The organism is Streptomyces sp. NPDC107765, from assembly GCF_055657085.1.
Genome location: NZ_JBVKBL010000020.1, coordinates 1 through 57,671 on the forward strand (window position 1 = coordinate 1; position 57,671 = coordinate 57,671).

Annotated in this window: 35 protein-coding genes and 5 pseudogenes (1 of these 40 running past the window's edge); 20 read left to right on the plus strand and 20 right to left on the minus strand. The window is 69.6% G+C overall.

The window, feature by feature from the left end; genetic code table 11:
* Positions 1–278, minus strand: a pseudogene (locus ACZ7MX_RS34465) (RNA polymerase sigma factor SigF); the annotation flags it as partial.
* Positions 279–599: 321 nt separating this feature from the next.
* Here ACZ7MX_RS34465 and ACZ7MX_RS34470 point away from each other — a divergent pair.
* Together ACZ7MX_RS34470 and ACZ7MX_RS34475 are read left to right on the plus strand one after the other, a co-directional pair.
* Positions 600–1,244: a LysE family translocator gene (locus tag ACZ7MX_RS34470; RefSeq protein ID WP_472137984.1), complete on the plus strand. Its 645-nt coding sequence runs from the start codon at positions 600–602 to the stop codon at positions 1,242–1,244.
* 290 nt (positions 1,245–1,534) lie between these two features.
* Positions 1,535–2,233 carry a VOC family protein gene (locus tag ACZ7MX_RS34475; protein ID WP_472137986.1) on the plus strand — a complete coding sequence of 233 codons (699 nt, stop codon included), beginning with the start codon at positions 1,535–1,537 and terminating at the stop codon, positions 2,231–2,233.
* 21 nt (positions 2,234–2,254) lie between these two features.
* On the opposite strand, the pseudogene ACZ7MX_RS34480 reads toward ACZ7MX_RS34475, so the two are convergent.
* Positions 2,255–2,408 (minus strand): annotated as a pseudogene (locus ACZ7MX_RS34480) (ATP-binding protein); the annotation flags it as partial.
* A 102-nt stretch (positions 2,409–2,510) separates the two neighbouring features.
* Positions 2,511–3,116: a TetR/AcrR family transcriptional regulator gene (locus ACZ7MX_RS34485; RefSeq protein ID WP_472137988.1), complete on the minus strand. Its 606-nt coding sequence runs from the start codon at positions 3,114–3,116 to the stop codon at positions 2,511–2,513.
* Positions 3,117–3,209: 93 nt separating this feature from the next.
* Here ACZ7MX_RS34485 and ACZ7MX_RS34490 point away from each other — a divergent pair, with 93 nt between their 5' ends.
* Complete coding sequence (locus ACZ7MX_RS34490) at positions 3,210–4,412, plus strand: MFS transporter (RefSeq protein WP_472137990.1); 1,203 nt, start codon at positions 3,210–3,212, stop codon at positions 4,410–4,412.
* 401 nt (positions 4,413–4,813) lie between these two features.
* On the opposite strand, the gene ACZ7MX_RS34495 is transcribed toward ACZ7MX_RS34490, so the two are convergent.
* Together ACZ7MX_RS34495 and ACZ7MX_RS34500 are read right to left on the minus strand one after the other, a co-directional pair.
* Entirely contained in the window at positions 4,814–5,992 is a 1,179-nt protein-coding gene (locus ACZ7MX_RS34495; RefSeq protein WP_472138186.1) for an IS30 family transposase, read from the minus strand.
* A 204-nt stretch (positions 5,993–6,196) separates the two neighbouring features.
* On the minus strand, positions 6,197–6,961 hold the full coding sequence (locus ACZ7MX_RS34500; RefSeq protein WP_472137992.1) for a hypothetical protein: 765 nt from the start codon (positions 6,959–6,961) through the stop codon (positions 6,197–6,199).
* A gap of 160 nt (positions 6,962–7,121) precedes the next feature.
* On the opposite strand from ACZ7MX_RS34500, the gene ACZ7MX_RS34505 reads away from it, so the two are divergent.
* The 6 genes and pseudogenes from ACZ7MX_RS34505 (at position 7,122) to ACZ7MX_RS34530 (ending at position 9,126) form a co-directional block, all read left to right on the plus strand.
* Positions 7,122–7,310, plus strand: coding sequence for a hypothetical protein (locus ACZ7MX_RS34505; RefSeq protein WP_472137994.1), 189 nt, complete (start codon positions 7,122–7,124; stop codon positions 7,308–7,310).
* A gap of 129 nt (positions 7,311–7,439) precedes the next feature.
* Positions 7,440–7,700 carry a hypothetical protein gene (locus ACZ7MX_RS34510; protein ID WP_472137996.1) on the plus strand — a complete coding sequence of 87 codons (261 nt, stop codon included), beginning with the start codon at positions 7,440–7,442 and terminating at the stop codon, positions 7,698–7,700.
* Between the two features lie 370 nt (positions 7,701–8,070).
* Positions 8,071–8,298, plus strand: a pseudogene (locus ACZ7MX_RS34515) (helix-turn-helix domain-containing protein); the annotation flags it as partial.
* Between the two features lie 53 nt (positions 8,299–8,351).
* Positions 8,352–8,696, plus strand: a complete 345-nt coding sequence (locus ACZ7MX_RS34520; protein ID WP_472138198.1) for a hypothetical protein — start codon at positions 8,352–8,354, stop codon at positions 8,694–8,696.
* On the plus strand, positions 8,636–8,932 hold the full coding sequence (locus ACZ7MX_RS34525) for a hypothetical protein (RefSeq protein WP_472137998.1): 297 nt from the start codon (positions 8,636–8,638) through the stop codon (positions 8,930–8,932). Before ACZ7MX_RS34520 ends, ACZ7MX_RS34525 begins: the two co-directional genes overlap by 61 nt.
* 26 nt (positions 8,933–8,958) lie before the next feature.
* On the plus strand, positions 8,959–9,126 hold the full coding sequence (locus tag ACZ7MX_RS34530) for a hypothetical protein (RefSeq protein ID WP_472138000.1): 168 nt from the start codon (positions 8,959–8,961) through the stop codon (positions 9,124–9,126).
* Positions 9,127–9,199: 73 nt separating this feature from the next.
* On the opposite strand, the gene ACZ7MX_RS34535 is transcribed toward ACZ7MX_RS34530, so the two are convergent.
* The 4 genes from ACZ7MX_RS34535 to ACZ7MX_RS34550 all read right to left on the minus strand — a co-directional run bounded on the left by ACZ7MX_RS34535 (position 9,200) and on the right by ACZ7MX_RS34550 (position 17,090).
* Complete coding sequence (locus tag ACZ7MX_RS34535; protein ID WP_472138002.1) at positions 9,200–9,697, minus strand: GNAT family N-acetyltransferase; 498 nt, start codon at positions 9,695–9,697, stop codon at positions 9,200–9,202.
* Positions 9,698–9,851: 154 nt separating this feature from the next.
* Complete coding sequence (locus ACZ7MX_RS34540; protein WP_472138003.1) at positions 9,852–12,497, minus strand: RICIN domain-containing protein; 2,646 nt, start codon at positions 12,495–12,497, stop codon at positions 9,852–9,854.
* A 41-nt stretch (positions 12,498–12,538) separates the two neighbouring features.
* Positions 12,539–14,938: a non-reducing end alpha-L-arabinofuranosidase family hydrolase gene (locus ACZ7MX_RS34545; protein WP_472138005.1), complete on the minus strand. Its 2,400-nt coding sequence runs from the start codon at positions 14,936–14,938 to the stop codon at positions 12,539–12,541.
* Between the two features lie 610 nt (positions 14,939–15,548).
* Entirely contained in the window at positions 15,549–17,090 is a 1,542-nt protein-coding gene (locus tag ACZ7MX_RS34550) for a sigma-70 family RNA polymerase sigma factor (RefSeq protein ID WP_472138007.1), read from the minus strand.
* Between the two features lie 413 nt (positions 17,091–17,503).
* Here ACZ7MX_RS34550 and ACZ7MX_RS34555 point away from each other — a divergent pair, with 413 nt between their 5' ends.
* Together ACZ7MX_RS34555 and ACZ7MX_RS34560 are read left to right on the plus strand one after the other, a co-directional pair.
* Complete coding sequence (locus ACZ7MX_RS34555; RefSeq protein WP_472138008.1) at positions 17,504–18,133, plus strand: TetR/AcrR family transcriptional regulator; 630 nt, start codon at positions 17,504–17,506, stop codon at positions 18,131–18,133.
* A complete protein-coding gene (locus tag ACZ7MX_RS34560; protein ID WP_472138010.1) occupies positions 18,130–19,503 on the plus strand; it encodes a carotenoid oxygenase family protein in 1,374 nt (457 codons plus the stop codon). Before ACZ7MX_RS34555 ends, ACZ7MX_RS34560 begins: the two co-directional genes overlap by 4 nt.
* 7 nt (positions 19,504–19,510) lie before the next feature.
* On the opposite strand, the pseudogene ACZ7MX_RS34565 reads toward ACZ7MX_RS34560, so the two are convergent.
* From ACZ7MX_RS34565 to ACZ7MX_RS34580, 4 genes and pseudogenes are all read right to left on the minus strand, one after another.
* Positions 19,511–19,923, minus strand: a pseudogene (locus ACZ7MX_RS34565) (transposase); the annotation flags it as partial.
* A gap of 3 nt (positions 19,924–19,926) precedes the next feature.
* Positions 19,927–20,769 (minus strand): hypothetical protein, encoded by an 843-nt coding sequence (locus ACZ7MX_RS34570; protein ID WP_472138011.1) that lies wholly within the window; start codon positions 20,767–20,769, stop codon positions 19,927–19,929.
* Between the two features lie 176 nt (positions 20,770–20,945).
* Positions 20,946–21,293 carry a beta/gamma crystallin domain-containing protein gene (locus ACZ7MX_RS34575; protein ID WP_030410973.1) on the minus strand — a complete coding sequence of 116 codons (348 nt, stop codon included), beginning with the start codon at positions 21,291–21,293 and terminating at the stop codon, positions 20,946–20,948.
* A 1,539-nt stretch (positions 21,294–22,832) separates the two neighbouring features.
* A pseudogene (locus ACZ7MX_RS34580) lies at positions 22,833–22,946 on the minus strand (IS5/IS1182 family transposase); the annotation flags it as partial.
* Positions 22,947–23,369: 423 nt separating this feature from the next.
* Between ACZ7MX_RS34580 and ACZ7MX_RS34585 the strand changes: the two are divergent.
* Positions 23,370–24,047, plus strand: a complete 678-nt coding sequence (locus ACZ7MX_RS34585) for an HdeD family acid-resistance protein (RefSeq protein ID WP_472138013.1) — start codon at positions 23,370–23,372, stop codon at positions 24,045–24,047.
* A 434-nt stretch (positions 24,048–24,481) separates the two neighbouring features.
* Here the strand turns inward: ACZ7MX_RS34585 and ACZ7MX_RS34590 are convergent, their stop codons facing one another.
* The 3 genes from ACZ7MX_RS34590 to ACZ7MX_RS34600 all read right to left on the minus strand — a co-directional run bounded on the left by ACZ7MX_RS34590 (position 24,482) and on the right by ACZ7MX_RS34600 (position 27,183).
* Positions 24,482–25,534, minus strand: a complete 1,053-nt coding sequence (locus tag ACZ7MX_RS34590; RefSeq protein ID WP_472138015.1) for an AI-2E family transporter — start codon at positions 25,532–25,534, stop codon at positions 24,482–24,484.
* A 566-nt stretch (positions 25,535–26,100) separates the two neighbouring features.
* Positions 26,101–26,724 carry a cysteine hydrolase family protein gene (locus ACZ7MX_RS34595; RefSeq protein ID WP_472138017.1) on the minus strand — a complete coding sequence of 208 codons (624 nt, stop codon included), beginning with the start codon at positions 26,722–26,724 and terminating at the stop codon, positions 26,101–26,103.
* A gap of 48 nt (positions 26,725–26,772) precedes the next feature.
* Positions 26,773–27,183, minus strand: coding sequence for a putative quinol monooxygenase (locus tag ACZ7MX_RS34600; protein WP_472138018.1), 411 nt, complete (start codon positions 27,181–27,183; stop codon positions 26,773–26,775).
* Between the two features lie 239 nt (positions 27,184–27,422).
* Between ACZ7MX_RS34600 and ACZ7MX_RS34605 the strand changes: the two genes are divergently transcribed.
* Entirely contained in the window at positions 27,423–28,559 is a 1,137-nt protein-coding gene (locus tag ACZ7MX_RS34605) for an alpha/beta fold hydrolase (protein ID WP_472138020.1), read from the plus strand.
* Between the two features lie 188 nt (positions 28,560–28,747).
* On the opposite strand, the gene ACZ7MX_RS34610 is transcribed toward ACZ7MX_RS34605, so the two are convergent.
* Complete coding sequence (locus tag ACZ7MX_RS34610; RefSeq protein WP_472138022.1) at positions 28,748–29,677, minus strand: NmrA family NAD(P)-binding protein; 930 nt, start codon at positions 29,675–29,677, stop codon at positions 28,748–28,750.
* A gap of 272 nt (positions 29,678–29,949) precedes the next feature.
* Here ACZ7MX_RS34610 and nthB point away from each other — a divergent pair, with 272 nt between their 5' ends.
* The 4 genes from nthB to ACZ7MX_RS34630 all read left to right on the plus strand — a co-directional run bounded on the left by nthB (position 29,950) and on the right by ACZ7MX_RS34630 (position 32,196).
* Positions 29,950–30,615: a nitrile hydratase subunit beta gene (nthB, locus tag ACZ7MX_RS34615; RefSeq protein ID WP_472138024.1), complete on the plus strand. Its 666-nt coding sequence runs from the start codon at positions 29,950–29,952 to the stop codon at positions 30,613–30,615.
* Positions 30,612–31,211 (plus strand): nitrile hydratase subunit alpha, encoded by a 600-nt coding sequence (nthA, locus tag ACZ7MX_RS34620; RefSeq protein WP_472138026.1) that lies wholly within the window; start codon positions 30,612–30,614, stop codon positions 31,209–31,211. The genes nthB and nthA overlap by 4 nt, the downstream gene beginning before the upstream one ends.
* A complete protein-coding gene (locus tag ACZ7MX_RS34625) occupies positions 31,208–31,573 on the plus strand; it encodes a nitrile hydratase accessory protein (RefSeq protein WP_472138027.1) in 366 nt (121 codons plus the stop codon). Before nthA ends, ACZ7MX_RS34625 begins: the two co-directional genes overlap by 4 nt.
* 149 nt (positions 31,574–31,722) lie before the next feature.
* A complete protein-coding gene (locus tag ACZ7MX_RS34630; protein WP_472138028.1) occupies positions 31,723–32,196 on the plus strand; it encodes a hypothetical protein in 474 nt (157 codons plus the stop codon).
* 53 nt (positions 32,197–32,249) lie between these two features.
* Here the strand turns inward: ACZ7MX_RS34630 and ACZ7MX_RS34635 are convergent, their stop codons facing one another.
* The 3 genes from ACZ7MX_RS34635 to ACZ7MX_RS34645 form a co-directional block, all read right to left on the minus strand.
* Positions 32,250–32,552, minus strand: a complete 303-nt coding sequence (locus ACZ7MX_RS34635; protein ID WP_472138030.1) for a transcriptional regulator — start codon at positions 32,550–32,552, stop codon at positions 32,250–32,252.
* The gene (locus tag ACZ7MX_RS34640) at positions 32,552–33,004 is read right to left on the minus strand and encodes a hypothetical protein (protein ID WP_472138032.1); all 453 of its coding nucleotides are present in this window, start codon (positions 33,002–33,004) and stop codon (positions 32,552–32,554) included. Before ACZ7MX_RS34640 ends, ACZ7MX_RS34635 begins: the two co-directional genes overlap by 1 nt.
* 114 nt (positions 33,005–33,118) lie before the next feature.
* Positions 33,119–33,292 carry a hypothetical protein gene (locus tag ACZ7MX_RS34645; RefSeq protein WP_472138033.1) on the minus strand — a complete coding sequence of 58 codons (174 nt, stop codon included), beginning with the start codon at positions 33,290–33,292 and terminating at the stop codon, positions 33,119–33,121.
* A gap of 6 nt (positions 33,293–33,298) precedes the next feature.
* Between ACZ7MX_RS34645 and ACZ7MX_RS34650 the strand changes: the two genes are divergently transcribed.
* The 3 genes from ACZ7MX_RS34650 to ACZ7MX_RS34660 all read left to right on the plus strand — a co-directional run.
* Positions 33,299–33,502: a hypothetical protein gene (locus ACZ7MX_RS34650; RefSeq protein WP_472138035.1), complete on the plus strand. Its 204-nt coding sequence runs from the start codon at positions 33,299–33,301 to the stop codon at positions 33,500–33,502.
* A 709-nt stretch (positions 33,503–34,211) separates the two neighbouring features.
* Entirely contained in the window at positions 34,212–41,549 is a 7,338-nt protein-coding gene (locus tag ACZ7MX_RS34655) for an amino acid adenylation domain-containing protein (protein WP_472138038.1), read from the plus strand.
* Positions 41,546–57,671, plus strand: the 5' portion of a protein-coding gene (locus tag ACZ7MX_RS34660; RefSeq protein WP_472138040.1) for an amino acid adenylation domain-containing protein. The gene runs 59 nt beyond the window's last position; 16,126 of the gene's 16,185 nt are visible here — the first part of the coding sequence; it begins with the start codon at positions 41,546–41,548; the stop codon falls past the right edge of the window. The genes ACZ7MX_RS34655 and ACZ7MX_RS34660 overlap by 4 nt, the downstream gene beginning before the upstream one ends.

A 57,671-nucleotide genomic window follows, 5' to 3' on the forward strand; every position in this document is an offset into this window, starting at 1 on the left:
TCGCTACGACTGCGAAAGCGCCGGGCGACGTAGCGCACGAGGGACAGATTCATCTCGATCAGCGTGTTGCGCACGTACTGGTACTCGGCGGTGCCTTCCTCAAGGACGGCGAGTCGCTCGAAGAAGACCTTCGACAGTTCCCTGGCGTCCTTCGGGGTAAGGCGCTGAGGCTCCTCGATCGGGGGCAGAGGCGCCAACGAAGCCGAAGCGGCACTCCGCTTGGACGTGGTGGCCGGTGTCGCTATTGCAGTCCCTGTGGTGGTGCCGGTGCCGGTCATGCTCGGGCTCCTCGCTGTTGACTCGATCCGCCTCTGCAATCCCCCTCGACGCGCCCCTACCCAACAGCTCCCACAAGATGTCACGCATCTAGGACCTGTCCACCGATCACGCAGAGATCGCCGACGCGATCGTGGGGGTCCGGCTGCAGTCGTTGATGTCGTCGGCCGGCTGGAGTCAGGGTGCACGAAAGACACCGAACGGCAGGGCCATATCCTGAGGCAGGCGATGCAGGCACTGCCGATGCGTCGCAGCCGCCCGTCGCAGCCGGGCGCCGCCCCACTCCGGGATCTGGTACCCGGCAAATGATGAGGAGTTGACCGGTGATCAGTCTGACCGCGGTGGGGGGAGTGGCCCTGGTCGAACTGGGCATGGCCCTGACTCCGGGACCGAACATGATCCACCTCGCCTCTCGCGCGATCACCCAAGGCCGCAGGGCGGGCCTGGTCAGCCTGAGCGGGACCGCCGTGGGATTCCTGTGCTACCTGCTGGCCGCGGCCGCGGGCCTGTCCGCGTTGTTCGCCGCCGTGCCGCTGGCGTTCACGGTGGTCAAGCTCGCCGGGGCCGCCTACCTGGCCTACCTGGCCTGGGGCATGCTCAAGCCCGGTGGCCGCTCGCCCTTCGCCCCGGCCCAGGACCTGCCTCCGGTCTCTGACGCCCGCCTGTTCTCGATGGGGCTCCTGACCAACCTGCTCAACCCCAAGATCGCCCTCATGTACGCCGCGCTTCTGCCCCAGTTCATGGCTCCGCGATCGGGCCCGGACTGGGCCCAACTGCTCCAGCTCGGTGGTGTGCAGATCATCGTGGGGCTCTCCGTGAACGCTCTGATCATGCTGGGCGCAGCACGGGTGTCGGGGTTTCTGGCCACCCGGCCCCGCGTGATGACCGCTCAGCGGTTCGCGTCAGGCGGCTTGCTCGGCGTCTTCGCGCTGCGCACCGCCTTGTCCCGTACGCCTGTCTCGGCCTGAGCCATGCCCGCGCGCCTGTGACACCGGTCCCGGTCCTGCTGGGATCAGCCGAACACATCACGGAGATCGCCGACGCGATCGTGAGTGATCTGGCTGTTCTCATCAGCAGCGCCCGGCTGGCTGTGTCGCTCTTCATGGGTGTCGTTTCGACGTGGTTTTGGGTAGTCACTCGCGGGGTTCGCCATGTCCAATGCCGATGAGAAGTGATGTCACTGCCAGTACGTGTTCACCCTGTCGGAGCGTGCTCGGGGGGTGGGGGCGTTGTCAGCTCTGCCCGCTAGGTTGGTCGCATGACTTACGTAGAGGGCAAGCTCGAGCGAGTCCGCCCACAGCAGTTCCATGAGACTGCTGGGCTGGAAGACTGGCGTGTCCTGGGTGAGGGAGCCTGTGCGTTCTTCCGCGCTGGGTCGTTGACCGCCGGCGCGAGACTCGTGCAGGCGATCAGCGAACTGCCCGACGTCGAAGCCGGGCACCCCGACATCGATGTTCGATACGACGGCGTGACCGTGCGCCTGATCACGCTCACCGACGACTTCTACGGGCTGAGTGAGCGAGACGTTGAACTGGCCCGTCACATCTCGGCCGTGGCACGCACACTCGGAATCCGGGCGGACCCGTCCGCCGTGCAAACCGTCCAGGTCACCGTCGACGCTCTAGCAGGGCCGGATGTGGTGCGGTTTTGGCGTGCCCTGCTCGGCTATGCCGATCGAGCGAACAGTCCTGAGGACTTGATCGACCCGCACCGCCGCGGTGCTCCCTTCTACTTCCAGCAGATGGACGCACCGCGTCCGCAGCGCAACCGGGTGCATGTGGACGTCTGGGTGCCCTATGACCAGGCCGAAGCGCGCATAGCGGCAGCCATCGCTGCTGGCGGCCGGGTAGTGAGCGATGCCTATGCTCCGTCGCACTGGGTGCTGGCCGACCCGGAAGGCAACGAAGCCTGTGTCGGGACTGCCGGCTGGATCGGCCCGGACCCCGCTCGGCCGTGAACGCCTCCACCGGGTGGGAGGTCAGCCGGCCGCTGCTCGTTCGGCCTGCGGGTTTGTGTGGGCGAGCCGGTAGGACTCGGTGCCTGTCCGGATGATCGCTCCGTTGAAGGTGAGACGGTCGACGATCGCCGCGCAGAGCCGGGGGTCGGTCAAAGGTCTTCGTCCAGCCGCTGAAGAAGGTGGTCATGTTCGGAGCCGGAGGGCGACGGACGCCGCGGTGGCGCTGCCGAGGAAGACGTAGCCGCATGATCGGCCGGACAGGTCCGCGCCGTGGTGGTCAGGAAGGGGTCGTCGGCGTGGGCCCCAACGCCCGGATCGCGACGTCGATCGCGGTGGCCAGGCGTGCGGGGTCGTGGCCGGCGCGTTCCCGTACCCGCAGCCCGAGGACCGTGGTGAACAGCAGCTCCACGGTGGCGTCGACGTCGAGATCGGCGGGCAGTTCGTCCTTGCGCCGCCCTTGGAGCAGCACCGAGCGTAGCGCCTGCCGGGTGACCTCGAAGGCGGCCTCGGTTCGCCGGCTGACCTGGTCGTCGCTGGTGCCGAGTTCGGTGGCGGTGTTGACCACGAAGCAGCCCCGACCGGGCTCGCCGTCGGGCGGGCAGGTGACCAGCCACAGCATCCAGTCCCGCAGCACGTGCCGGATCGGCCGGCTGTCGGCACCAAGCAACCTCTCGGCCTGAGCGGACTCCGTGGCCCGGTAGTGGTCGAGCGCGCGCAGGAACAGCGTGTGCTTGTCGGTGAAGGTCCGGTACAGGCTGCTGGGCGTGAGCTTGAGCTCGTCACCCAGATCACGCACCGAAGTGGCGTGGTAGCCGCGTCGCCAGAACAGCTCCGTCGCTCTGACGACCGCGTCCTGCTCGTCGAACTGTCGGGGGCGTGCCATGCCCCGAGTCTACCGAACTTGTGGAGCGACCGCTCCCATACTACGTTTCTCCGTATGGGAGCGATCGCTCCCGAATGAATGGAGGAGACACCGGTGACGACCGCAGAACAGCCTGCCGCCCTGGCGAGCGCCCCGCAGACATCGAAAAAAGATCACTGGCTGGCGGTCAGCGCAGTGGCCTTGGGAACGTTCCTGCTGGTGACCGCCGAGCAACTGCCGATCGGCCTGCTGACCTCCGTGGGGTCGGCGCTGTCGGTCTCCGAAGGAACAGCTGGGCTCATGGTGACCGTGCCCAGCCTCGTCGCTGCGGTCGCGGCACCAGTGGTTCCGGTACTCGTCGGCGCACTGGACCGCAAGCTCCTGCTGCTTGGGTTGATGGCGTTGATGACCCTTTCCAACATGGCATCGGCCGTGGCACCGAACTTCGCCGTCCTGGTGTCCTCCCGGGTGCTGGTCGGGGTGGCGATCGGTGGCTTCTGGGCCATCGCCGGCGGCCTGGCCGTCCGGCTGGTATCCACCGAGAACGTGCCACGCGCCACTGCGATCATCTTCGGCGGCGTCGGAGCCGCGAACGTGTTCGGCGTCCCGCTCGGCACTCTGATCGGTGAACTCACCGGCTGGCGCATCGCCTTCGCGTCAATGAGCGCCTTGGCGCTCATCGTGCTGATCGCCCTGATGGCCGTGCTCCCGTCGCTGGCCGCCTCACAAGCTATTCGGCCGCGTCTCCTGGCTGAGCAGTTCCGCAACCCGGGTGTGCGCATCGGCATCATCGCGACGTTCCTCATCGTGTTCGGCCACTTTGCGGCCTATACCTTCGTGAGTCCGGCACTTCAGAAGCTGTCGGGCATCGACGAACGATTCGTCGGCCCGCTGCTGTTCGGGTTCGGCATGGCAGGCATGATCGGCAACTTCGTCGCCGGCGCGGCACTGGCACGCAGGGTGCACCGGAGCGTGCTGATCATCGCCGTGTCCCTCACGGTCGCGATGCCGCTCTTCCTGCTGCTGGGCCGGACGACGGTCGGCGGCGCCATCTTGCTGATCGTCTGGGGTCTGGCCTACGGCGGCGTGTCGGTCGGACTGCAGACCTGGATGATCAAAGCCGCCCCGCAGGCGGTGGAAGCCGCCTCCTCCCTGTGGGTGGCCGTGTTCAACCTGTCGATCGGCCTCGGCGCGCTGGCTGGCGGCGTCATCGTCGACACGCTCACCCTCCAGGGCGTTCTGTGGCTCGGCGGCGCCTGCGCCCTGGCAGCCGCACTGGCGGTCTGGTGCGCCCGCACCAACGAGAACCTGCGATGACCTGGATCCGTGCGCCACGCACCCGAGGATCGATTGCAGCGGGCCCCATCACGGCGCTCTGTCAGCGTTGCCGCTCCAGGGTGAGGAGGGCGGCGGCGAGTGACGACATCCGATTCGGGCTGCACCGGGACCTGCTGTACGGCCCGGTCCGTGTGCCCGGGGTGCGGGAGTTTGCCGCACGTACGGGCGCGATCCCCGCCTAACCGCCCCGACGGCCCTGCCCCGGGGGCGGCAGAGGAGCCGGAGAGGTCGGCGACAGCAGGTACGGCGTCCCGTCTGGAGTGCCCAGGTCGGCAGCCGGGCGCAATGACCGGGTCAGGGCTGCCTTGCTGGCTGGCCACGATCGCTGGGACCAGGGAGAGGCGAATTCCAGGGGTCGATGCAACACCGTGGTGACTTGATCAGGCCGCGAGCAGTTTGGACAGACGCTCGGCTGGGGTTTCCCAGCCGAGCGTTTTGCGTGGGCGGCTGTTGAGTTCGGCGGCGACGGCCTCCAGCTGCTCGGGGTTGTGCCGCGACAGGTCGGTGCTCTTGGGGAAGTACTGCCGCAGCAGGCCGTTGGTGTTCTCGTTGGAGCCGCGCTGCCAGGGGCTGGCGGGGTCGCAGAAGTAGACCGGTATGTCGGTGGCGACGGTGAACGAGCGGTGGGCGGCCATCTCGCAGCCTTGGTCCCAGGTCAGGGACCGCTTCAGATGAGGCGGCAGCGTCTGGACCGTTTCCGCGAGCGCGGTGCGGACCTGGGCGGCTCCGTGCCCGTGGGGAAGGTGGACGAGCATCAGGTAGCGGGTGCTGCGTTCGACGAGGGTGGCGATGGCAGACCGGGACATGGTGCCGACGATGAGGTCACCCTCCCAGTGGCCCGGGACGGCCCGGTCGTCGGCTTCTGCGGGCCGTTCGCTGATCATGACCATCTCCTGCGGGAACCGCTGCCTGCGGCATGCCGAGCTGCGGTGCGGCCGTCGCATCGCGCGTCCGGTCCGCAGGGCCCGGGTCAGTTCACGTCTCAGTTCGCCGCGGCCCTGGACGTAGAGGGCCTGGTAGACCGTCTCGTGGACCACGTGCATCTCCGGCCGGTCGGGGAAGCGTCTGAGCAGAGCGTGGCAGATCTGCTCAGGGCTCCACCGCTTGGTCAGGTGGTCCTGGATGAACTCCCGGAGCTCGGGATTGCGGCCGAGCTTGCCGGTCTTCGGGCGTGGGCGGCGCTTGTCTGCGCGGCGCTGGGCCGCGTGCGGGCGGTAGGACCAGGTGCCGCCTGGGTGGACCATGCGGTTGCGGCGGATCTCTCGGCTGATGGTGGAGGGGCTTCGGTTCAGCTCGGCCGCGATCGTCCGAATCGATGCCTTCTCCCGGAGCCGGTCGGCGATGTGGATGCGGTCGGCCTCGCCCAGGTACCGGGACGGGCCGACCGGTTGAGGATCGAGCTCGGGCGCTGGCAGCAGCTCGGTGTACTGCCACGGCACCCCGGTGTCTACCAGCGGTGCGGCCGCCTTGTCCTTTCCGGATGCCTGCCGGCCGTAGAGCCATCGCTTGCCCGTGCGGCGGTTGACGCCGACGATCCGGCAGGCTTCCGTGTTCCCTATCCCAAGATCCACGAGCCGAAGGTATTCCTCCCGCTCACGGACCAACTTCCTGGGCCCCTGTGGCCGCCGGTCCTCCCGAACCTCGAAGTCCATCGCATCCCTTGAGCTGGGGTGTTGCGACGACCACTAGAACGGAAGGGACGGGGCCTTCCCTGCGCGGTCAGGCGCGGTGACCGAGACGCAGGTCGAGGGCGCCAAGGAGGCTTAGTTCACGTCTACGTAGTCACCAGAGGAGTTGCTGGCGCCGGTCGTGGTGTTGCCGCTGTAGCGCCAGCGCCATGTGCCGTCCTGGGAGGCGGTCACCGTGGTCTTCAGGTAGCCGGTACTGCTGGCGGTGACCTCCTTGACCGTGGTGTACGTGCTGGAACCGGCGGGCTGAAACTGCAGCTTCACCAGTCGGCCGCCGTAGTTGTCGTAGCGGTGCAGACTCCAGTTGGCGCGCTGCACGGTGCCTGTAACCGTTATCGGGCTGCCCTTGGTGACGGGCTCGGGGGAGGCGTTCATGTTCTGGATGCGCGAGGCACGCTGGAGGCGGACCGTCGCGGAGAGCAGGTCGGTGTCGTAACCGCCGCCCTTCTTGATGGCCGTGCCGACGGTCTTCCAGTCGGTGGCGTCACTGTTGACGAGCTTATTGCCATTGCCACCCGGCATGTTGTCGGGATCCACGGTGATCGTCTCGTCGCAGTCGTGGAAGGTGTAGCCGCCCGCGGAGGATTGGCCGCAGCTCCACCGGGTCGTGAAGGCCGCGAGCTTGTACTCATTGGTCCCGTACGTGCCCCGGTACGCGTCAACCCCCCAGCTGTCGAGCGTCACGTTGCTCTTCACCGTGTACGTCAACGGGGCCTCGACCTCGGCGCTGATGCCGACGACGATGGGCTTGCCGTTGTTGAACACGACGTTCGAGAACGAGATGTCACTGTCGGCCGCGTGCGCGGTCGGCGCCGTGAGGCTCACGCCCACCAGGGCCATGCCCCCGGCCACCGCCGCGGCGGCCGCGCGGCGCCCAGCCGAGGGTCTGTGCCGCTGCGGAGCAGCAGCCGATATTGAAGTGATCAATCCTCACCCCTGAGTCGAGTGTCTGCGCGGCGGGTCGACTGCCCGCCGCGGGAACTCTAGATCATCCGGGGCGGTGCCTGGCGCCACTACCCAGCTGCTGGAAAGCAGCCCCGCGGAGTACGACCCGCTGGAAGGAGACGCGCCGACGGCCGACGAACAGCACTGCGCGGGCTGCCGTATCCAGCTGGCCGAGCCCACTGGCCGCTTCGGCCGCGTGATCCGCCGCCTGGTGAACGGCGACGAGCGCTGCCCCCGCCGGTAATGGCCTGCCCATGGTGCGGGCTTGGCAGGGCCAGATGCTGTCTGGATGTCCCGCCGGCTGCCGGTGTTGCTGAACATTGCGGGAGTAAGCCAGCGGGCATCCGGTGCCGACCGTCGGCAAGGTGGACTCATGACAGACCGGCCCGGCCCCCGCATCGTGGTGTACCCGCCATCCGTTGACGGCGGTCGGCGCGTCCAAGTGGATGCCACATCCCTCGGTGTCGCCTACGGCGTGGCAGATCTGCTGGAATGTCTGCGTCAAGCCGGTCTGGACCCCGAAGGGGTGCGGCTGAACGAACCGATGATCAAGTGGCGCGGCGAAGGACCCGAGATCTGGATTGCCGGCGCTGATGGAGAGGCAACGGCCGCAACTGGGGACCCGGATGCTTAACCGGCCGGGGGCCTGCGGAGATGAGCTGGCGGGCGACATTCCCTGAGCGGGCCGCCCGCGCGGCATGCCCTGAGGCTCGACAGGCGGAAGGCATGCCCGCGGTCGTTGTTGCCGCCCCCGGCAACGACTCTTGAAAAGGCGGAGTTCTCGCGCCACGACGACATCTGTACGGACGCGGTGTGGCCGGGTTGAGTATCACATTGCCCGATGCCGGACAGCCGGACAGCCCGGCGCCGGGAGCTAGTGGCTCGGCTCGCATCGTTGACCGGGTAATCGACGTGCTGCCCGGGGGTCAGCAGACTGTCTCCAGGACTTGATCTTGGAGGTGGTCCGGGGACGTCGACCGAGTGTTTTCGTCCGGCCGGTCAGCATGGACGAGGGGCGTCGGCTGCAGCGGATCAGCCGGACCGCGAAGGACCCGGTCCGGCTGCGGCGGGCGATCGTGGTGCTGATGTCCGCCCAGGGCCGGACGGTCAAGGACATCACCTCGCTGATGCAGGTCAGCGAGGACTACGTCCGCGACGTCATCCACGCCTTCAACGAGCGGGGGTTCGACGCGCTGGACTCAAAATGGAGCGGGGGACGCCCCCAGGCGATCAGTGAGCGGGTGCACGAGCACATCCGCCTGATCGCCCGGACGTCCCCCACCGATTGGAACATCGCCGCTTCTCCACCTGGAGCCTGGCCAAACTCGCAGCCCACCTGGTCGAACGGCACGTGGTTGCGACGATCAGCCGGGAGACCCTGCGCCGCATCCTGCGCGACGGCAAGGTCTCCTGGCAGGCCACGACCACCTGGAAGGCGTCCACCGATCCGGACTTCATCGCCAAGATGCACCAGGTCCTGGCCCTGTACGACACCCCGCCGACCGACGGGCGGGTGATATCCGTCGACGAGTTCGGCCCGCTCAACCTGATGCCCCGAAAGGGCAAAGCATGGCGTCCGGCCGGCAGGCCCCGCCGACTGCGGGTCACCTACACCGCTACGGCGGCGTGATGCACATGCTCGCCGCTCTCGACCTGGCCACCGGGAAGATCTACTACCGGATCCGCAAACGCAAGCGGCGGCGCGAGTTCCTCGGCCTGCTCAAAGCCCTGCGCACCTGCTGGCCCTGGGAGAAGCTGTACCTGGTGCTGGACAACTTCTCCCCGCACAAGCACACGGAGTCCGCACCTGGGCCACCGACAACGACGTCGAGCTGGTCTTCCTGCCGACCTACGGCTCCTGGCTGAACTGGATCGAATCGGAATTCGCCGCCTTGCGCTACTTCGCCCTCAACGGCACCGACCACCGCACCCACGCCGAGCAGAACGCCGCCATCGCCGCCTATGTCCGCTGGCGCAACGCACGCGCCGAAGCGAAGACCAACTTCGCCCCCGACTCACCCATCCGCACTTGGACTCAGTACCCAGCCAAGGCCGCATGAGGGGACGGCTGAGGTTCTGCCCCTGCGGATACGGCGACATCATCGTTGCGGGTCATCGCTCCGGTCTGCGCCGTCACCCCGAAACGGGCATGACCAGCGTCTTCACGAAGTCGACGGCCCCTTCCCGCTGGTAGAAGCGCAGAGCGTCATCATTGCCCGCGATGACGGAGATCTTCATGACCTGGACACCCGACCCGGCGAGACGCTCGCGCACGGCTCTGACAAGGGCTTGCCCGACTCCGGCGCCGCGAGCCTCGTCATCGACCACGAGGGTTTCCAACATGCCGACTTGGTCCCCCCACTGCCATGACCCCGGGGCGTCCAGGACGCGCACGACCGCATAGCCGAGCAGGTGATTTCCGTCCCGAGCAACCAGTACCGCGGTGAGCGGCTCCTGCGACCATTCGAGGTACTGGCCCCGCCGCAGACGCCACGAGTCCTCGGGCGAACGAACCGCGCCGAGAGCCGCCAGATGTGCCGCCTCCCGACTGTGGTGGACCAGGAGCTGTCCCCACAGGCGCTCCAGGCAGTCCACCTCGGAAGGAGCCAGAACGTCGATCACGGGATTCATGCCAGGAAGCGTAGTCAGCGAAGGCTCCGCGGCTCCAACCGATTACCTGGTCAACCATCCGTGCAGAGCCACTAGTGCAGGACGAAGCGAGGTCCCTGGGCCATGGCGGGGCCGCAGGCCGTTGTGTGCCTGCGGCCCCGCTCGGGCGTTGGGGTCAGGACGGGTCGCCGTACTGGAGGCCGCGTCCGTTGGTGCCGACGTAGACACGGCCGTAGGTGTCGGGGTCACCGGTGATGACGCCGACGCCGCCGATGCTGCCCCACTGGTGGGCGTCGTCGTTGACACGGAGCCAGGTGGCGCCCTTGTCGGTGGAGCGGAAGACGCCGGTGACGTCCTTGACGGTGCCGATCAGGTACAGGGCCTGGTAGGAGGCGCCGGGCGCGGCCTTGCCGAAGCCGAGGGCGGAGGCGGACTGCACCGCTTTGAGCGTGGTGAAGGTGCGGCCGCCATCGGTGGAGTGCAGCAGCCCCTTGGCGCTGCCGGCGATCCACAGGTCCCCGGCGATGCCGGGGACGGCCGTGAGCCGGCCGTCGGGCAGGTTGGTGGCGCGGGCGGTGAAGGTCGCGCCGCCGTCGGTGCTGGCGTAGAGCGTGCCGCCGGCCAGTGAGTAGAAGGTCCTGGCCGAGGAGCGGTCGGCGACGACCACGGCGTCGGTGCCCAGGCCGCTGACCCTCGACCAGCTCGACCCCTTGTCGGTCGAGCGGTACGGGGCCTGGCCGGCCTCGGTCCAGACGATGGTGGAGCCGTCCGCCGCGAGCGCGACATGGCCCATATCGGCGCTGCCCACCGGCTCTGCCTTGAAGCCGTTCCAGCTGCTGCCGCCGTCGGTGGAGTAGGCGCCGTCCTGCGTGCCGCCACGGCCGACGCGGACCATCATCGAGGGGTTGGACTGGGCGAAATCGATATCGGTGCTGCTGCTCATCAGCGGGTTCTTCAGCCGCCCGGCGGGCACCTTGGTCAGGGAGTCGTGGCGGAAACCGCCTTGGTCGCCCATGGCGGTGATGACGGTGGCGCCGCCGGGCGGGGCGATCGCGTCCGCCAGGGCGGTCTCCTCCAGCCCCCGGGCCCCCGCCGTCCAGTGGCTGGTGCCGCCGCTGTCGTTGGCGGTGACATCCTTGCTGCGCCAGATGCCGTTGCCGGTGCCGTACAGCACATGACCGGAGTTGAAGGGATCGATGGCCAGGGCGGTCATCCAGTGCCCGATGCCGGTACCGACATAAGGAGCGGCGGAGGCGTCCCGCACCGATTTCGCGGCCAGTGCCTTCCACGTCGTACCGCCGTCGGTGGTCCGGTAGACCTCGTCCTCGGGCCACCAGCGGTCGAGGGTGGTGACCATCACCGTGGACGGCTTGCGCGGGTCGACGGCCAGACCGGAGAACCCGTAACTGCCCTGGGACGGCGAGACGTTCTTCCACACCCCGCGGGCCGGCGTGTACTTCCACACCGAGCCCGCCGTCACCCCGTTGGGTCCGAGCGTGTTGGTGTACGTCAGGTACAGCGAGCCGTCACCGGAGACCACCCCGTGCTGCGGCAGCTGGCCGGTGGGCTGCCCGGAGACGGCCTGCCAGGTGCTGCCGCCGTCGGTGGAGCGGTACAGGGAGGTGGACCTGTCGGCGACGCCGACGTAGACCGTCTTGCTGCCGGCCGGGCCGTACGTGACAAAGGAGATGCCCCCGCCGCTGCTCGCCCCGTCCTTGACGGGGAACGAGGAGACCTGGCTCCATGTCACGCCGTAGTCGGTGCTGCGCCACAGGCCGTTCTTGCGGGTGCCCAGCAGCAGGGTGCCGTGGTGCGCGGGGTCGATCACGAGCCGTTCGCCCGCCCCGCGGCCGTCCTCGTTGCCGCCCAGCTTGAAGGGCAGCTCGGTGCGCTTGAAGGTGCGGCCCTGGTCGGTGGAGCGCAGGATCGCGCCGTTGCCCGCCCACTGGTTGGTGTAGGTACCCGTCCCGAGGTAGAGCCGGTTGGGGTCGACGGGGTCGGTGGCCAGCGAATCGATGCCCAGCAGGTTCCAGTCCTTCTCGCCGATCCAGTCGGTCAGCGGGATCCACTGCTCGGCCCCGGTGTCCCAGCGGTAGGCGCCGCCCATGTCGGTACGCGCGTACAGCAGGCCCTTCTCGCGCGGGTTGAACACCAGCCCGGTGACGTAACCGCCGCCCACCACCTGGGCGTTCTTCCACGCGTACGGTCCGGCCGCGGCCGTGGTCCGCACCCCGCCGGTACCGGCCGACCCGCCCGCCTTCACCAGCTTCCACTGCTGGTTGGTGCTGCCCCTGCTCGGATACTGCACGACTGCCGCACCCTCGGCCGTGGAGCCTCCGGAGACGTCCAGGACCTGGCCGCTCCTGCGGGAGGTGAAGGTGACGGCGTCGGAAGCCCTCACATCCTTGATCTTCCACTCCTGGGAGGTGGAGGAGCTGTCGGTCTGCTGCTCGGCGACGGCCGCCTGTGCGGTCGAATTACCGGCTATGCCCAACACTTTGCCGCTGTTGCGGTTCACCAGCTCGTAGTAGCCGTCCCCGGTGGGTCGCAGCTTCCACTGCTGGTTGGCGGTGCCCTGCTCGGTCCACTGCTGGATGCGGGTGCCGTCGGCGGTCGAGAAGGCGTTGACGTCCATCGCCTTGCCGCTGTGTACGGAAACCAGCCGGTAGTAGACATTGCCGTCGACCGTCGCGGCCTGCGAGTCCTCCTGCGCGAACAGGAAATACGGCACGACGACGGCGGGCACGCCGATCAGCAGACCGGTGGCGGTCCAGCGGCGGCGGTGACGCCCGCGGCGCCCGCCGTTCGTGGGGTTCTTCATAGGGAGGTGTTCTCCTTGCATATCACCGTGGATCGGGCAGGTCAGCGCTGCAGGGTAAGGACACCCGGCCGCCACGGCAGTTGGTCGTAGGGGCCGCCCGCGGTGGGGGACTTGCCCTGGTAGAGGAACTGCAGGTTGCAGGGGTCGACGGTCATGGTCTGGTCGGGGTTGTTGCGGACCAGGTCACCGTGGCTGATGTCGTTGGTCCAGGTGGCACCGCTGTTGGCCTTGCCCGCGAAGGGGTTGCTCTCGCTGGCGGCCTGCGGGGTCCACGGACCGTTCAGGCTGGAGGCCGTGAACGAGCGGAAGTAGCGCTGCTCATGCGCACCCCGAGCCTCGACGATCATGAGGTACTGGTTCTGGCCCCGGACCTTGTAGACCTGCGGCGCCTCGAACAGGTTTTTCGTCGTGTCGCTCATGACCGTCGTGTACGACGAGCCGAAGTTGCCCGGGAAGTTCCCGATCGGCATGCTCGCCCGGTAGATCTTGCCGTTGTCACCGGCGAAGAACAGGTACATGTTCTGGTCGTCAGCGATCAGGGTCTGGTCGATCGGAGCGGCGCCCGGGATGCTGCCGGTGAACAGCGGCCGCGGCGCGGACCAGCCGTTGGGGTTGGTGGGGTCGCTCGACGTGCGGTAGATGAAGGGCCACGCACCCCACTGGTACGCCAGCACCCAGATCTTCTTGGGTGCGAAGTAGAACAGCGTGGGCGCCACCGCGGACTGGCTCATCCCGGTCTGGCCGGCCGACGCCATGTCCGACCAGTTCGTGAAGGGCTTGAACATCATCGAGCCGTACGACGATCCCGACACGCTCGACGCGTAGACCAGATGCTTGCCGTTGTACGTCACGTCGGTGAAGTCCTTCACCGCGGCCCACCCGTTCGCCGGCTGCGCCAGCGCACCCGTCGACGTCCATCGGTACGTCGACGGAAGAGCACAGGTGCCGCCCGTCGGCGCGGGCGTTGTCGGGGCCGACGTCCCGGACAGGCCGGTCCACTTCTGGTTGCCGCCGGACCAGCAGGAATGCAGCTGGATCTTGGTGCGGTTGGCGGTGGCCGCGCCGACGGCGTCGAGGCACAGCCCGGACTGGACGCCGGCGATCGTGCCGTTGGTGTTGATGTTCCACTGCTGGTCGGCGCCGCCGTCGCAGTCCCCGATGACCACCGCGGTGCCGTTGCTGGTGCCCTTGGCTCTGGCGCCCAGGCACTTGCTGGCGTAGATCATCAGCTGCTTGCCGGAGGTGTAGGTCCAGCGCTGGTTGGTCTTCCCGTTGCAGTCCCACAGCTGCGCCTGCGTGCCGTTGACGGTGGTGGAGCCGTTGATGTCGATACAACGACCGGAGGCGACGCCCTTGATTGCCCCGGTACCGGTCCCGCCGGTCGTCCCGCCGGGGGGCGTGGTCCCGCCGGTGGTGGTACCGGCACCGGAATTGAGAGCGTTCATGACGGCGGTGTAGGCGGCCTTGGGGTTGCCGTTGTTGTCGAACAGCAGGGGGCTTTCGCTGCTGCGCCAGGAGTCGCTGTCACGGATACCCCATACCGTGATGCCGGTGCACCGGGCCACGGACAGACAGGCGTTGACCGCGTTGGCGTAACCGGTGGAAGGCGCCTGGGCGATGTCGAGTTCGGTGATCTGGACGTCGACGCCCAGGGCGGCGAAGTGGGACAGCGTGGTCTGGAAGCTCGCCGGCGGCCCGCCGGTGCCGAAGTGGCTCTGGAACCCGACGCAGTCGATGGGCACACCGCGGGACGTGAAGTCCTTGCCCATCTTGTAGACGCCCTGAGTCTTGGCGTCGGTCCAGTTCTCGATGTTGTAGTCGTTGTAGCAGAGCTTGGCCGCCGGGTCGGTGGCTCGGGCGGTGCGGAACGCCTCCTCGATGAAGCCGTTGCCGAGCACGTTCTGGAACACCGAGCTGCGGTGCTGGCCGCTGCCGCCGTCGGCGAAGGCCTCGTTGACCACGTCCCAGGCGTAGATCTTGCCCTTGAAGTGGTTCATCTCCGTGGTGATGTGGTTCTTCATCACGCTGCGCAGGGTGTTGGCGTCGCTGATGGAGCCGACCCAGCCGGGGAGCTGGGAGTGCCAGACCAGGGTGTGGCCGCGCATCCGCTGCCCATGCGCCGAGGCGTGGTTGACGATCCGGTCGGCGGGGCCGAAGGTGAAGTTGCCGCGGGACGGTTCGGTGGCGTCCCACTTCATCTCGTTCTCCGGGGTGATCATGTTGAACTCCCGGTCGAGAATGCCGGCGTAGGTGGAGTCGCCGAGCCTGCCGGCGGCCACAGCGGTGCCGAAGTACCTGCCCGAGGGGGCCGCCTGCGTGCCCAGGGTCGCGGCTCCGGCGGAGCTGGGGAGGAGCGTCACGACACCGGCCACCACCGCCGCGGCCGACAGTCCTATCGTCAATGTCCGGCGACGCCGGCCGAGCCGGTGCAGGCCCTTCATGATTCTCCTCGGGGGTCGCGGGTCAGCCTGGGTGCCGTGAGCGTGCGCGCATCGGCCATCGCGGTCTGATCTGCCGCGGGGTGGGAGCGGTGCAGGACGTGGGGCCGTTCCTGCGTACCGGTCGCCCGGGGTTCGTGGGTGTGTCGCGTCATTGGACGGGCTTTCTTCAGGGGATAGGTCAACGGGGGAAGTCGGGAAACCTGCCACGCCGGCACGTCATGGTGAGCGGCGGGAAGGGCACCCCCCTGAAGTGGAGGCTTTTGAACGCGCGGTCTCGTAACAGAAAAGTCGTGCCGTCCGGACGATTGCTCAGTGATGCATCTCGCAGGCAAAAAGCGTTATGCCAAGCCCCGCGGTCTGGTCGTCCCTGGGGAAAGGGCGCGCCGCACTGATCAACAGTGAGGGTTTGTGGAGTGGTATCGGTGGCGGTTGCGGTGATCAGCCTTCAGGCCGGTCACGGCGAGGCAGCCGTCGATGAATGCGGATCGAAGCTGGATTCGGCGCAGCACTCGGCTCACTGCCGGGTTGAGAACGGCGTGGTGCCGGATCGTGCTGCGGGATCACCAACTGTCACTGCACGACTCGGTCCAACATGCTCAAGGAGCGGTTCTCAAGCCTGGGCCCTGCGCACGATGAAGGAAGCCTGGCCGGCGAAGGCCCGGGTGCCGTCGGAGCCGTCGAGCCAGATGCCACCGTCGCGGTGGTGGAGGACCGATCCGGGATAGTTGTGCGCGTGCAGGGTTACCGACCCGGCGACCGCCCCGGGGCGCGGACAGAAGGTGGCGTCTTCACGGAACAGTGCGCTGCCGTCGTTGGTGCTCAGCCGAAGCCGCAGGTAACTGTGGCGCAGATAGCGGCCGTCGGCGGCACGGAAGGTGACGCACCGTGAGTCGGCCAGCCCCCCGACGACCGTGAAGGTGACCCGCTGCCGGGTCTGCGCGCTGCTGGACGCGGAGACTGGGCCGAGCGTCGCGAAGTCGCCGGCATACGTGAGGTACTGGGCGGGGTGGTCCACGGACTCCAGCGACTGTGCGCCCAGCGGAACAGTGCCTGCGACGGCGGACGGACTCACCGGGGACGGTCCGGCCGACGCGGTGGTGCGCGACGGGATCGGCGTGGGATTGCCGGCCGTGGGAGCGGCGATGACGCCGGGCTCCCGATGCGCCGGTTCGGGCCAGGCCGCGTAGGTGGCGGTCCCGGCAATGAGCACCGCGCCGGTGGCGAGGCTCACCAGCGGATGAGCGGTCACCGCGTGGAGTTTGCCGAACAGCGCGCTGTGCACACTGCCTCCCCCCGTCGCCGTGCCGACGGCGGCGGGCGCCGTGGCCAGTCCGGCGGCGCTCGCGGCCGTACCCGAGAGCAGGCCCTTGGCGGCCAGCGCGGCGATGAGTCCGGCCGGGACGGCCAGCGGCGCGAGGCTGAGGAGCAGGAGGTCGGCCGGAACCCGTTCTGTCGTCGTCGCCAGGCAGACCGGGCAGTCACGGGTGTGCCGCGCGATCCGCTTGCGCCACACCGATGCACGCAGACCGTCCCAGCCGACGACGGTCTCGTCCAACTGAGGACAGCGCGGGTCGGCCTCCAGCGCGGCGACGATCGTCCGGCTCAGTTCAAGCTGCTCGCGCATGCGTTGCAGGCGCACTCCGACGTGGGCGACCGTGAGCCCCATCGCGGCGGCGATGTCGTCACGGCTCAGCAAGCCGGCGCATTCCTGCCACCACAGCGACAGCAGCACCCGATGGTCCGGGTCAAGCCACCGGCCGGCTTCGACAACCCGACGGCGCTCGTCCGACATATGCAGCCGCAGGATCGTCGCGTCCACAGGTTCGGCGCCGGCGTCCGGTATCTGGCGCGCCTCGTCGAGGACCGTGGTCCGGCCGGCGAAGGTGCGTTGCCGGTGCCAGTGGGTATTGATCTGGCGGAGCGTGATCGACACCAGCCAGGACCGGAAGCTCTCCGGGGCACGCAGGGAAGGCAGGTCGCGCACCACGCGCAGCAAGGTTTCCTGGACGACGTCGTCGACGTCGGCATGTCCGCTCAGCGCTCGCCCGACGATGTTGTAGAGCAACGGCAGGTACGCGGCGATCAGTTCCTCGCGCGCCCGATCGTCACCGGCCTGCGCCGCGACAACCAGCCCTGCGTGGTCCGCATTCATGAGCCCATTCCCATTTTTCTTCAGGGGAGCGATCCGCCGAGTACGGCGCCACACCTTAGCGTCGGCAAAGGTATACGGCCAAAGCCTGTGCCTTGGGTCAACGGACCGGCCCGTCCGACTTGGAGTGCCCGGTACCGCGGGTGCGTTCGGGCAGCCGGCCCGACTACGCCACAAGGAAGGCCAGGGTCGAACTCCTCTACGCGATCGCCGACGGCGAGGCCGTACCCGAGGACGGCAAGCGGCGAAGTCGTCTTCTGCACGGACGAGTTCGGCCCGCTCAACCTTCGTGGAGTTGTGCCGCTACCTGCGCAGCCTCTATCCCGCAACCGCGCGCATCGCGGCATCGAGTGGCGCCGCCGACAGGCTCCACCAAAAGCGGGGTAACAACGTTACCCGTGAGCTACAGTGTTTCCGTGAACACGCCTTACCAGGAAGCTCAACGCACTGGCCAAACGGCCGTGCGCACCACGATCCTTGACCACGCCATAGAGCTGCTGGTCACGGAGGGGCCGGCCGCGCTGACGATGCGGCGGATCGCCACCGGGATCGGCGCCTCGACCAAGGTCCTGTACACCATGTTCGGCGGCAAAGAAGGACTGGTCGATGCGCTCTACCGGGAGGGGTTCGCCCGCCTGCGGCGGGTGCAGCAGCAAGCTTCGCGGACAGAGGACCCGTTGACTCGACTCAACGATCTCGCGGCCGCCTACCGTGCACACGCACTGGCCGAACCGGCCTACTACCGGGTGATGTTCGAGCAGGCGGTGCCCGGCTTCCAGCCGAGTGCCGAGGCCTTGAGCGCGGCCGAGAGCGCCTTCGACGCCTCCGTGGCCGCCGTTCAGGCATGCATCGACTCCGGTGTGTTCGGGCCGGGAGACGCATACGAGATCTCAAAGATTCTGTGGGCGGCGGCGCACGGGGCGGTGAGCCTGGAGATCGCGGGCCACTTCCCGCCGGAGGCCGCAGCCCGCCGCTTCGACACACTGATGACGGCGGTGGGACGGGCATTCCTCGCCGCCGAGCAGGGACAAGGACGGACGTCATGACGATCAACCGCTATCTGTCGGGAAGTTTCGCACCGGTCACCGAGGAGGTCACCGCGTTCGACCTGCCGGTCACCGGCCGGATCCCGCCCCACCTCAACGGCCGCTATCTGCGAAACGGCCCCAATCCGCTGGGCATCGAGGACCCCGTCGCCCACATCTGGACGCTCGGCCCCGGCATGGTGCACGGCGTCCGTATCCGCGACGGCCGTGCCGAGTGGTACCGCAACCGCTGGGTGCGATCATCCTCCGTCGCCGACCGGCTGGGGGAACCACGCCGGGGGACTCCCGTCGACGAGCGGCTGGACATGGCACCGAACGTACAGGTCGCGGGGCTCGCGGGCCGCACGTTCGCCCTGTTGGAGGGCGGGATTCGCCCGTACGAACTCAGCTACGACCTCGACACGGTGGGCCCCTGCGATCTGGGGGCGACTCCCGAGGGCTACAGCTCCAACGCCCATTCCGTCTTCGACCCGCACACCCGGGAGCTGCACTCGCTCGCCTTCCTGTACGGCTCGCAGTATGTCCAGCACATCGTCATGAACGAATCCGGCACGGTGGAGCGGACCACACTGATCCATACGCCCGGGAATCCCTACATGCACGACTTCGCGCTGACCGAACACCATGTGGTCCTCTTCGACGCACCCGTGGTGTTCAGCGCCGCTCATCTGCCGACCGGAGTCCCCTTCGTCTGGGACGAATCCCACCAGGCACGGGTGGGCGTGATGCCACGCACGGGCGGCGAGGTGCGCTGGTTCGAGGTCGCCCCCAGCCTGGTGGGGCACACGCTTAACGCCTATGACGACGGCACGGACGTGGTCATCGATATCGTCCGGCACCCAGAGGGCTTCAACATCAGGGACTTCGGCAACAGCCGTCCCACCCTGGACCGCTGGCGGGTCGACCTGGTCGCCGGAAAGGTCCGGGAAGACCGGCTGGACGACCGTATCCAGGAGTTTCCGCGGGTCGACTCCCGTTGTGTCGCCCGCTCCCACCGGTACGGGTACTCGGCCGCGGTCGAGCTCTACGCGCCGCCGACCGGCCCCGGGGACCCGCGGCCGAACGAGGGGTTCAGCAGTGCACTGCTCAAGCACGACCTAGTACGCGGCACGACTGAGGCGCATGAGTTCGGCCGGTTCGGGGCCGTGGGCGAGGGCGTGTTCGTCCCCACGGAGTCGCCCCTCGCCGAGGACGACGGATACGTGATGGCGTACGCGCATGACGCCGAGCGCGGCGCGGCGGATCTGGTGATCCTCTCGGCCCAGGACTTCACGGGCGAACCGGTCGCCCGCATCCACCTTCCCGTACGGATCCCTCTCGGCCTCCACGGCAACTGGGTCCCGGGAGACCCGTGGAACGCCTGCTCCTAGTGCCACATCAGGCAACGTTCGCCCTGGTGACGACTTCGCGTAGCCGTTCGTCGGCGGCATGTTGATTCCGCCAGATGATGTAGCGGCGGATCATGGTGCACTGCTCCTTGTGACTGGCGTGGTCGGCGCCGTCGAGGGCGAAGTAGCGCAGGGCGGCTGGGCCTCGACCCGGTTCAGCCAGGAGGAGTTGGTCGGGGTGCAGGCGATCTCGACATTGTTCGCCCCGGCCCACTCCGCGACGCGTTGGCATCGCCGGGTGGTCAGGTGCGGAGAATAGTTGTCCACCACGATCGCGGTGCGCACGGTTGCGGGGTAGAGGCTGCGCAGGTAGCGGCAGAACTCCAGAAACTACGAGCGGTTTTTGGTGTTCTTGACGTGGCCGTAGAGCTTGTCCCTGGCGAGGTCGTAGGCGGCGAACAGGAGTCATGACCCCGCGGGCCTGGATTTTCGGGTGTGTGTGATCCGGGACGCCTTGCGGACGAGGTCGTCGATACGCCGCTTGTGGGAGGCGAGTTGGGCTGCGTCGGCTTTGAGGTACTGCTTGTCGTAGGCGATCTGCACGGTGACGAGCTTTCCGACGGTGTTCTTCGCGAGTTTGCAGGCGATGTCGGCGCGGGCCGTCGCGATCTCCGCGCGCGTCGGAGGCGTGCCGGGGCTGCGGTGGGTGACCCACTTGGGGTCGCCGATGGCTGCGAGGGGGTCCGGGTAGTCGAAGCCCTTGCTTTTCATGCAAGCCGACCAGCTTCCATACGCCGCCGCCAGCCGGGGATCACTGCGGGGAATGCGGGGGCCGCCGGCGGGGAGGGAGGCGTCGTCGAACCACAGCCCGGCGTTGTTCAGCGTGTCGATGGCCTTCCCGGAGCAGCCCCCGGCCGGGAGGGGCTTGCCGCCCAGGCGGGTCGCGGGCTTGTGGGTGACTGGATCGACCCCGGTCAATGCCGTCTGCTCTGCGGAGGAGATGGACGCTCGCTGCGGGATGTCGCCGGACTGCACACGTTCGTAACCCTCTGCTCCAGCCTTGGCGGTGTCGAAGTAGCCGTAGAGAAAGCTTCGGGTCTTGCGGGCCGTGGCTGCCTCCTCCACGCCCAAGAGCACGCTCGGTTTGGGGGTGAAACCCAACTTGCGCATGCACTGGCCCCGGACGACGTCCTGAGCCTTGACGATGAGCTTCACTTCGGCCGGCGTGATGATGTAAGCGTCCGTCGGCAGGGCGATCTGGCCGGCCTTGGTGATGGTTTGCACAGGCCCTGTCGCCGGGGGTGCCACGGGTGTGGTGCTCCCGTGGGAAGTGGTGCTGCAGCCTGCACACAGGACCAGCAGCGCCCCGGCTGCGGCGGCCCGGCTTCGAGGGAGAACTGGCATGAAGGGTCCTGTCGACAACGGGGGGGCGGGGGAGGGGCGTGGGCGAGCGCTTGAACGGTTTACGCCCGCCCACATCCGGACTATCTGATGGTGATGTTGGTCAGCATGATCTTGGGCGAGTACTTCCAGGTGACCCACTGCGCCGGGTAGGCGGTGGCGTAGCGGCCGTCCTGCGTGGCGTAGCTGTACTGACCGGCGTTGGCGCCGGTAGTGACCTGCCACACGTCGTAGATGTTGACGGCGACAGAACCACTGTTGGCAAAGCAGACCTTGCCGTCGTTCCACGCGGCGAAGAAGTCGTCGCGGTTCTGACAGGCCGAGCCGTTGACGCGGTTGATGGCGGCCGCCGGGCCGGCAGTTGCCACGGAGCCGACGAGCAGAGCGCTGGCCGCCAGGGCCAGGGCAGCAATGTGCTTGCGAGTTGCCATGAAAAAGAGTTCCTTCGGTCGGGCCAGCAAGTGGCCAAGGTGCTCGAAAGCGCACGACCAGGCCCCGCAGCGGCATCCCCGTTCAACGAACAGCCGTCCGCACGAACCTGATCATGGCATGATCATGATATGCACGACAAATGAGTCAGTGACGACCAACCAACAGCCCCGAACCAGTCCCGCCCCGACAACCCCAACGCACCCGCACCTCGAGCCGAGAAGGCGACCTCCAGAAACGACGGCACTGTCGCGTCCAATAACGGGAGACGGCCAGCCGCTCGTCACCGCGGCTGGCCGTCGAAGGCGTCGTCCGCGGGCGGTGGACGCCGCGGAAGGGAGGAGACGCCTAAATCTTGGTCAGGCACCGTGTCATGCCGGTCAGGGCGAATCCCGGGAGGGCGCCTCCCGACTTGGCCCGCCGGATATGACACGCCGTCACGCGCCGTCGCCGGAGTCGGCGTTGAACGTCGTGCCCAGGTCGTACTGCGCGATCCCGAACGGCTGGAAGTCGGCATCGGCAAGGACGCGGTAGAGAAACTCCGATGTGGACATGTTGTACCGGTGACATGCGCCGATGTCATTGGACCGCCCGAGGATGGAGTACTTGCCAGGTCGCTCGGCATCGGAGTCGGTGCCGGTCCCGGTAGCCCGGCGGTGGCGTGCCGGGCGCGGGGGACGGGTCGGCGAGCGTGGTCAAGCCTGGTGTCCTCTCTCCTGTTTACGCAGGGAACACCCCAGGATGAGTACGGCGGTTGCACTCCACCGGGCTTACACGGATCGGGCGTCGCGTGGTGCTGAACACCAACCACACAGCAGAACGCACGTCGTGGCCTCGGCGTTGGTAGCGGCAGCGGTGGACGTGGGCTTGGCTGCGGCGTCGGAAGTGTGGTCAGTGCAGATGATGTTCGTTGGCAAGGTAGCGGGTGTGGTGACGACATGGCCGATCAGGCGGACGGACGGCCGCCACGCTCTTGCCGGCGGGTCTCGGCAGGCCATTGGGCGTATACCCACACCACTTGGGCCCTTGCCGCCCCCTGCCTGGTTGCTGCTGCGTTGGCGGTTGGCACCGGGCTCCCCCCAACGGAACCGTTACGAGTGCCTCTACCGGGGGAGCTGCCACACCGCCTGTGGTGCGTCACTCGGCCGCGATGTGCTCGGGGTCCCGTTGCCGTGCCTGCGCCCGAGTCTGGACCGGTCGGATCCGCCTTCGTCAATTGTGGGAAGGATCGAGCGCAGAAGCATTCGCTGTGAGCCAGCGACGTACTTCTCCGGCTTCTCGCCACCGCCCCAGGCCGACGAGCAGCTCGGCCTGCAGGTTCAGGACCAGCAGCAACTGGCGACCGAACTGCGCGGGCTCCGCGGCTACATACTTTCGGGAGAGCTCCACCGCCTGTCCGGTGACTGTCAGGGCTTCCGATTGTCGCCCAGTCTCCGACAGGCGGAAGCTGAGGTTGGACAGCGAGATGGCGAGGCCAGACTCGTAGGCGCCCGGGTTGTCGGCTGCCAGACGTTGCCAGATCTCTACCGCTTCCTCACTGACGGTAACGGGCCGAGGTCGTCCAGACGGTCCAGGGCCGGGGCGAGCAGCGGGGAGTCGTGACGGTTGACACCGGCCAGGACGCGGCCCAGCGGGATGCCGTATCCATCCGTCAACCATTCCCTTCCCCCGGTGGCTGCGTCCTTGGTTATGACGTCCAGGTCCTCACCGCCCTCGGCTACACCGACGCCGCCATCGCCGCCATAACCGGCCGTGACCCGAGCAAGATCCGCTACCTCTCCCACACTTCGGCAATCTCACGGTCAGGCGCCTCCTCTGAATGGCGGCGCCATTCTCGACGAGGCGGTCACGTCGAGGATGACCAACCCCGGTCGCTAAGAGCGTGTCCTATCTGTGTCTGGCCGCCGTCATTCGGGGGTCCGGCGCCAAACACCCCCGCCTTCCGCAGGACGGAGGAGCTTGCTCGGACTACCCTCATGCGCCACGGTCCCGCGCCCCCCATCGAGCGGCATGAGGCTGATCAGGTGACGATGGACATGTAGTGACGTGACCATGCTGCACAGAAGGAGGCAGGTGCCATGACATCTCCTTCCGATTACCCCGGCTCCGTTCCACCACGTGGCACCGAACCACAAGAGAGCCCTGCGGCCGAAGGCATCGCCGCCCTGGCCAACGTGGGCTGGCAGATCCTGCTCACCATGGGCCTCGCCACCATCACCCTGGGCGTCGTCGCACTGGTCTGGCCGGGCGAGACGCTCCGCGTCGTCGGCGTGCTCTTCGGCATCTACCTGCTGGCCACCGGTGTCTTCCAGCTCGCCGCCGCCTTCGGTACCCACGTCCCCCGGCATCTTCGGGTACTGCACTTCCTCACCGGTGCGGTCTCCATCCTGCTGGGACTGATCTGCTTCCGGGGCCCTCTGGAGTCGCTTTTCCTGCTGGCGCTGTGGATCGGCTTCAGCTGGCTGCTTCGGGGCACCTTGGAGACGGTCGCGGCGGCTTCCGATCAGACCATGCCGGCCCGCGGCTGGCACGTGGCTTTCGGCATCATCGGCACTATGGCCGGCATCGTGATGATCGTCATGCCGTTCGCCTCCATCGCGACACTCACCCTGGTCGTGGGCGTTATGGCCATCGTCGTCGGCCTGACCGAGGTGGTCCGTGCCATCAGGACACGCGTCGAGATCGGCCATCTGGCCGCCGGCACCGCTCCTCAGCGGCGCCCCCTGTTCCACGCACGTGCGCACCCCCAGCACTGATCGGCGGAGCCGGACCGGACGAGGCGGCGAGCGGCGACATCGCGCGTCGGGCATCGGCTCATCAGGGCCGTACTCACGTTCCGCCCGAGCCAGGAAAGTGGAAAACCTTCCCCGGTGTGACCACCGCAGAGGCGCCGCGGTGTTAGTAAGGTCGGCTCGGCGTCCAGGGAGTCGCTCGAACACTGCCCTGATCAGGGCGGTCAGCAACCGACCCTCACCCAGCAGCGCGGCTCCCGGGCGTCGGCACGGTCCATCAGCCGCTCGACAACCTCATCCACCGGCTTGTCCTCCACCGGCTTGTCCTCCACCGTCTCCCCAGCAGGGTTCTCGTTGTCTGCTGGTTCTCGCTGTCTCAGGTCCGTCCCAGCCTGACGGAGAAAGGCGACCTGGGCGAACTCCTCGCTGTGCGTGTGGCGGCCGGACTCCAGGGGCCGTCATTCGGGGGCGTCGGACCGGTCGGCGTTCTCGGGGCTGTTGGCTGCCCGTGTCGGCGGTCCCAGTGGCCGACCGCCGCGGTGAGCCCAGATGTCACCGAGGATGACCTGGATGATGCCGGTGACGGGAATCGCCAGCAGGGCACCGAGGATCCCGGCGACGTCGGCGGCGATCAGGGTGGCCAGCAGCACGGTGAGGGGGTTGAGTTTCACCGTCCGAGACAGGATGACCGGTTGCAGGAGGTGGTTTTCGGCCTGCTGATAGACGATGAAGAAGACGACGGCTCCGATGCCGGCCGGCAGTGAGTGGACGAACGCCACTGCAGAGGCGACGACAGCTCCTATGGTGGCTCCCACCAGGGGGATGAGGTCGGTCACGGCGACGAAGACGGCCAGTAGGCCGGCGAACGGGACTCCGGAAACCAGCAGCACGACGTAGGTCACAAGCCCGCAGATGACGCTGATCAGCAAGTTTCCCGTCAGATAACCGTTCACGGTACGGGCACACGCGGCTCCCACGCGGCGTATGCGGGCCGCCGGAGCCTCGTCCACGAGGGCTAGCGACCGGTCTATGGCCCTGGGGCCCTCCAGCACCATCAGATAAGCCAGGACGAAAATCGTGAGAGCGCCCGCCGCGGTGCTCGCGGCACTGCGGAGGAACTTTGCGACGGGCGTGCTCAGACCGGTGGCGAACGCGCGGATCTGCGCATGATGGTGCTGGACATACTGCAGAGCGTGCGTCCGCTCCAGCAGGTTGCCGACTGGCCCACGGCCGGTCTGGGCATCCTTGATCATCGCGGGCAGGTGACCTGCGAACCGGCTGCCCTCCTGGGCCAGGGGGATGACGAACAGGGCGACCACCGCGCCGACGGCCGCGGCCGCGGCCAGGAAGACCAGCAAGGTGGCCACCGGCCGTCGGCACCGCGGCACCCGTCGCTGCAGGGCTTCGACCGCCGGATGAAGGGAGACGGCCAGGAACAACGCGATGACCGCCCAGATCAAGACTCGGCGAGCCTGGACCACCAACTCGAGTACGACGTAGGTGGCGAGCACCAGACCTATGGTGGCGAGGATGGTTCGCACCGGAACCGGACGCGTCGCCATGGGCGTCGAGTGCCCAGCCCCGGCCACGGGTAAACGAGGACCGGTGCAGTAAGGAGACACCGCTTCATCCCGGGTGCGGATTCCCAGGCCGAGCTGCAAGCTGATGCCGTAGGCCGTAACTGTCGAAGGAAGTGTCATGGTGGCGGTGGCCGGAGGTGCAGCGCCGGACCGTCGGCCCGGCGGGGGACAGCGCCGTCAGCTGCGGACGTGATCGCGGCAGTCCTGCTGTCGCCAATGAAGTGCGCCCGGCTGACGCATGCGGCTAACGGGTGCGCGTCGTGACCCATAACGCATCGCGACCGGCGCGCGGCGGCCCTTTCTGATCGTCAATCCGCAACGCTTCCTGCGCATCCGGAGTGTTTCCCGAAGCCGCTCTTTCTCCTGCCGCACCCAGGTGCGGACGGTTTCCGCGATGGACGGTGGTGTGGTCAGCCGGAGCCGACCTTCTCATGGACGGTGGCGTCACCTTCGCCCCTCGGCAGCCAGGGTGGTGCGAGTCATGCGTCCCACGGTGTTCACCCGGGGCCGAGTGCGGCGGTGAGTTGGTCTGTCGTGACGATGGCCTGGGCGTAGGTGGGGCCGTTGAGTCGGTGAGCGGCGTGCATCATCTCGGGGCTGAGGGACGCGGTGGCGTCGGTGACCAGCGTGACGTGGTAGCCGAGCTCCATGGCGTAGCGGGCGGTGGCCTCGATGCAGGTGTTGGCCAGGACGCCGACGACAACGACGTGAGTGATGCCGTGCTGCTTGAGCTGCATGTCCAGGTCCGTGTTGGCGAACCCGCTCGATCCCCAGTGTTCCTGTACGACGACCTCGCCCGGCTGCGGCTGGAAGTCAGGGTGGAACTCCCCGCCCCAGGAGCCCCGGGCGAAGTGGTGGAACTCCTGGATCTTCCGCTGCGAGGGGGTCGGATGGTCCCACGACTCGTAGTCGCCCGGCTCCCAGCGGCGGTGCGGTACGAAGACCACGCGCACGCCGTTTTCGCGGGCGGCGGCGACCACAGACCGGAGATGGTGCAGAAGATCGACGCTGCGGGCCACGGGCTCCAGGCGGGGCCAGACCTTGCCGCCCTCCGAGAGGAAGTCGTTGTAGGGGTCGACCAGCAGGACGGCCGTGTGGCGAGGCTCGTAGATGTCGGCCATGGTTCCTCCTTGTCCCGGCCCTACTTGGGGGGTTCGGTCCCGGTCTGCTCACAGTGGTGCCGGGCCGGGAGGCGTCACGCCTTGTGCCCGAGTCCGCTTCGCGTCCCCGAGAGCACACGGTCGGACCGGGTTTGAACCGCGCTGTCCGGCCGCGGCAGGGTACTTTCCGGCGTACGGTCGCAGGTGGTCGATCTCCGTCTTCTCTGCGTACTGCTCGCTCTGGTTGAGGAAGTGACGGACGTGGGGCTGACGTCCGTGTTCCTCGAAGGTGGTTCGGTCGGCGTACAGCTCGAAGAAGAGGCGCTGGTTCGGTGCTCCCTCGACGTCACTGCAGGCGCACACCAGGGTGCCCGGGTCGTGTTCGAGGACCCCCTCGACGGCCTCCGGGACCAGTTCGTCGAACGCTTCACCAGCACCGTCACGCAGCGTGAAGCGGACACAAAGCGCCATCTGGCTCATCCCTGCCTCCTTCTACCACTCCCAGTCTCCTCACACAGCGGGCGGCACGCGCGTCGACGGCCCTGGTCCGATTGCGAGAGCACAGGTCACGGCTGAGCATGAGGCTCAACGAACGCGGGACCTGCAACGGGCGCGTGCGGCCATGGTGTGCGGTCACGCATCGCCGCCACGGCGCCGAGACGGTTCCGCGCGTCACCGCACGTCACTGAAAGCGCCCGCCGGGTGCGGAAAGGGAGCCCATGTCTCAGGCATCCGGGAACAGTGACTCCGACGACGAAGCCACCGCTACAGTGCCCCGGCGCCACCTGCTGCGCACTGCCGGTGCGGGTGTGCTGGGGCTGGGGCTGGGAGGCGTCGCGCTCACCGCCGTCACCCTGCCGCGCGGCGGGGCCCCGCAGCCCCGCACGACCTCCACACCCACGCCCGAGGCCCTCGGCTCCGTCCGGCAGGCGCCGGACCTGCCGCCTGGATTCACCAAGACGTTCACCGACCGGTTCGTCCGAGCCAATGGGATCCGCCAGCACGTTGTCGTCGGAGGCGAGGGGCCACCGCTGCTCCTGATACACGGTTGGCCCGAGACCTGGTACGCCTGGCGCCTGGTGATGCCCGCACTGGCCAAACACTTCACCGTCGTCGCCGTCGACCAGCGCGGCATCGGGCTGACCGACAAACCCCGCGGCGGGTACGACACCCGCACCCTGGCCCGCGACATGGCCACTCTGATGGACGCACTCGGCTACCAGCGGTTCGCCGTGGTCGGCCATGACACCGGAATGCCGATCGCCTACGCGCTGGCCGCTGACCACCGGGAGCGTGTGGTCCGCCTGGCCGTAGCCGAGGCGTTCCTCCCGGCCGTCACCTCGTTGCCGCCCCTGGTCGGCACCGAGCAGGCCAACAACAGGCTGTGGCACATCCCCTTCAACCGGCTCACCGACGTGAACGAAAAACTCGTCCGGGGACGCGAAGACATCTACTTGGGCTGGCAGTTCGCCACCAAGGCCGTACAGAAGCTCCCCGGCCACGTCGTCGACTACTACGTCCGCATGCTCGCCTCCCAGCCCGACGCTCTGCGGGGCAGCTTCGGGTGGTACCGGGCCCTCGACACCACCAGCGCCCAGGACCAGCAACGTAGGACACGACCGCTGACGCTCCCTGTCCTCGCGATCGGCGGAGCCGGAGGCCTCGGTGAGAGCGTCGCCGGCACCATGAGACTGGTCGCCCGCGACGTGCGTGGCGTAGTCATTCCGGGCAGCGGCCACTGGGTGGCCGAGGAAGCCCCGCAGGAAGTGCTGGCGGCGCTGACCACGTTCTTGGCCCTGTACCTCGCCCAAGAAGGGAGTAGGCGCCCCTTGGCCACTGCGATGCCCGGCAAATAGCCGGCGTCGACGTGCGGGGCGCACGACGTGGTCGGACGATGAGTTGCCTGTCTCCGTCGGCGTCGTACACCGCTCCTGTGAGTACGGTGATGTCCGTGCTGCGCACGGTGAGCGGCGCCTCGTCCCCGGATACGGCTGGGCGCGGCCGTCGCAGCGTGGTGCGTGGCTCCTCACGGCGGCTGTCGGCGTCAGCGAGTGAACAGCTCGGGGTTCTTGCGGACGAACCCGGATACTCCTTCGGCGGACCGCCCGGTGATCTCCTCCATGCCGTCTGCCTGGCGGTCATAGCGCCCGGCCACGTGCAGGCGAGCCATGGTGGAGATGTGCTGGAGCACATGGGCCGGCAGTCCCAGCGCCGCCAGATCATTGTCGAGCCATTCCTGCAACGGGACGTCGGTGTAGCCGACCGTGCGGTGCAGAGCATCGGAGATCTCCGCGGCCAGAGCGGTGACGTCTTGTGATCGGGGACCGGTCAGCTCGTAGGTCCGGCCGATGTGTCCGGCCAGATCGGCCAGAATCTCCTCGACGGCGGCGGCGACGTCACCGGCTGCGATCGGGGAGGTTTTGGCCTCGCCGAAGGGCCACCTGATGACGCCGTCCTTGGCGATCGAGGAGAACACGGTCTTGAAGAGCGGGTTCTCCATGAAGACGGTGGGCCTGACCTGGACCACGGGCAGGCCGGACCAGTCGAGAACCTGCTCAACCAGCCACTGCTGACGATGCTGGTGTGACTCGGAGCCGCTGGTGGCGTCCATCTCGGATACGGTCAGCTGCGACATGTTGACGAACGCCTCCAGGCGTCCGTAGGCGCGCGCGACCGCCGCTGTGGTCACAGCGGCCAGCAGATACTGGGCCGACACGGCCATGCCGAAATACATGCGACCGCAGCCGTCGAGGGCGTCGGCGACATCACGGGCACACGTCAGGTCTCCGACCACGACCTCGGCACCCGTGGCGCGCAGCGCCTGGGCACGATCGTCGTCCTGGCGCACCAGGGCACGCACCTGGAAGCCCTGGCGCCGCAGCCCTTGGACCACCGTTCTGCCGACGGCCCCCACGCTGCCCGCAGCACCGGTCACCAGAATGGGCCGCATGCCTGCTTCCGGACTGGAGTCCATGTCGGCAGCCTGCGGCCCGTACGGGCCGGGCGCAAACCGGGGTGACGTCCGGCTCCGGCGAAGGTCAGGCGATCGGCATGCGTACGCGGCCCGAACTGCTGGCCCGTCCCCTCGGCCGCCGTCTCTCCCGGGCACGCGGGGCCATGAGCCGGCACCTCCGCGGCAGCGCTGCGACCAGCGGCGGGAAACAGAGTGTGACACCCACGACGTCACCCGAATACACTAATTCACCTGACTATGCCCGCTATTGCTGGCAAAAGTGAGGTCTGGCCATGGACGGTATTGCCGACATGGGAGGAGCCCCAGGCTGGGGCTCCGTGCATCCGCCGAGACAGGATGAACCTGTTTTCTCAGAGCCCTGGGAAGGCCGGGCATTCGCGCTCGCGATCCTCTCGAACAGGGCGTCCGGGGGAAACCTGGACTCCTTCCGGCACGCGCTGGAGCGGCTGGACCGGGCGCACTACATCGACGACGGCTACTACGGGCGCTGGCTCAACGCCGGAGAGCTGAGACTCCTCGACAGCGCTGTCCTGGCACCTGGTGCGGTCGACGCCCGCGCCCGCAACCTCCGCGGCGAGCACGTGGAGGAGCCCCCGGTCCCGGAGCCGGCCAAGCCCGACTACGCGCCGACCGCCGAAGGCACACTGCGCTGCCTCGACACCGCGCCGGCCTTCGCCGTCGGCGAGCGCGTGCGTGCCAGGGACATGTCGCCGTCCGGACACACCAGGCTGCCGCGCTATGTGCGAGGGCATGTCGGCGTTGTCGACATCATTCAGCCCGCCGGCGTGCTGCCGGACAGCAACGCGCACTTCCTGGGCGAGAACCCTCAGTACGTCTACTCGGTGCGTTTCGACTCTCATGACCTGTGGGGCACCGACGCCGAGCCCTTCGAGCTCACCGTGGAAGTGTTCGAGAGTTACCTGGAGACGCCCTCATGACCACCACCGCCGGATCGGCCGAGCGCCTTCCCCCGGCCCTGCGCACCGAGGCACTCGAGCAGTTGCTCACCGAACGGGGCCTGATCGATCCGAAGGCGATGAACGGGCTCATCACCACCTATGAGACCAACATCGGACCGCTCAACGGCGCGAAGGTCGTCGCCAGGGCCTGGACGGATCCCGAATACCGTCGCCGACTGCTCGAGGACGGCACGTCCGCCATCAAGGAGCTGGGCTTCGGAGGGTTCCAGGGCGAGCACATCGTCGTGGTGGAGAACACCGCGACCTCGCACAACGTGGTGGTCTGCACGCTGTGCTCGTGCTACCCGTGGCCGGTGCTCGGCCTGCCTCCGAGCTGGTACAAGGACCCCGCCTACCGCGCCCGGGTGGTGAAGGAGCCGCGCGCGGTGCTGTCCGAGATGGGACTCGAGCTGGCTGACGATGTACGGATCACCGTCCACGACTCCACCAGCGAGGTGCGCTGGCTGGTGCTGCCCGAGCAGCCGTCCGGCACCGAGCATCTGACCGAGGAAGAACTCGTCCCTCTGGTGACGAGGGACGCGATGGTCGGGGTGGCCAAGGTGGCGGCCCCATGAGCGCACCTCTGGACGTCGAAGGTCCCGCCGCACCGCCACGCTCCAACGGCGAGCTGGTGTTCGCCGAGTCGTGGGAGAGCCGTGCCTTCGGGATGGCCGTCACCTTGTACGACGCGGGAGTGTTCACCTGGCCGGAATTCCAGGCCGCACTGATTACCCGGATCGCCGCCTGGGAAGCCTCGGCGGAGCGCGACGAACCGTACAGCTATTACAGGCTCTGGCTGGCCGCACTGGAGGACGTGCTCACGAGCGTGCGCGCCGTGTCCACGGACGAGGTCATCACACGCGCCCGATCCCTGTCCCAACGCCCTCGTGGCCACGACCACCGTGACCACTCCGACCACCACGACCATCCGCACTGACCACGGCGCACTACGCGTGTCCTCCCCGCCGTTCCCACTGCACCGCGAGCCTGGACTGCTGAGTCGGGATCAGGCCTCACCCGTCTGGGGTGGTGAGGGTGTAGGTCGTTCCGACGCTGGTCTGCACCGGGAAGGGCTGTGGCCAGGGTGTGCTGGGCGCGCCGGCCGGTGCAGTGACCGGGGGCGATCAACTCGGGGCCGAGTGCGGTGAGCACGGCCACCGTCGGGCCGATGACCGGCTCGAAGGCGGGGCCGCTCAGGTGGAAGCCGCCGATGAGGGCCAGCAGTTCGCTGACGCCGGTGAGCCTCATGGCGTGCCGGATGATGTTGATGACTCCGGCGTGCCCGCACCCGGTGATGATCACGAGTCCCCGGCCGCGCACGTTGACGACGCGTGCCTGGTCGTCGATGACGCTGGGGTCGTATCGCCAGCCGTTCCCGTCCCAGGCCTGGTGCGGCGGCGGCATGCCGTGCTCGAACTCGGTGACGCGGTCCACTCCGCCGGTGATCAGGATGCCGCCGGCCAGCAGCGACGGCTGCCGCCGCTCGATCACCTCGAACCCTTCGCGTTCCAGGGCAGCTCGGGACAGCGTGGGCAGCTCCAGACGCTGGCCGGCGGGTAGTTCGAGGCGGCGGCGGGTCCGGGGAAGCTACTTGGCAATTCGGCCCAGGCGCCTCACTCCTGCGGTTCGTGCGCCGCCGCCACGATCCGCTGCAGGGCTGCGGCGTGCCGTTGGAACGCCCCCCGGCCGTGCGTGGTGAGCCGGACGTGGGTGTGCCGCCCCGTACGGTTCCGGGTCTTGCGCACCTCGACGTACCCGGCCTCCGCCAGTGAGGCGACCTGCTTGGACAGGGCCGAGTCGCTGGTCCCCACCTTGTCCCGCACGAAGCCGAACTCCACCCAGTCGGCCGGAGCCAGCAGCGCGACGACCGAGAGCCGGGCCGGTACGTGCAGGAACTCGTCGAAGTCCGGGTCCATCAGGCGCGGCTGTTCCGGCGGGTGATGGCTTTCATGATCGGGCGGGTCGCATACCCGGCCACCAGGGTCGCAACGGCCGCGACGCCCCCGGCGATCACGCCAGGGTTCGGCAGCCCCAGCAGCCGGGCGCCGATCAGCGCCGCCACGAGGATCACGGTGACAACGCCCCCCAGCCATAGGGAGAACGCCCACTCCGTGCCGGATGGCTTCCGGCGGACCGGGGCCCGCCGCTGATGCACGAACAGCATGACTGCCATCAGCCCGCCCGCCGCCAGGAGGGTGAGGGTGCGCCAGGGGTTCGGCAGATCGACGGCCGCGCTGAAGCTGAACACGGCCAGTGCGGTGATGAGCAGGTAGGGAAGCGAGGAGCCGTGGCGCACATACGCGTCACGGGTCTGCTCCTGGTGGTGGTGTATGGCGTCGAGCGCGGTCCGCGCGTCGTACGAGGTCATGAGTCCCCCTTGTCATGCTGGTCATCCGTGGTACTTGCCCATGGAGAAAGTACCACCTTCTTTCCTGACGGGAAAGGAGGTGGCAGCCGTGGCGGCTCCGGCCGCTGACGGCGCTCAGGCGGCCCGCAGCTCGGGCCGCAGCCGCTTGAAGGAGATTGGGAGTTGCTCCGGGCCGCGCAGGATGCCGTTCTCCCGGTACGGCTGCGGATCGGTCATGCGCCCGGGCAGGGCGCGGTGGAACTCCGCAGCGGGGCCCACTCGGCCGTCATCACCGGTGACTGCGTCCATCACCCCGTGCAACTGCACCGCTCCGCCATCACCAGCTGCGTGGACATCGACCCCGGACAGGCCGTCCGCAGCCGCCGCGAGCTGATCGCCTCGCTCGCCGACACCGAGACCCTGCTCCTCGGCAGCCACTTCCCGCCGCCGACCGCCGGCCTCGTCACCGCCGAGGCCGGTGCTTACCGGCTGCCCCCCGTTCCTGGGGTTTCGTCCTGACCCTTCGCGGGCCCGGCGGTGCGCCCGGCCTATTCCGGCCCGGCCGCCCATTGCGTAATGCCCGAAGTCCCTTGCGTCGATAGGCCGGACGGAAAAACCGACCGCATAGACCAGAATTGCGGGGCGCTGGATCTCGGCCAGTGGATCGGAACCGGAAAGGGGAGGGGCGGTAGGTGGGGAAGCTCCATGCGTGCCAGGCATCCCCTCGTCCCCACTCCTCCCGGCATGCAGTTGCCGGCGGCCGGCTGGGTGTGCGGCGGGGTGTGGGCGTGCGGGGAAAGGTGCACGTCAGCCGTGTACGGGCGGGAGTTGGGCGCTCCCGAGGTCCGGGGCCGGGCCGTCGCCGGGCCGGCGAGTCCAGGTCCCGGCGATAAGGTTCGCTATTGATCCCTCTAAAAACTCCTTATATCGAGTCGGAGTCTTTGGCTGACCTTTAGGCAGCGCTTGACACCGCGTAGCGGCTGGTGATTGCCTAAATGCGGACATGAAAGCGGGGGAGGGCCTGCCTTGGCACCTTTGAAGCAGGTGGGATGAAGGTCGAGTCGGCCGCTCCGTGTGGTATCGAATGCCATGCGCGAGCTCATCTGGGCCGATTGAGCATGTAACTATTCTGCGTTTCCTTTCTTGGTACGGATAGAAGTGTACGGGGGGCTCTTCGGGGACCCTTCCTGTGCGCTGCTTTTGTCATGGGAGCGGGGGAGTTCCGCGAATGAAGATTCTCCATGTGCTGGTCGGGTCGGAGTTAGGTGCGCTCGGTCCGGAAATCGCCGAGTACTTGGCGGATGCCGGGCACTACGTCCATCTCCTGGCGGGCGACCCGGTCGGGTCGGACGAGTGGCGGCAGCACTTCACGCACAATGCGAGCGTCGTCGACGAAGACGGCTTGGCGGGTCGGCGGATCGACTGTGTGGTGGGTTTCTCCGGTGCTTTGCGAGGAATCGATGCGCCGGTTCTGGCGCCGGAAATCCGGGCCTTCGGAAAGGCGCCGGCCGTCGACTGCTATCTGCGGACTCCGCGGCAGGAGGCGCTGGTGCAAAGCGCCGCCGTCGTGGGCGCCCCCTCGGTCAACGCGCTGCGCGGCGCGCTGCTGGACGTCTGCATCGACGCCCTGATCCACCTCTCCCGGGAGGGCGCTGAGCAGCTGGAGTTCGTTCCGCGGGACGAGGAACGCCCTCATGACCTGGCCGCCTACCTGGAGATGGCGGCCGCGGCGGAGGATCTCGCCGCCGCGGCGCGGGCGGCGGAACGACACCCGGAGCGCTGCGACCTCGCGGAGCTCATGGGCGGCGAAGCGGGCGAGGGTCTCCCGCCGATGGCGACCCTGCGGTACGAGATTCCGGAGCACCATCGCGCGGCCTTTGACGCGACCCGTCTGGAATGGCTCGGCCTCGCTCTGCAGATGGTGCTGAATTCCCGTAGGGCCGGGCTCTACGGATACGAGCTGCATACCCCGCAGGGGCGCATACGCCGCTATCTGGAGGCGGAACGCGCGCTGCGGGCCGGCGCTCTCGATGAGCGTATCTCCGCGGCCCGCCCGGCCGTCTGCGCCAATCCCTTCTACGATTTCGACGCGGTTTTCGGTGACAGCTGGAATCCGCGGGTCGAGGTGTGCTGGGACGTCCCGCGAGGCGTCGAAGTGGACGGTGGGCGTGCGGGCGCGCTGCTCAGCCTGCGCGCCGACCCCAGCGGCGGGGTGCTGGAGGTCGTGGCTCCGGCGGAGCTGCCGTTCCTCGCCGTGCTGCCGGAGCACCTGGACGGCTTCTTCGGCGCGGTGGACCGGTTCGCCGAGGGAGCCCTCCCCTTCGGGGCGTTGCTGGCGCTGCCGGCCGAGCTGCGCGCGCGGCTCGACGAGGAACGGGTGCGCACCGACGCCCCCTACCGTGACGACCGGCCCATCCACCGGCTGATCGAGGAGCAGGCCGCCCGCCACCCGGACGCGGCCGCGGTCGTCTGCGGCGAGACCACCCTCACCTACCGGGAGTTCAACGCGGCGGCCAACCGGTTCGCCCGGCTGCTGCACGCCCGGTACCGGGTGGCGCCCGGCGATCTGATCGCGCTGTACCTGGACCGCACCGAGAACCTGCTGATCGCGGCCGTCGCGGCGCTCAAACTGGGCTGTGCGTATGTGCCGTTGGACCTGAATTCCCCGCTGCGACGCACGGCGGGCATTCTGGCCGACAGCTCGCCCGTGCTGGTCGTGAGCGACCGGGCGCATGCCGAGCGGCTGGCGGGGAGCAGTGCGGGCGCCTCCGTGGTCGCCATGGACGCCGACGACCTCCTCGCCGTATGGGCGGCGGACGCGGACGCCTCCCTCCCGGGTGAGGACCTCGACACCCCGGTCTCCGCCGACGATCTCGACATCCCCGTCTCGGCCGACGACCTCGCCTATGTCATCTACACCTCGGGCACGACCGGCCGGCCCAAGGGCGTCGCCGTCGAGCACAAGAGCTATGTGAACATCGCCGAGGACATCGGCCGGTGCATCGACTTCCGGCCGGGGGAGCGGATGCTGGCGGTGACCACCATCGCCTTCGACATCTCCACCCTGGAGATCTTCATGCCGCTGCTGCACGGCGGCACGGTGGTCCTGGCCGGCCGCGCCGACCTGCTCGACGTCGGCAAGCTGATCGGCCTGATCGAACAGGGCGTGGCGATCGTGCAGGCGACCCCGTCGCTGTGGCACCTGATCACCCAGAGCCTCGACGGCAAGCGGCTGCCGGTGCGTGCGTTGTGCGGCGGCGAGGCGCTGTCACCGCAGCTCGCCGCTGTGCTGGCGGCCTCCGTCGACGTCTGCTGGAACGTCTACGGGCCCACCGAGACCACTGTCTGGTCCACCCGCCACCTCCTGACGCCCGAAGCGCCCGAGCCGCTGATCGGCCGGCCGGTCGCCAACACCCGCGTCTACGTCCTCGACGAGGAACTGCAGCCGCTTCCGCCGGGCGTGGCCGGTGAGTTGTACATCGGCGGCAGTGGCCTCGCGCGCGGCTACCTGGGCGCGCCGGAGCTGACCGCGAGCAGGTTCCTCACCCCGCCGCAGGCAACGGCCGGCGACGGCCCGTCCGTACCCGAAGAGCGCATCTACCGCACGGGAGACCTGGTCCGCGCGCTGCCGGGCGGCGAGCTCCAGTTCATCGGCCGCAACGACTTCCAGATCAAGCTGCGCGGCCACCGGATCGAACTCGGTGAGATCGAGAGCGCGCTCCAGGCCCACCCCGCGGTCGAGCAGAGCCTGGTCACCGTCCACGAGCCGGCCGCGGCCCAGGGCGACGAGGCGCGCTTCCTGGTCGGTCACTACGTGGCCGCGGAACCGGTGGCGCAGGAGGAGCTCCAGCAGCATCTGGCGGACCGCGTGCCCGACTACATGGTTCCCGCCGTGCTCATCCACCTGGAGAGCATGCCGCTGAACGTCAACGGCAAGATCGACCGCAGCCGGCTTCCGGACCCGTCCGCGTACCTCACCGGCGGCTACCTGGCACCCTCCGGTGAACTGGAGACCCGGCTCTGCGAGATCTGGGACGAGGTGCTCGGCGTCACGGCCAAGGGCGGCCGGGCGGTCGGGGTCACCGATGACTTCTTCGGCTTCGGCGGCAACAGCATCCTCGGCATCAAGCTCGTCAACAAGATCAACAGCGTGCTGGGCTGCGACATCCGCATCCGGGACCTGTTCCGCGAGAAGACGATCCGCAGCCTGGCGCCGCTGGTCGCCGGCAGCCTCGGGGACTTCGCCTACCGCGACTTCGTGCTCGACGGCACCGACACCGCGGCGCTCCACGAACCGTTCCCGCTCACCAACGTCCAGCAGACCTACTACCTGGGCCGGTTCAACAGCTTCGAGCTGAGCAGCGTCTCGACGCACGTCTACAGCGAGTTCCAGTACCGGCACGTCGACCACGCGCGGCTGGAGGAGGCGTACAACCGCCTCATCCGGCGCCACCACGCCCTGCGCACGGTGATCACCGACGGCCAGCAGCGCTTCCTCGCCGAGGACGAGGTCCCCCGCTACCGGATCGCCTTCCACGAACTCCCGGACCAGCAGGCCCTGGAGCGGCTGCGCGGAACCTACTCGCACAAGCTCTACGACCCCGAGGAGTACCCGCTCTTCGACGTCGTCCTCAGCCGCCTCGACGGCATCTACCGCCTGCACATCAGCTTCGACGCGCTCATCATCGACATGGGCAGCTTCGACATCCTCTTCGACGAGTGGGCCCAGCTCTACGCCGACCCGCAACGCTGCCTGCCCGACCTCGGCATCAGCTACCGGGACTACGTGCTGCAGTACGAGCGGGTCCGCGACAGTGCGCTGATGCGCGAGGCCCAGGAGTACTGGGAGGCCAAGGCGGAGGACTACCACCTCGACCTCAGGCTGCCGCTGCGGGCCCGCCCCTCGGACATCGGCAGCCCAGTCTTCCGGCGCAAGAGCAAGGTGATCCCGGCCGCGGTGTGGGACGCGCTGTCGGCCAAGTGCGTGCATTACGGCATCAGCCCGACCGCCCTCGTGGTGGAACTCTTCAGCCGGGTCCTCGGGCAGTGGAGCGGCCAGGACCGGCTGTGCATGAACCTCACGCTCTTCAACCGGCTGCCGCTGCACCCCGACATCAACGGGGTCATCGGCGACTTCACCGTCCTCGAACTCTTCGACTACCGGATCGACCGCGAACTGGGCATCGCCGACAAGCTCCGCCGGACGCATGGCGAACTGCTCCAGGACGTCGACCACAACCTCTTCGACGGCGTCGACTTCCAGCGGCTGCTGAAGACCCACCACTCCATACCCGTCAGCAAGATCGTCGCGCCGGTCGTCCTGACCAGCACCCTGGGCGCCAAGGGCAATGCGAGCATGTTCGAGCTGCCCCTGGACGACGGCTATCTGGGCATCGACCACGCGATCTCGCAGACCCCGCAGGTGTGGCTGGACAACAAGGCGTACGAGACCGACGAGGGCTTCGTCGCCGAGTGGGACTACGTCGAGCAGCTCTTCGACCCCGCGGTCATCGACGCCATGCACGACGGCTACTGCCGGCTCATCGAGCAACTCGCCGCACTGGACTGGGAGACCGGCCGCTTCCCGTCGCTGCCGGTGCCGGCCGAGGACCTGGCGCTGATCGAAGCGGCCAACGCCGCGCACCGGCCGGCCAGCGAGCACACCCTCTTCAGCCTCTACGAAAGCCGGCTGGACGAGGCCGGGCGGCGGCAGAGCACCGCCGTCGTCGATGCGGCCACCGGCCGGACGTACAGCTACGACCGGCTGCACGGCGACTCCGTACGGCTCGCCGGGTCGCTGCTGGATTCCGGCACCCTGCCCGGCCGGCCCGACACCCTCGGCGTCCTCGCCGAGAAGGGCTACCTCCAGGTGGTCACCACGCTCGCGGTGATGAAGGCGGGCTCGGCGTACGTGCCGATGAACGTGGAGTGGCCCGGCGCCCGGATCGGCGAGGTCCTCGAATCGGCCGGTACCCGGACGCTGCTGGTCTCGCGCGGGCAATGGGAGCGCGCGGACGTACGCGCCCTGGAATCGGTGTGCCGTCTGCTGGTGATCGAAGACCTGCTGGAGCGGGAGCCGGTCGCCGGGCCGGCACTGCCCGCGGTGGCCGCGGACGACGTGGCGTACGTGATCTTCACCTCGGGGTCGACCGGACGCCCCAAGGGCGTGACGATCAGCCACCGCGGCGCCGTGAACACCCTGCTCGCGGTGAACGAGCGGTTCGGCGTCTCGGCGTCGGACCGGGTGCTGGCCCTGTCGGAGCTCAGCTTCGACCTGTCGGTGTGGGACCTGTTCGGGACCCTGGCCGCCGGCGGGACCGTCGTCTTCCCGGCACAGGCCGAAACGAAGAACCCGGCGCACTGGGTCGACCTCGTCGAGCGGCACGGGATCTCGGTCTGGAACAGCGTGCCGCAGCTCGCCGGACTCCTCGTCGACCAGGGCGGACGCCTCGACTCCCTGCGGGCCTTCCTGCTCAGTGGCGACTGGATCCCCACCGGTCTGCCCGACCGCATCCGGGCCGTGGCGCCGGACGCGGTGGTGATGAGCCTCGGCGGCGCGACCGAGGGCAGCATCTGGTCGATCTGGTACGAGATCGGACAGGTCGATCCGGGCTGGAGCAGCATCCCGTACGGCGTGGCGATGCCGAACCAGCGGATGTACGTGCTGGACGCCGAGGGCGAGCACTGCCCGGTCGGCGTGATCGGCGAGATCCACATCGGTGGTGCCGGCGTGGCGCTGGGCTACTGGCGCGACGAGGAGCGGACCGCCGAGCGCTATGTCGAGCACCCCCGGCTGGGCCGCCTCTACCGGACCGGTGACCTCGGACGCTGGTCGGGCGCCGGCCACATCGAGTTCATCGGCCGCAACGACTTCCAGGTCAAGCTCAACGGCTACCGCGTGGAACTGGAGGAGATCGCCGCCAAGATGACCCGGCTGCCGGGCGTCGACCGGGCGGTCGCCCGCATCCAGCCCGGCGAGGAGCACGACCGGCTGGTCGGCTACCTCGTCCCGGCCGGTGACCACCGGCCGCTGACCGGGGGCGGCGACCCGGACCTGGACAAGGAGGCGTTCCTGCTGGGTGCGCCCGGGGTGCTGGCGTCCGTCGAGCCCCGGGTCCCCGCGGCCGGCCGGCCGGATCCGGCGGCGTACGTCCGGGCGAAGAGCTACCGGCACTTCCTCGATGCGGCGGTCGACCCGGCGCTGCCGAAGAACCGTTACGCCGAGGTCCTGGCCTCCGCCACGACCCGCCCGGCGGACGGTCCGGACGGCCCGGTCCGTCTCGCCCCCGGCGACTGGGCGCAGCTGCTCAGCGTGCTGACCGCGGTGGAGCTGCCGGACCGGGCGCTGCCGAAGTACCGCTACCCGTCCGCGGGCAGCAGCTACGCGGTGCGTACCTTCCTGCACTGGGCGGGCGAGGGCGAGCACCTCTACCACCACCCCCTGACCGGCGAGCTGTGCGCCCACCGCCTCGACGGCCTCAAGGGGCAGCCCGGGGACGGTGCGGGTGACGGGGTGACGGACGAGCTCCAGCTGGTCGTCCACCGGCCGGCCATCACCCCGCTGTACGGCGACCGGGCGGGCCGGCTGGCGCGGCTGGAGGCCGGGCACATGCTCGCCCTGCTCACCGAGGCCCTGGACACGCGCGGCGTCCCGTACCGGGTGGTGCCGGAGGAGCGCCGGCTGGACGACGAGCACAGCCTGCTCTGCCGCATCGTGCTCGGCGGCGACGGCGTGGGCAGCGACGGCGACGGCATCGGGACCGGCGCCGGTTTCCGGCCCATCCCGCTCCAACTCGCCTGTTTCGTCAGGGAGATGGGCGGCACCGGATACGCCGAAGCGAGGGGTGAGCGGCGCTACGACCCGGACCAGCTGCCCGTCTTCGACCGGACCAGCGACGTCTACGCCATCCTGCGCCGCGCCCGGTGCCTGCTCACCCTGGAGGGCAATCCCGCGGACAGTGGCACCGCCGCCGATCTGTCGGCCGGGTTCCTCTTCCAGCGGCTGAGCGAACGGCTGCGGGCCGACGGACTGGGAACCTGTCCGCTGGGCCTGCGGATCACCGACGGCGGTGTCTACACCATGGCCGTGGGCGCGGTGGACGAGGCGGCGCGCACCGCGCCGGACAGCCCCGCCGAACCGCTGACGCTGACCGCGGCGGTCACCGAGGAACTGGCCCGCGCCCTCCCGGACTACATGCTGCCCAGCGGCTACGCCGTACTGGACGCCCTGCCGCTCAGCGCCAACGGAAAGCTGGCCGCCGACCGGCTCCCGCCCGTCGAGTTCACCGGGGTCCACGTCGAGCCGTCGACCGACCGGGAACGCGCCCTCGCCGCGGCCTGGGCGGAGATCCTCGGCCGCCCCGCCACCGCGCTCAGCGCCAACGACAGCTTCTTCTCCGTCGGGGGCAACTCCCTCGCCGCCATGAAGCTGGTGCGCCTGCTCCAGCGGGACCTGGGGATCGAGCTGAAACTGCGGGACCTCTACCAGAACGACACGATCATCAAGCTTGCGGAGCACATCGGCGCCGCCGAGGTGGTCGCCGACCGCGAAGAAGGAGAGCTGTGAACCCCGAGCTGGAACTGCTGAACGACCTCCGGGCCGCTCGCGTTCTCGTCTGGAACAAGGGCGAGGACCGGCTCGGCTTCTCCTTCCCGCAGGACACCGGCTTCCCGCAGGAGCTCAAGGACCGGGTCAAGGAGGGCAAGCAGCGGCTGCTGCCGCTGCTCGCGCTGAACGGCATCGACTCCGAGGAGCAGGCCCGGCAGGCCACGCACTACAAGCTGCCGGACGACGCCCACGACAGGTCGCTGCACTCCATCCAGAAGGGCATGTACCTGCAGAGCCGCATCGACGAGCTCGGGTACACCTACACCATTCCGCTCTTCGTCGAGCTGACCGGCATCGACGCGGACGCGGCCGAACGCGCGGTGCGTGCGCTGCTCGCCACGGAGCCCGTGCTGCGGATGCGCGTCCACGAGGACCTCTCGTACGAGCTGCTGCCGGCGGACTCGTACGACATCGCCCGCAGCTGGCTCGCCGCGGAGGAGCTGGACGCGCTGCGGGAGGAGCGGGCCCGTACGGCCTTACCGCTGGCCGACGGGCGGCTGATCCGGCCCGAGGTCATCGAGCTCACCGACCGCCCGGCCGTCGTCGTCGGACTGACGCACCATCACATGCTGTCCGACGCCTACTCGATGGAACTGCTCGCCGACCGGCTCGCGGCGCTGCACGAGGCGGCGGACGGCGCGGACGACGCCGCCCGCGAGCCGAACTACTTCGACCTCGCGGCCCAGCAGCAGATCGAGATCGCCCGGCCCGCCTACACCGCACTGCGCGAGCGGCTGGCCGGCCGGCTGGCCGCCGCCGAGAAGCTGCGGCTCAAGCGGCGCCCCGCCCGCGGAGCCGACAACCGGGCCGGGATCCTCGTCCACGAGCTGGCGCCGGAGACCTGCCGGGCCCTGAAGGAGCTCGCCGGAGCACACCGGCTGAGCCTGTACGCCCTGCTGTTCACCGGCCTCTACCACACCCTGGGCAGCTTCGCCGGCGGGCAGCGGGACTTCGCCGTCGGCATCACCGTCGCCAACCGGCCGCCCGCCTTCCAGTCGGCGATCGGCCCGTTCATCAACACCCTCCCGCTGATCCCGGAGTTCCGTGGCGAGGACCGCTTCCTGGACAACGCCCGCCGGGTCAACGACGACGTCATCGAGCTCAACCAGCACCACCAGCTCAACCTGGACATGCTGACCGACGCGCTGCCGGGCGGTGCCGCCGACCTGGCCGATGCGCTGCAGGTCCTCTTCACCATGCACAACTTCACGCAGCCCACCCGGTCCGGCGCCGCCCCCGGCCACCGCGTGCTGCCCTACCGCGACCTCGCGGAGAAGTTCGGCATCTCGGTCATCGCCAAGGAGGACGGCGACCGGGTGACCTTCACCGTCACCTACGCCGAGGCGCGCTACGAACGCGCCTATGTGGAGGGCCTGTTCGCCACCTACCTCAGGGTGCTGCGGGCGGTCGCCGAAGCGGGCGCCGACGCCCCGACCGACGCGCTGGACCTGGTCGGCCCCGAGGGCTTGCGGCAGCTCGCCGAGTGGAACGCCACCGAGCGGGACCACGGGCCAGTACGGACCGCGGTCGAGATGTTCGAGCGGCAGGTGCGGCGCACGCCCGACGCCACCGCCGTCATCCACCGCGACCGGCGGCTGAGCTACCGCGAGCTGAACGAGCGGGCCAACCGCCTGGCCCGCCGGCTCCGCGCCGAACACCAGGTCTCGCCCGGCACCCTGGTGTGTCTGCTCCTGGACCGCAGCGAGCACATGCTGATCTCGGTCCTGGCCGTCATGAAGGCCGGCTGCGCCTATGTGCCCGTCGACCCCGACGCACCCGACGAGCGGCTCCGTTTCCTGCTCTCCGACACCGGCAGCCCGCTGCTGCTCACCGACGAACGGCACCTTTCCCGGTGCACCGACGCCGGGCTGCCGGTACCCGTGGTGTCCGTCGACGGCACCGCCACCGCGGCCGAGCTGGCCCGGCAGGCCGCCGACGACCTCGGACTGCCGCTCACCGGCGCGGACCTCGCCTACGTCATCTACACCTCCGGCACCACCGGCCGGCCCAAGGGCGTGCTGTGCGAGCACGGCGGGCTGGTCAACCGCATCCAGTGGATGAACCGGGCCTTCCCGCTCGGCCCCGACGACCGGGTGCTCCAGAAGACGCCGTACGTCTTCGACGTATCGGTGTGGGAACTGCTGTGGGCCAACTGGTTCGGCGCGGCCGTGGTCTTCGCCGACCCCGGCGACCACAAGGACCCCTACGCCCTGATGAGTCTCGTCGAGCGCGAGCGGATCAGCGTGGTGCACTTCGTGCCGTCCATGTTCGGCGTCTTCCTGGAGGCCCTGGAGACCTCCGCAGGACCCGCGCCGGACGGGCTCGCAAGCCTGCGCTACGTCTTCTGCAGCGGCGAGGAGCTCAAGCCCGAGCAGGTACGCGCCGCACACCGGCTGCTGCCCGCAGCCGCCCTGCACAACCTCTACGGCCCGACCGAGGCGTCCATCGACGTCCTCCATCACCCCTGCACCGGCCCGGCGGGCGACAACGTGCCGATCGGCACGCCCATCGACAACACCCAGGTGTACGTGCTGAACCCGGCCCGCCGGCCGCTGCCCGCGCAGGCGATCGGCGAGCTGTACCTCGGCGGCGCCGGCCTCGCCCGCGGCTATCTCAACCGCCCCGAGCTGACCGCCGAGCGCTTCGTCGACAACCCCTTCGGCACCGGCCGGCTCTACCGCACCGGCGACCTCGTACGACGGCTGCCCGACGGCACCGTCGAATTCCTCGGCCGCAACGACTTCCAGGTCAAGATCCGCGGCTACCGCATCGAACTCGGCGAGATCGAGGCCGCCTTGGCCCGCTGCCCCGGCGTCCGGCAGGGCATCGCCCTGGTGCGCCAGCCCGACCCGCAGCGCCCCGAACACAAGCAGCTGGTCGGCTACTACCTCGCCGACCAGCCGCTCGACGAGGCCGCGCTGCTCCGGTCGCTGCACGCCACCCTGCCGTCCTACATGGTCCCCGGCGCGCTGGTGCACCTGACCGCCGTACCGGTCACCGTCAACGGCAAGCTCGACCGCAAGGCGCTCCCCGACCCCGGGGTGTCCGACGACGGCGCCGCCGAGCGCGTCGCCCCGGCCACCGAGCTGCAGGCGCAGCTGTGCGCGCTGTGGGCGGAGTGCCTCGGCCTCGACGACGGCGAACTGGGCATCCGCGACGATGTGACCCGGCTCGGCATGGACAGCATCGTCGCCATCCGGCTCGCCAGCCGGATGCGCCAGCGGCTCGGGGTCGCGATCGGCGTCCGGGACCTGTTCTCGCTGCCCACGGTCGAGGCGTTCGCGGACTTCGTGGCGCAGCAGCAACAGGCCGCGGCAGGCCCGCACACCGAGGTCCGGACCGAGCAGGGCACGCTCGACGGTGAGCTGGAACTGCTGCCCGTCCAGTCGTGGTTCTTCGCGCAGGACTTCGCCCGCCCCGAGCACTGGAACCAGTCCTTCCTCCTCCGTACGCCCGCCCTGGACCACGACCGGCTGACCGCTGCACTGCGCGCCCTCGTCGCACGGCACGACGCCTTCCGGCTGCGCTACCGCGACACCACCGGCACCGCCCCGGTCCAGCACTACGACCCGGCGGCACCCTTCCCCGGCGTCCACGCGCTCGACGTCCGCGCCCTGCCGGGCGCCGAGGGCAGCCCCGAGTTCACCGCGGCGCTGCACCGCACGCTCACCGACTGGCAGCGCGGTTTCGACCTGACGCACGGGCCGGTCTGCGCCTTGGGCCATCTGCACGGCTACGCCGACGGCAGCAGCCGGGTCTTCTTCGCCCTGCACCACCTGATCACGGACACCGTCAGCTGGCGGATCCTCGCCGACGACCTGCGCACGCTCTACGAGGGCCACGAGCCCGGCGCCAAGGGCACCAGCTTCCGGCAGTGGAGCCGGGCCGTCGCCGAGTACGCCGAGGCGCGGCCGGAACAGCGGGCGTACTGGGACGAGTTGCTGGCCGACTTCCGGCCCGAGGAAACGGACCGGGTGCCCGACGGCCCCGCCCGCGCCGAAGAATTCACCCTCGACGAGCAGCACACCCGCGACCTGCTCGGCGCCGCGCACCACGCGTACCACACCCGCATCGACGATCTCTTGCTGACCGCGCTCGGCCGGGCCCTCGAAACCGTCGACGGCGGCCGCACCCACCACGTCCTGCTCGAAGGCCACGGCCGGGAGGACATCGGCGCCGCGCTCGACGTCAGCGGCACCATGGGCTGGTTCACCACCCTCTACCCGGTCCGGCTGCCCCTGGCGGACGACCTCGGCGCGAGTCTGTGCGCCGTCAAGGAGAGCCTGCGCGCCGTGCCCGACCGGGGCCTCGGCTTCGGCCCGCTGGTCGGCTACCAGGACCGTCCGCTGCCCCGCATCTGGTTCAACTACCTCGGCCAGCTGGACGGCGAGCGGTCCGGTGACGACGACTGGCGGCTGGTCATGGAGGACGCCGGCGAGACCGTGCCGGCGGACAACGCCTCCGGCGCCCTCGTCTCGGTCTTCGCGTACGTCACCGAGGGCCGGCTGCACCTCCGCGTCGACAGCCGGCGGGACGCCGACACCACACGGACGCTGGCCCGCTCCCTCGAAGCGGCCCTCGTCGAGATCATCGGCCACTGCACCGCCCGGCCCGCGGTGCGCTACACCCCCAGCGACTTCCGCGAGGTCACCGGCGAGGCCGACCTGACCGCGCTGCCGCCGGGCGTGGGCGCGGACCCGGCCGGCTGGTTCGACATGACCGAGATCCAGAAGGCGTACCTCGTCGGCCGGCTCGGCAACTACGAGATCGGCAACGTCGCCAACCACGTCTACACCGAGCACCTCTACCGCGAGCTGGACCCCGCCCGCCTCGAGGAGTCGGTGAACCGGCTCATCGCCGAATGCGACGTGCTGCGCACCGTCTTCAGCTACGAACGGCTCCAGCAGCGCGTCCTCGACGCCGCCGAGGTCCCGCGCTTCCGCGTCCCGGTCCACGACCTCACCGCACACGACTACGACCCGGCGCTGCTCAGCGAGGTCCGGGAACGGCTCTCCCACCAGCTGTACGACCCGGAGCGCTGCCCGCTGTTCAGCTTCGAGGTGAGCCGCTTCCGCGACCGCAGCGTGCTGCACATCAGCTGGGACCTGATCATCCTCGACGTGCAGAGCAGGCTCGCCGTCCTGCGCCGCCTCGACGACATCTACCGCGGCACCGACCGGCGGCCGGAACTGCCCCGGGCGAGTTTCAAGGACTACCAGGACTACACCGGCCTGCTGAAGAACTCCGCCTGGTACGAGGCGGACCGCGCCTACTGGCAACGCAAGCTGCCCGGCCTCCCGCTGCGCTGCACCCTGCCGTTCCGCCAGTCGCCCGACACCGTCGACCACCCGCGCTTCGGCGAGCACACCCGCCATGTCGCGCCCGAGGTGTGGGAGCGGTTCAAGGAGCAGGCGCGCCGGCACGGGGTGTCCACGTCCTCGGCCCTGCTGAGCCTCTTCGGCAGCGTGATCTCGTACTTCTCCGGTGCCGCGGAATTCCCGCTCACCCTCACCCTGTTCAACCGCTACCCCGTCCTGGACGGCACCGAGTCCCTGCTCGGCAACTTCACCTCCACCGTGCTCTTCCACTTCGCGGACCGGGGCGCCGACATCGAGGAACTCACCCGGCGCACCCACGACGTGCTGTGGGAGGACATCAGCCACGCGCTCTACTCCGGCGTGGAGGTCCAGCGCGACCTGAGCAAGCTGCACGGCCTGGACACCACCAAGGCCGTCTCCCCGATCGTCTTCACCGGCGTCGTCGGCAACGAGACCCGGGACTTCGAACGCGGCGCGTACCTGGACGACAGCGAGCTGGTCGAGGGCCGTCACTGGAGCGCACAGACCTCCCAGGCCTGGATCGACCTCCAGGCCATCGAGGTCGCGGGCGGCTTCATGAGCAAATGGCTCTACGTCGAGCAGCTCTTCGACGAGGCCACCATCGACCACCTCAACGCCCTGTACTGCCTGCTCATCGAGCGTCTGGCGGACGGTGACTGGGCGGCCGGCCTGCCCCGCGACGCCTATCTTCCGGACGCCGACCGGGCCCTCATCGAGGCCGCCAACGCAGCCGGCGCCGCACCGGACGAGCGCACCCTCTTCGGCCTGTACGAGGACCGGTACCGCACCGCGGGCCGGCCCGAGGCGCCCGCCGTCATCGACACCGGCACCGGCCTCACCCACACCTACGGCGAGCTGACCGAGCACACCCACACCCTCGCCGCGCGGCTCCTCGCCGAACTCGGCCGGACCTCCGGCGAGCGACTGGTCGGCGTGCTCGCGGAGAAGGGCTACGGCCAGGTGCTGGCCACCACAGCGGTGATGAAGGCCGGGCTCGGCTACCTGCCGCTGCACGTCGACTGGCCGGCCGGCCGGATCACGGAGATCCTCGACCAAGCCGCGGTGCGCACGCTGCTGGTCTCCCGCGCGCAGCACGAACGGGCCGACGTACGCGCCCTGGACGCCCGCTTGCTGGTCATCGAGGACCTGCTCGACCAGGGACCGGACCCGGCGGCCACCCTGCCGGAGGTGCACCCCGACGACGTCGCCTACGTCATCTTCACCTCCGGATCCACCGGCCGCCCCAAGGGCGTGACGATCAGCCACCGCGGAGCCGTCAACACCGTCCTGGCCGTCAACGACCGCTTCGGCATCACCGCCGAGGACCGCGTCCTGGCACTGTCCGAGCTGAGCTTCGACCTGTCGGTCTGGGACCTCTTCGGCACCCTCGCGGCCGGCGGCACCATCGTCTTCCCCGCCCAGGAGGAGACCAAGAACCCCGCGCACTGGGCCGAGTTGGTGGCCCGGCACCGGGTCTCGGTGTGGAACAGCGTGCCGCAGCTCGCCGGACTCCTCGTCGACGAAGGCGGCCGACTGGACACCCTGCGCGCCTTCCTGCTCAGCGGCGACTGGATCCCCACCGGCCTGCCGGACCGCATCCGCGCGCTGGCCCCCGAGGCGGTCGTGATGAGCCTGGGCGGCGCCACCGAGGGCAGCATCTGGTCCATCTGGTACGGCATCGACGAGGTCGACCCGTCCTGGAGCAGCATCCCCTACGGCGTGGCCATGCCCAACCAGCGCATGTACGTCCTCAACGACCAGGGCGAACACTGCCCGGTCGGCGTCATCGGCGAGATCCACATCGGCGGCGCGGGCGTCGCCCTCGGATACTGGCGGGACGAGGAACTCACCGCCCAGCGGTACGTCGAACACCCCACCCTGGGCCGGCTCTACCGCACCGGCGACCTCGGACGCTGGTCCCGCGCGGGCCACATGGAATTCATCGGCCGCAACGACTTCCAGGTCAAGCTCAACGGCTACCGGGTGGAACTCGGCGAGATCGAGAGCGTCCTCACCCAGGACCCGCGGATCTCGCAGAGCGTCGTCCTGGTCAAGGAGGACGACACCGGCGCCGGCCGCCCGCGCCAGACCCTCGTCGGCTACTACGTCGCCGAGACCGCCCTCGACCCCGCCCGACTGCGCGAACGGCTCTCCGCGAGCCTGCCGGAGTACATGGTCCCGGACGTGCTGCTGCACCTGTCCGAGCTGCCGCTGAGCCCCAACGGCAAGCTGGACCGCGGCGCGCTGCCCGCACCCGAGGCAGCGGCCGCAGCCGACCACGTACCACCGCGCACCGACCGCGAACGGGAGCTGCGGGACGCCTGGGCCGAGGTGCTGGGCATCCCGGCCGAGCGGCTCGGCATCACCGACGACCTGATGCGGCTCGGCATGGACAGCATCATCGCCATCCGCCTGGTCAGCCGCCTGCGCAAGCAGTTCGGCATCCAGGCCCAGGTGCGCGACCTGTTCACCCACCGCACCGTGGAACGGTTCCACGACCGGGTCGTGGCCACCGCCGGCGCGCCCGCCGGACCGGCCGTACGGGCCGAACAGGGCGTGCTCGACGGGGAGGTACCGCTGCTGCCCGTCCAGTCGTGGTTCTTCGCCCAGGACCTGGCCCGGCCGGGGCACTGGAACCAGTCCTTCCTGATCCGCACCCCGGAACTGGACCTGCCGCGTCTGGAGGCCTGCCTGCGGTCCCTGGTCGACCACCACGACGCCTTCCGGCTGCGCCACGACACGACCGGCACCGACGGACCGCGGCAGCACTACGACCCCATCGCCCCGTTCCCGGCCGTGCACGTGCTCGACGTGCGCGAACTGCCGGGCGGCGAGGGCACACCGGAATTCGACGAGGCGCTGCACCGCACGCTGACCGACTGGCAGGCCGGCTTCGACCCGGCGGCCGGACCGGCGTACGGCTTCGGCTACCTGCACGGCTACGCCGACGGCAGCAGCCGGGTCTTCCTCGCCCTGCACCACCTGCTCGTCGACACCGTCAGCTGGCGGGTCCTCGCCGAGGACCTCCGCACCCTGTACGAGGGCGGAGAACTCGGCCCCAAGGGCACCAGCTACCGCCAGTGGGCCGAGGCCGTGACCGCACACGCCGAGCGGAACACCGACGAGCGGACCCACTGGGAGGAGGTGCTCGCCGATCTCGGCGACCAGCCCGTCCTCCAGGACACCGGCGTCCCGGTCGAAACCGGGCTCACGCTCGACGAGGAGCGCACCGCACAGCTGCTCGACGACTGTCAGCGCACGTACCGCACCCGCGTGGACGAGTTCCTGCTCGCCGCCTTCGCCCAGGCGCTGTCCGACCTGACCGGCCGGACCGTCAGCCACCTGATGGTCGAGGGGCACGGCCGCGAGGAACTGGACGAGGCGATGGACATCAGCCGCACGCTCGGCTGGTTCACCACCCTCTACCCGGTGCGGCTGACCACGACCGACGAACCGGCCGCCGCCCTGACCTCGGTCAAGGAGAGCCTCCGGGCGGTACCCGGGAAGGGCCTCGGCTACGGTCCGCTGCTCGGCTACCACCGGGCACTGCCCCGCGCCTGCTTCAACTACCTCGGCCGGCTCGACACCGCCGGCGACAGCCTCTGGGAGCCCAACGGCGAACCGGCCGGTGCCTGGTCGCACCCGGACAACCTGCTGCCGTACACGATCAGTGCCGTCGGCATGGTCAGCGACGGACGGCTGCGGTTCACCCTCCACTCCCGGCTGCCGCACGAGGACGCCCAGCGGCTGGCCCGGGCGTTCGCCCAGCGACTGGACGACCTGGTCGAGGCGACGGCGCACAGCCCGCGCAGCTACCTGACGCCCAGTGACATCGACGGGCTGCTGCCGCAGGAGCACCTGGACCGGCTGCAGGAACACGGCGAGATCGACGGCGTCTTCGCCGCCACCGGCCTCCAGCAGGGCTTCATCCACCACGCCCTCACCCAGGGCGACGTCGACGACGCCTACCGCGTCCAGGCGGTCTGGGACTACGCGGCGGAGATCGACCCCGCCCTCTACCGCGCGGCCTGGACCCGCACGCAGCAGGCGTTCAGCGCGCTGCGGCTGCGCTTCGACTGGCGCCACGACATGGTCCAGGTCGTCGACCGGGAATCCCGGCTGACCTGGGAGTACGTCGACCTCAGCGACCACGAGGACCCCGACGCGGCGTTCGCCGCACTGCTCGCGCGCGACCGCGGCACCCCCTACGACCTGGGCGTCAGCGGACTCTTCCGGGTCCACCTCGTCAAGCGGGCCGCCGAGCACTTCACCTGCGTCCTCAACACCCACCACGCCATCCTCGACGGCTGGAGCAGCCCCCTGCTGCTGCAGGCGCTGCACACCTGCTACCTCGCGCTGCGCGCCGGTGAGCCGGCCGTCCTCCCGGCGGAGAACTACGCCGAGATCCAGCGCCATCTGCACCGGCACGCCGCCGACCACCAGGCGTTCTGGCGGCACTATGTGGCCGGCCTGGAGAACGGCTGCGACCTCGGCGGACTGCTGAACACCGGCTCCCGCCACGTCGACCTCGGCACGTACAAACACCTGCTCCGCCAGGAGCAGCGGACCCTGCCGCTGCGCCCGGAACTGCTCTCGGCACTGCGGTCCGTGGCCCAGCAGCACGGGGTCACCACCAATGCCGTGCTGCAGTACGCCTGGCACAAGGTGCTGAGCGTCTACGGCCACTGCGACACCACCGTCGTGGGCACCGTCCTCGCCGGCCGCGACCTCCCGGTCGAGGGCATCGACACCTCGGTCGGCCTCTACCTCTCCACCGTGCCGCTGATCGCCCGCCACGACACCGGCGCCGACAGCCTGATCGAGGAGGTCCAGCGGCTGCAGGAGGACATCCACGAGATCGGCCGGCGGCCCGTCGTGGACCTCGCGGCCCTCCAGTCGGGCGGCCGCCGGCTCTTCGACAGCCTCTTCATCTACGAGAACTACCCGGCGGTCAGCGAGACCGAGCACGAGCGGCTGCTGCGCCCCCGGTTCGTCTCCCGGCACCAGAAGCGCGACTACCCGCTGGTCGTCTCCGTGACCGAACAGGACGACGAGGTCGTGCTCACCCTCGACCACGCCGGTGAACTCTTCGCGCCCGGAACCGCCGAACGGCTGCTGGCCGGCGTCGAGTCGGTGCTCAAGCGCTTCACGGACGCCCCGGACAGCTCCCCGGCGGACCTCGCACCGGCCGGCGACGCCGACCTGGAACGCCAGCGGCAGTGGAACGACACCGGCACGGCGGAGCCCGCCGAGCCCGTCATCCACCGCGCCTTCGAGGCCCAGGCCGCCCGTACGCCCGACGCCCCGGCCCTCCACCACGACGGCCGCACGCTCAGCTACGCGCAGCTCAACGCGGCCGCCAACCGGCTGGCCAGGGTGGCCCGCCGACAGGTGGCGACCGCACCGGAGGAGCCCGTGCTGCTCCTGCTCGACCGCGGCGCCGACACCGTCGTCGGCCTGCTCGCGACGCTGAAGATGGGCGCGGCCTACGTACCGCTGGACCCCGGCTACCCGGACGAGCGCACCACCCGCATCGTCGAGAGCTGCGGCGCCAGGCTGCTGCTCACCCACTCCCGGCACCGGGAACGGGTCCGGGCGCGCTGGCCCCACCTGACCGTGCTCGCCCTGGACGACCCGCAGACCCTCGCCGACCGCGCCGCGGAAGGCGCCGGCAACCTGGACCTGCCGGTCGCCGCGGACGCCCTGGCGTATGTGCTCTTCACCTCCGGCACCACCGGGCAGCCCAAGGGCGTGATGGTCGAACACCACGCGTACACCGCGACGATGGCGGCCATGCGGGACCGGCACTTCCCCGGCGCCGGCCCGCTGCACACCTTCAGCATGACCAACTACGTCTTCGACATCTTCGGCCTCGAATACGGGCTGACGCTGCTCGGCGGCGGCAGCATGGCGGTCGGTGACCATCTCTTCGCGGAACTGGACTGCTCGGCGTACGACTTCGTGCAGCTGACGCCCAGCCTGCTGGAGATGAAGCTGGACGCGCTGCGCGGCCTCGACCGGACCCGGCTGCTCGTCGGCGGCGAGAAGCTCGAACGGCACCTGCTGCACGCCGCGTTGGCGCGCTGCCCCCGGGTGGTGAACGTCTACGGCCCGACCGAGACCACCATCTGGTCCACCTCCCGCGAGTACCTCGCCGAGGCCGAGGACCGCCCGGAGGTGACCATCGGCCGCGCCCTGCCGAACGAGCGGGCACACGTCCTGGACACCCGGCTGCGGCCGCTGCCGGTGGGCGCGACGGGTGAGCTGTACCTGAGCGGCGACGGGCTCGCCCGCGGCTACTTCCGCGACCCCGAACTGACCGCGGCGCGCTTCGTCGAGAGCCCGCTGCACGGCCGGCTGTACCGCACCGGTGACCTGGCCCGCTGGCTGGACGACGGCGAGCTGGAGTTCGTCGGCCGCATCGACACCCAGGTCAAACTGCGCGGCCACCGCATCGAGCTGGGAGAGGTGGAGAGCGCGCTCGCAGCCTTCCCCGGAGTGCGGCAGAGCGCGGCGATCGTCGGGACCCTGGACGGCGGCCCGGACACCTCGGCCGGCGACCGGAGCCTGATCGGCTACTACGTCGCGGACACCGCCCTCGACGAACCGGCGCTCCGGGCCCACCTGGCCGGGCTGCTCCCGGAGCACATGCGGCCCGCCGCGCTGGTGCACCTGACCGCCCTGCCGCTGTCCTTCAGCGGCAAGCTGGACGTCAAGGCGCTGCCGCGGCCCGCCCGCCGCGACGCCGGCCGGCCGGTCGCCCCGAAGGGGGAGACCGAGCGGCTGCTCGCCCGGCTCTGGTGCGAGGTGCTCGGCGTGGACGGGATCGGCGTCCACGAGCGGTTCTTCGAGGCCGGCGGCAACTCCATCCTGCTCACCAAGCTGCACGCCCGGCTGCCGGAGGACATCCGGCGGACGCTGAGCCTCACCGACATGTTCGCGTACCCGACCATCGCCGCGCTCGCCGCGCACCTCGACGGGCCGCGCGACGGCGAGGCCCGGCCGGACCGCGCACCGGCCACGCGCGGCACCGCGGAGCCCGGCGGGCAGGACATCGCCGTCATCGGCATGGCCGGCCGGTTCCCGGACGCCGACACCCTGGAGGAGTACTGGCGCAACCTGACGGCCGGTCATGAATCGGTCGTCCGCTACAGCCGGGAAGAGCTGCTGGCCGCCGGCGTACCGGAGGCCGAGCTCGACCAGCCCGGATACGTCCGGGCACAGAGCCGGCTGCGGGACATCGCCTCCTTCGACGCGGAGTTCTTCGGCTACTCCCGCCGAGAGGCCGAGACCATGGACCCGCAGCACCGGGTCTTCCTGGAGTGCGCCTGGCACGCCCTGGAGGACGCGCACTGCGACCCGTACACCTACGAGGGCGACATCGGCCTCTACGCGGGCGCGGGCCAGAACGACTACGCCCTTGACCACGTCCTGCCGGGCCTGGAGGGCGCCGACCTGGCCACCCGCTACCAGGCGATGATCAACAACCAGGCGAACTTCCTGTGCACCAAGGTCGCCTACAAGCTCAACCTGACCGGGCCCGCGGTGACCGTGCAGACCGCCTGCTCGACCTCGCTGGTCGCCGTCCACCAGGCGTGCACCGCGCTGCTGGCCGGGGACTGCGACATCGCCATGGCCGGCGGCGTCTCGATCGGCAAACTGGGCACCGAGGGCTACGTCCACCAGGACGGCATGGTGTTCTCCCCGGACGGTTCCTGCCGCGCCTTCGACGAGGCCGCACAGGGCACCGTCGAGGGGCAGGGCGTCGGCATCGTCGTCCTGAAGCGCCTCGACCGGGCGATCGCCGACAACGACCCGATCCGCGCCGTCATCAAGGCCACGGCCATCAACAACGACGGCCGGCAGAAGATCGGCTACACCGCGCCCAGCCGGCAGCGGCAGGCCGCGGTGATCCGCACTGCCCACCGGAAGGCCGGCATCGATCCGTCGACCATCGGCTACCTCGAGGCCCACGGCACCGGCACCGCCCTCGGCGACCCCATCGAGGTCGCCGCGCTGCACGAGGCGTTCGCCGAGGCCGACGTGCCCGCGCAGCGGATCGCGCTGGGTTCGGTGAAGACCAACATCGGCCACCTCGACGTCGCCTCCGGCATCGCCGGGCTGATCAAGGCCGTGCTGTGCCTGGAACACCGCACCCTGGTCCCCACGCTGCACCACACCACCCCCAACCCCCGCCTGGAGCTGGAGAAGGGCCCCTTCTACGTCCACACCGCCTGTACGCCGTGGACCAGCGAGCACCCCGTGCTGCGGGCCGGCGTCAGCTCCTTCGGGATCGGCGGCACCAACGCCCATGTGGTCCTGGAAGAGGCACCGGCTGCCGCGGCGGCCACCGAGCCGCCCGCCCGCTCGCAGCAGCTGCTGATGCTGTCGGCGCACTCCCCGGACGCACTGGCGCAGCGGTCCCGGGACCTGGCGGACCACCTGACCGCCCACCCCGACGTCCCGCTCGACCGGCTCGCGTACACCCTGCACACCGCCCGGCACCGCTTCCGGCACCACCGGGTCGTCGTCGGCGACAGCCGGACCGACCTGGCCGGCAAGCTCGCCACGGAGGAGCGCGAGCCGATCACCTGGCAGGAGGGGCGCCCGGCGGTGTTCCTCTTCCCCGGCCAGGGGTCCCAGTACCAGGAGATGGGACGGGCGCTCTACGACAGCGAACCGGGCTTCCGGGCCGAGGTGGACCGCTGCCTGGAGATCCTCCGGCCGCGCCTCCCCGAAGGCGTCGACGAGGCCGATCTGCTGGGCCGCACCGCGCGCGTGGGGGACACCCGCTACACCCATCCCGCGCTGTTCATCGTGGAATACGCGCTGGCCCGCTGGTTCACCGGCCTCGGCGTCCGGCCGGCCGCGATGATCGGGCACAGCCTGGGCGAGTACGTCGCGGCCTGCCTGGCCGGGGTGTTCTCGCTGGAGGACGCGCTGACCCTGATCCTGGAGCGCGGCCGCCTGCTCGCCGGCACCGGGCCCGGGGCGATGCTCGCGGTCCCGTTGCCCGCCGAGCGGATCCGGCCCGTGGCGCACCGGCACGGCCTTGACCTCGCCACGGTCAACGACGCCATGAGCTGTGTGGTCTCCGGCCCGCCCGAGGGCATCGAGGCGCTGACCGCCGAGCTGGCCGCCGACGGGGTCACCGGCCGCCGGGTCGCGGTGTCGCACGCCTTCCACTCCCGGCTGCTCGACCCCGTACTGGACGAGTTCGCCGCCGTGCTGGCACGCACCGAACTCCGCACGCCCACCGTCCCGTTCCTGTCCAACCTGACCGGTGACTGGGCCGACCCCGACCGGGTGACCCGCCCCGAGTACTGGACGGCGCAGCTGCGCGGCACGGTGGAGTTCCACCGCGGGCTCACCACCCTGTACGGGGACGCGCGTACCCGGGGCGCCGTCCTGCTGGAGCTGGGCCCCGGCGGGATCCTGACCCGGTCGGCGCGCGGCCACGAGGCGCGCACCGACCACCTGGTGGTCCCGGCCATGCCACGGGCCGCCCGGGCCGCCGAGGAACCGGCCACCGCGCTGACGGCCCTGGGCACGGCCTGGGCCGCGGGCGTCGACATCGACGCGGCAGCGTTCCATGGCCTGACCGACCGCGACCGGGTGCGGCTGCCGGGCTACGCCTTCCAGCGGCACGAGCACTGGATCGACCGCACCGGCAGGGCCGCTGTCACCCCGACGCGGGCCACCCCGGCCGAGGCGCCGCCGGCGGCGGAAGAACCGTCCGTCGTGGTCGCGGAGGACGAGGTGAGCACCGTCGTCGCGGAGGCCTGGCGCGCCGTCCTGGGCGTCCGGGACGTCCGGCCCGACGACGACTTCTTCGCCCGCGGCGGGGACTCGCTGGCCGCCGTGCAGCTCGTCGCCCGTATCCGCCAACGCACCGGCATCCGCCTGGAGTTCATGGCCCTCGAACGGCACACCCCCGAGGCCGTCGCGGAGCACCTGGCGGCACACCTGGCGAACCGGTACGCCCCCGCGGCCGCCCCGTCGGTCGTCGTCGTCAAGAAGGGCGAGCCGCAGTCCCGGCCGCCTCTGGTGCTGGTCCACCCGATCGGCGGCGACGTGTACTTCTACCGGGAGCTGGCCGGCTGCCTGCCGGACGACCAGCCGGTGTACGCACTCCGCTCGCCCATGCTGGACGGCACCGCGGAGCTCACCACCATCGAGGAGATGGCCGAGCACTATCTGGAGCAGCTCAGGGAGTTCGGGCTCACGGCCCCGTTCCGGCTCGGCGGCTCCTCGTTCGGCGGCATCGTCGCGTACGAAATGGCCCAGCTGCTCGACGCGCGCGACGGGTACCGGCCCGAGGTGGTGCTGATCGACAGCCCCGCCCAGGGCAACCTGCCCGCCGAGATGTCCGGCGAGGACATCCTCGCCTACCTGTTCCGCTACGGCCTGGCGCGACTGGACTTCCCGATGGCCGAGCTCGAAGCGCTGCCCACCCTCGACGAGAAGATCGCCTACGTCGCCGACAGAGCCCGCGGCACCGAATTCGAGGACATGCTCTCGGCCGAGTTCCTGCCCCGCTACCTGCGCACCTGGCAGCGGCACGGCCGGGCCATGCACGCCTACGTCCCGCGCCCCTACGCCGGCGACCTCGTGTACTTCGCGCACCAGGAGGAGATCCCGGAGTTCCCCGAGGGCCAGGCGCGGCACTGGCGGCGGCTGGCCGCCGGCGGCTGGACCGAGGTCCCGGTGCCCGGAAACCACCTCAGCATGAACGGGCTGC

Coding starts and splice junctions, on each gene's coding strand:
- ACZ7MX_RS34625 (WP_472138027.1), top strand. CDS start 31,208: ATGAGCGCACCTCTGGACGTCGAAGGTCCCGCCGCACCGCCACGCTCC.
- ACZ7MX_RS34595 (WP_472138017.1), bottom strand. CDS start 26,724: ATGGCCGACATCTACGAGCCTCGCCACACGGCCGTCCTGCTGGTCGAC.
- ACZ7MX_RS34575 (WP_030410973.1), bottom strand. CDS start 21,293: ATGGCAACTCGCAAGCACATTGCTGCCCTGGCCCTGGCGGCCAGCGCT.
- ACZ7MX_RS34500 (WP_472137992.1), bottom strand. CDS start 6,961: ATGGCCCTGGTGGGCGTGAGCCTCACGGCGCCGACCGCGCACGCGGCC.
- nthB (WP_472138024.1), top strand. CDS start 29,950: ATGGACGGTATTGCCGACATGGGAGGAGCCCCAGGCTGGGGCTCCGTG.
- ACZ7MX_RS34640 (WP_472138032.1), bottom strand. CDS start 33,004: ATGACCTCGTACGACGCGCGGACCGCGCTCGACGCCATACACCACCAC.
- ACZ7MX_RS34535 (WP_472138002.1), bottom strand. CDS start 9,697: ATGAATCCCGTGATCGACGTTCTGGCTCCTTCCGAGGTGGACTGCCTG.
- ACZ7MX_RS34635 (WP_472138030.1), bottom strand. CDS start 32,552: ATGGACCCGGACTTCGACGAGTTCCTGCACGTACCGGCCCGGCTCTCG.
- ACZ7MX_RS34525 (WP_472137998.1), top strand. CDS start 8,636: ATGGCGTCCGGCCGGCAGGCCCCGCCGACTGCGGGTCACCTACACCGC.
- ACZ7MX_RS34485 (WP_472137988.1), bottom strand. CDS start 3,116: ATGGCACGCCCCCGACAGTTCGACGAGCAGGACGCGGTCGTCAGAGCG.
- ACZ7MX_RS34605 (WP_472138020.1), top strand. CDS start 27,423: ATGTCTCAGGCATCCGGGAACAGTGACTCCGACGACGAAGCCACCGCT.
- ACZ7MX_RS34655 (WP_472138038.1), top strand. CDS start 34,212: ATGAAGATTCTCCATGTGCTGGTCGGGTCGGAGTTAGGTGCGCTCGGT.
- ACZ7MX_RS34540 (WP_472138003.1), bottom strand. CDS start 12,497: ATGAAGAACCCCACGAACGGCGGGCGCCGCGGGCGTCACCGCCGCCGC.
- ACZ7MX_RS34600 (WP_472138018.1), bottom strand. CDS start 27,183: ATGAGCCAGATGGCGCTTTGTGTCCGCTTCACGCTGCGTGACGGTGCT.
- ACZ7MX_RS34510 (WP_472137996.1), top strand. CDS start 7,440: ATGACAGACCGGCCCGGCCCCCGCATCGTGGTGTACCCGCCATCCGTT.
- ACZ7MX_RS34475 (WP_472137986.1), top strand. CDS start 1,535: ATGACTTACGTAGAGGGCAAGCTCGAGCGAGTCCGCCCACAGCAGTTC.
- nthA (WP_472138026.1), top strand. CDS start 30,612: ATGACCACCACCGCCGGATCGGCCGAGCGCCTTCCCCCGGCCCTGCGC.
- ACZ7MX_RS34550 (WP_472138007.1), bottom strand. CDS start 17,090: ATGAATGCGGACCACGCAGGGCTGGTTGTCGCGGCGCAGGCCGGTGAC.
- ACZ7MX_RS34560 (WP_472138010.1), top strand. CDS start 18,130: ATGACGATCAACCGCTATCTGTCGGGAAGTTTCGCACCGGTCACCGAG.
- ACZ7MX_RS34610 (WP_472138022.1), bottom strand. CDS start 29,677: ATGGACTCCAGTCCGGAAGCAGGCATGCGGCCCATTCTGGTGACCGGT.
- ACZ7MX_RS34645 (WP_472138033.1), bottom strand. CDS start 33,292: ATGGACGCAGTCACCGGTGATGACGGCCGAGTGGGCCCCGCTGCGGAG.
- ACZ7MX_RS34585 (WP_472138013.1), top strand. CDS start 23,370: ATGACATCTCCTTCCGATTACCCCGGCTCCGTTCCACCACGTGGCACC.
- ACZ7MX_RS34545 (WP_472138005.1), bottom strand. CDS start 14,938: ATGAAGGGCCTGCACCGGCTCGGCCGGCGTCGCCGGACATTGACGATA.